Annotated in this window: 45 protein-coding genes and 3 pseudogenes (1 of these 48 only partly in view); 9 read left to right on the top strand and 39 right to left on the bottom strand. The window is 39.7% G+C overall.

All coding sequences use genetic code 11. From position 1 onward, the window contains the following. The 12 genes from ACFPQ3_RS06150 to ACFPQ3_RS06095 form a co-directional block, all read right to left on the bottom strand. Positions 1-245, bottom strand: the beginning of a protein-coding gene (locus tag ACFPQ3_RS06150) for an HAD hydrolase family protein (protein WP_156805334.1). Its footprint begins 511 nt before the window's first position; only the first 245 of its 756 coding nucleotides appear in the window; its start codon is at positions 243-245; its stop codon lies beyond the left edge, outside the window. Between the two features lie 238 nt (positions 246-483). Continuing rightward, positions 484-4,440: a glycoside hydrolase family 2 TIM barrel-domain containing protein gene (locus ACFPQ3_RS06145; protein WP_156805335.1), complete on the bottom strand. Its 3,957-nt coding sequence runs from the start codon at positions 4,438-4,440 to the stop codon at positions 484-486. Between the two features lie 47 nt (positions 4,441-4,487). After that, positions 4,488-5,792 carry a response regulator transcription factor gene (locus ACFPQ3_RS06140; RefSeq protein ID WP_156805336.1) on the bottom strand — a complete coding sequence of 435 codons (1,305 nt, stop codon included), beginning with the start codon at positions 5,790-5,792 and terminating at the stop codon, positions 4,488-4,490. After that, positions 5,785-7,434: a sensor histidine kinase gene (locus ACFPQ3_RS06135; RefSeq protein ID WP_156805337.1), complete on the bottom strand. Its 1,650-nt coding sequence runs from the start codon at positions 7,432-7,434 to the stop codon at positions 5,785-5,787. Before ACFPQ3_RS06135 ends, ACFPQ3_RS06140 begins: the two co-directional genes overlap by 8 nt. A gap of 11 nt (positions 7,435-7,445) precedes the next feature. Next, complete coding sequence (locus ACFPQ3_RS06130) at positions 7,446-8,042, bottom strand: DUF624 domain-containing protein (protein WP_156805338.1); 597 nt, start codon at positions 8,040-8,042, stop codon at positions 7,446-7,448. Positions 8,043-8,746: 704 nt separating this feature from the next. After that, complete coding sequence (locus ACFPQ3_RS06125; protein WP_156805339.1) at positions 8,747-10,225, bottom strand: ABC transporter substrate-binding protein; 1,479 nt, start codon at positions 10,223-10,225, stop codon at positions 8,747-8,749. 160 nt (positions 10,226-10,385) lie between these two features. Further along, complete coding sequence (locus tag ACFPQ3_RS06120; RefSeq protein ID WP_156805340.1) at positions 10,386-11,306, bottom strand: carbohydrate ABC transporter permease; 921 nt, start codon at positions 11,304-11,306, stop codon at positions 10,386-10,388. 12 nt (positions 11,307-11,318) lie between these two features. Further along, complete coding sequence (locus ACFPQ3_RS06115) at positions 11,319-12,254, bottom strand: ABC transporter permease (RefSeq protein ID WP_156805341.1); 936 nt, start codon at positions 12,252-12,254, stop codon at positions 11,319-11,321. 289 nt (positions 12,255-12,543) lie between these two features. Next, a complete protein-coding gene (locus ACFPQ3_RS06110; protein WP_156805342.1) occupies positions 12,544-14,388 on the bottom strand; it encodes a beta-N-acetylhexosaminidase in 1,845 nt (614 codons plus the stop codon). Further along, complete coding sequence (locus ACFPQ3_RS06105) at positions 14,385-15,263, bottom strand: ROK family protein (protein WP_156805343.1); 879 nt, start codon at positions 15,261-15,263, stop codon at positions 14,385-14,387. The genes ACFPQ3_RS06110 and ACFPQ3_RS06105 overlap by 4 nt, the downstream gene beginning before the upstream one ends. Before the next feature lie 110 nt (positions 15,264-15,373). Then, entirely contained in the window at positions 15,374-18,010 is a 2,637-nt protein-coding gene (locus ACFPQ3_RS06100; protein WP_156805344.1) for an alpha-mannosidase, read from the bottom strand. Between the two features lies 1 nt (position 18,011). Further along, on the bottom strand, positions 18,012-19,298 hold the full coding sequence (locus tag ACFPQ3_RS06095) for a glycoside hydrolase family 125 protein (protein ID WP_156805345.1): 1,287 nt from the start codon (positions 19,296-19,298) through the stop codon (positions 18,012-18,014). 345 nt (positions 19,299-19,643) lie between these two features. Between ACFPQ3_RS06095 and ACFPQ3_RS06090 the strand changes: the two genes are divergently transcribed. Further along, a complete protein-coding gene (locus tag ACFPQ3_RS06090) occupies positions 19,644-21,767 on the top strand; it encodes a GH92 family glycosyl hydrolase (protein WP_156805346.1) in 2,124 nt (707 codons plus the stop codon). After that, a complete protein-coding gene (locus tag ACFPQ3_RS06085) occupies positions 21,764-23,164 on the top strand; it encodes a glycoside hydrolase family 1 protein (RefSeq protein ID WP_156805347.1) in 1,401 nt (466 codons plus the stop codon). The genes ACFPQ3_RS06090 and ACFPQ3_RS06085 overlap by 4 nt, the downstream gene beginning before the upstream one ends. Positions 23,165-23,367: 203 nt before the next feature. Here the strand turns inward: ACFPQ3_RS06085 and ACFPQ3_RS06080 are convergent, their stop codons facing one another. The 22 genes and pseudogenes from ACFPQ3_RS06080 to ACFPQ3_RS05975 form a co-directional block, all read right to left on the bottom strand. Continuing rightward, positions 23,368-24,051 (bottom strand): DnaD domain-containing protein, encoded by a 684-nt coding sequence (locus ACFPQ3_RS06080; RefSeq protein ID WP_156805348.1) that lies wholly within the window; start codon positions 24,049-24,051, stop codon positions 23,368-23,370. 108 nt (positions 24,052-24,159) lie between these two features. After that, on the bottom strand, positions 24,160-25,092 hold the full coding sequence (gene metA / locus ACFPQ3_RS06075) for a homoserine O-acetyltransferase MetA (RefSeq protein ID WP_156805520.1): 933 nt from the start codon (positions 25,090-25,092) through the stop codon (positions 24,160-24,162). Between the two features lie 283 nt (positions 25,093-25,375). Then, positions 25,376-25,894 (bottom strand): adenine phosphoribosyltransferase, encoded by a 519-nt coding sequence (locus ACFPQ3_RS06070; protein ID WP_156805349.1) that lies wholly within the window; start codon positions 25,892-25,894, stop codon positions 25,376-25,378. A gap of 284 nt (positions 25,895-26,178) precedes the next feature. Next, positions 26,179-28,971, bottom strand: a complete 2,793-nt coding sequence (gene ileS, locus ACFPQ3_RS06065; protein ID WP_156805350.1) for an isoleucine--tRNA ligase — start codon at positions 28,969-28,971, stop codon at positions 26,179-26,181. A gap of 300 nt (positions 28,972-29,271) precedes the next feature. Then, complete coding sequence (locus ACFPQ3_RS06060; RefSeq protein ID WP_156805351.1) at positions 29,272-30,048, bottom strand: DivIVA domain-containing protein; 777 nt, start codon at positions 30,046-30,048, stop codon at positions 29,272-29,274. Between the two features lie 13 nt (positions 30,049-30,061). Continuing rightward, complete coding sequence (locus tag ACFPQ3_RS06055; protein ID WP_156805352.1) at positions 30,062-30,853, bottom strand: YlmH family RNA-binding protein; 792 nt, start codon at positions 30,851-30,853, stop codon at positions 30,062-30,064. Continuing rightward, positions 30,847-31,125, bottom strand: a complete 279-nt coding sequence (locus ACFPQ3_RS06050) for a YggT family protein (protein WP_156805353.1) — start codon at positions 31,123-31,125, stop codon at positions 30,847-30,849. Before ACFPQ3_RS06050 ends, ACFPQ3_RS06055 begins: the two co-directional genes overlap by 7 nt. A gap of 2 nt (positions 31,126-31,127) precedes the next feature. Next, positions 31,128-31,688 (bottom strand): cell division protein SepF, encoded by a 561-nt coding sequence (locus tag ACFPQ3_RS06045; RefSeq protein WP_156805354.1) that lies wholly within the window; start codon positions 31,686-31,688, stop codon positions 31,128-31,130. A gap of 12 nt (positions 31,689-31,700) precedes the next feature. After that, on the bottom strand, positions 31,701-32,378 hold the full coding sequence (locus tag ACFPQ3_RS06040; protein WP_156805355.1) for a YggS family pyridoxal phosphate-dependent enzyme: 678 nt from the start codon (positions 32,376-32,378) through the stop codon (positions 31,701-31,703). Positions 32,379-32,380: 2 nt separating this feature from the next. Beyond that, complete coding sequence (ftsZ, locus tag ACFPQ3_RS06035) at positions 32,381-33,664, bottom strand: cell division protein FtsZ (protein ID WP_156805356.1); 1,284 nt, start codon at positions 33,662-33,664, stop codon at positions 32,381-32,383. 20 nt (positions 33,665-33,684) lie between these two features. After that, a complete protein-coding gene (locus ACFPQ3_RS06030; RefSeq protein ID WP_380433848.1) occupies positions 33,685-33,873 on the bottom strand; it encodes a cell division protein FtsA C-terminal domain-containing protein in 189 nt (62 codons plus the stop codon). Further along, a pseudogene (gene ftsA / locus ACFPQ3_RS06025) lies at positions 33,849-35,043 on the bottom strand (cell division protein FtsA); the annotation flags it as partial. The pseudogene ftsA and the gene ACFPQ3_RS06030, both read right to left, overlap by 25 nt. Before the next feature lie 158 nt (positions 35,044-35,201). Continuing rightward, positions 35,202-35,891: a 5'-methylthioadenosine/adenosylhomocysteine nucleosidase gene (locus ACFPQ3_RS06020; protein ID WP_156805358.1), complete on the bottom strand. Its 690-nt coding sequence runs from the start codon at positions 35,889-35,891 to the stop codon at positions 35,202-35,204. 605 nt (positions 35,892-36,496) lie between these two features. Then, the gene (gene macP, locus ACFPQ3_RS06015; RefSeq protein WP_156805359.1) at positions 36,497-36,751 is read right to left on the bottom strand and encodes a cell wall synthase accessory phosphoprotein MacP; all 255 of its coding nucleotides are present in this window, start codon (positions 36,749-36,751) and stop codon (positions 36,497-36,499) included. Positions 36,752-36,753: 2 nt separating this feature from the next. Continuing rightward, positions 36,754-37,305 (bottom strand): NUDIX hydrolase, encoded by a 552-nt coding sequence (locus ACFPQ3_RS06010; protein WP_156805360.1) that lies wholly within the window; start codon positions 37,303-37,305, stop codon positions 36,754-36,756. A 389-nt stretch (positions 37,306-37,694) separates the two neighbouring features. After that, positions 37,695-39,074 carry a bifunctional UDP-N-acetylglucosamine diphosphorylase/glucosamine-1-phosphate N-acetyltransferase GlmU gene (gene glmU / locus ACFPQ3_RS06005; RefSeq protein WP_156805361.1) on the bottom strand — a complete coding sequence of 460 codons (1,380 nt, stop codon included), beginning with the start codon at positions 39,072-39,074 and terminating at the stop codon, positions 37,695-37,697. Between the two features lie 301 nt (positions 39,075-39,375). Beyond that, positions 39,376-42,108: a GBS Bsp-like repeat-containing protein gene (locus tag ACFPQ3_RS06000; protein WP_156805362.1), complete on the bottom strand. Its 2,733-nt coding sequence runs from the start codon at positions 42,106-42,108 to the stop codon at positions 39,376-39,378. Positions 42,109-42,159: 51 nt separating this feature from the next. Continuing rightward, on the bottom strand, positions 42,160-43,143 hold the full coding sequence (locus tag ACFPQ3_RS05995) for a Gfo/Idh/MocA family protein (RefSeq protein ID WP_156805363.1): 984 nt from the start codon (positions 43,141-43,143) through the stop codon (positions 42,160-42,162). Between the two features lie 70 nt (positions 43,144-43,213). Further along, positions 43,214-44,086, bottom strand: coding sequence for a DUF4300 family protein (locus tag ACFPQ3_RS05990; RefSeq protein ID WP_156805364.1), 873 nt, complete (start codon positions 44,084-44,086; stop codon positions 43,214-43,216). Positions 44,087-44,325: 239 nt separating this feature from the next. Then, complete coding sequence (locus ACFPQ3_RS05985; protein WP_156805365.1) at positions 44,326-44,991, bottom strand: hypothetical protein; 666 nt, start codon at positions 44,989-44,991, stop codon at positions 44,326-44,328. Between the two features lies 1 nt (position 44,992). Further along, a complete protein-coding gene (locus ACFPQ3_RS05980) occupies positions 44,993-45,841 on the bottom strand; it encodes an ABC transporter ATP-binding protein (protein ID WP_156805366.1) in 849 nt (282 codons plus the stop codon). Next, positions 45,838-46,206: a GntR family transcriptional regulator gene (locus tag ACFPQ3_RS05975; RefSeq protein WP_156805367.1), complete on the bottom strand. Its 369-nt coding sequence runs from the start codon at positions 46,204-46,206 to the stop codon at positions 45,838-45,840. Before ACFPQ3_RS05975 ends, ACFPQ3_RS05980 begins: the two co-directional genes overlap by 4 nt. Before the next feature lie 164 nt (positions 46,207-46,370). Here ACFPQ3_RS05975 and ACFPQ3_RS05970 point away from each other — a divergent pair, with 164 nt between their 5' ends. The 5 genes from ACFPQ3_RS05970 to ACFPQ3_RS05950 are packed head-to-tail and all read left to right on the top strand — an operon-like array spanning position 46,371 to position 48,554. Beyond that, positions 46,371-46,499, top strand: a complete 129-nt coding sequence (locus tag ACFPQ3_RS05970; protein WP_269747706.1) for an SPJ_0845 family protein — start codon at positions 46,371-46,373, stop codon at positions 46,497-46,499. Next, a complete protein-coding gene (locus tag ACFPQ3_RS05965; RefSeq protein WP_156805368.1) occupies positions 46,486-46,665 on the top strand; it encodes a hypothetical protein in 180 nt (59 codons plus the stop codon). The genes ACFPQ3_RS05970 and ACFPQ3_RS05965 overlap by 14 nt, the downstream gene beginning before the upstream one ends. Next, positions 46,646-46,843, top strand: a complete 198-nt coding sequence (locus ACFPQ3_RS05960; RefSeq protein ID WP_156805369.1) for a hypothetical protein — start codon at positions 46,646-46,648, stop codon at positions 46,841-46,843. The genes ACFPQ3_RS05965 and ACFPQ3_RS05960 overlap by 20 nt, the downstream gene beginning before the upstream one ends. Beyond that, a complete protein-coding gene (locus ACFPQ3_RS05955) occupies positions 46,843-47,739 on the top strand; it encodes a permease (RefSeq protein ID WP_156805370.1) in 897 nt (298 codons plus the stop codon). Before ACFPQ3_RS05960 ends, ACFPQ3_RS05955 begins: the two co-directional genes overlap by 1 nt. Then, entirely contained in the window at positions 47,739-48,554 is an 816-nt protein-coding gene (locus ACFPQ3_RS05950) for a TIGR03943 family putative permease subunit (RefSeq protein WP_156805371.1), read from the top strand. The genes ACFPQ3_RS05955 and ACFPQ3_RS05950 overlap by 1 nt, the downstream gene beginning before the upstream one ends. A gap of 206 nt (positions 48,555-48,760) precedes the next feature. On the opposite strand, the gene metG is transcribed toward ACFPQ3_RS05950, so the two are convergent. After that, positions 48,761-50,821 carry a methionine--tRNA ligase gene (gene metG, locus ACFPQ3_RS05945; protein WP_156805372.1) on the bottom strand — a complete coding sequence of 687 codons (2,061 nt, stop codon included), beginning with the start codon at positions 50,819-50,821 and terminating at the stop codon, positions 48,761-48,763. A gap of 133 nt (positions 50,822-50,954) precedes the next feature. Further along, positions 50,955-52,289: a M20 family metallopeptidase gene (locus ACFPQ3_RS05940; RefSeq protein ID WP_156805373.1), complete on the bottom strand. Its 1,335-nt coding sequence runs from the start codon at positions 52,287-52,289 to the stop codon at positions 50,955-50,957. Positions 52,290-52,436: 147 nt separating this feature from the next. On the opposite strand from ACFPQ3_RS05940, the gene tehB reads away from it, so the two are divergent. Further along, positions 52,437-53,345 (top strand): SAM-dependent methyltransferase TehB, encoded by a 909-nt coding sequence (tehB, locus tag ACFPQ3_RS05935; RefSeq protein ID WP_156805374.1) that lies wholly within the window; start codon positions 52,437-52,439, stop codon positions 53,343-53,345. An 84-nt stretch (positions 53,346-53,429) separates the two neighbouring features. Here the strand turns inward: tehB and ACFPQ3_RS05930 are convergent, their stop codons facing one another. Then, positions 53,430-55,100 carry a hypothetical protein gene (locus ACFPQ3_RS05930; RefSeq protein ID WP_156805375.1) on the bottom strand — a complete coding sequence of 557 codons (1,671 nt, stop codon included), beginning with the start codon at positions 55,098-55,100 and terminating at the stop codon, positions 53,430-53,432. Positions 55,101-55,278: 178 nt separating this feature from the next. Beyond that, positions 55,279-55,729: pseudogene (locus ACFPQ3_RS05925) on the bottom strand (GTP pyrophosphokinase). 292 nt (positions 55,730-56,021) lie between these two features. On the opposite strand from ACFPQ3_RS05925, the gene ACFPQ3_RS05920 reads away from it, so the two are divergent. Further along, positions 56,022-56,849 (top strand): exodeoxyribonuclease III, encoded by an 828-nt coding sequence (locus ACFPQ3_RS05920; RefSeq protein ID WP_156805376.1) that lies wholly within the window; start codon positions 56,022-56,024, stop codon positions 56,847-56,849. Between the two features lie 279 nt (positions 56,850-57,128). Here the strand turns inward: ACFPQ3_RS05920 and ACFPQ3_RS05915 are convergent. Further along, a pseudogene (locus ACFPQ3_RS05915) lies at positions 57,129-57,671 on the bottom strand (IS3 family transposase); the annotation flags it as partial.

The following is a 57,671-nucleotide window of genomic DNA, read 5'->3' as shown; positions in this document are numbered from 1 at the left end:
TTGTCTAATTGACGGTGATAAATCAGTTCTCCCTCTTTGTAAGCTAGTCCACCATTTAAACCAATCACCAACTCTTGCGCCAGCTCCTGCCCCAAAACCCCAATACAATCACGGTAAGAACGTGCTGAGGCAAAGATAATTTGATGACCATGCTGAGCTGCCATACCAAGGGCGCTTTTAAGCTCATCAGCTATTGTTTCCCCATCAAAACAAAGAGTCCCATCCAAATCAAAGACAAAATGCATCTCCAATCCTCCCAACAAATGAGTATACCGTCATCGCAACTGGTGATAGTTAATTTCTAAGCTAGTGTATTCGTTTATAGACAATTGAATAAAGGTTAAGACATCGTTAAGTAGCTTTGATGAACTCTAGTATTACCAGCAGATTTTTGTCCTGTCTTATTCCTTTCTCAATCCACTATATCTTATATCATACGCTCTAGAACATAAAAAAGCAAGCCATTTTGGACTTGCTTTTCCCTTAATCTGACCTTTCATCACGATAAATCACATAGCGTTCTTGGTGACGACCATCTTCTGAAGTGGTTAAAATCAAACTAGTTTTTTTATCCAGATGGAGGACTGTAATTGCCGCATTCTGGTCAGAGGTTGCCACAATGTTAGTCATATCCCAATTAGGATGCCTAAGCTCATGGCAAATAGCTTCACCTTCTAGAAGGTGATTACCGATGGTTAATCGTGTTAGAGCTGCCGATGTCTGACGTTCAAAAAAGGCAATGGCAGTATAAAGTTCTATTTTAGCCATTCTAATCAATGAAACTTCTCTGCTTCCCTGCTCTGCAGCCTCCAAGTGAATGGTGAACTGAACGGCTGGAACTGGTCGTTCTAAATCATAAATCACCTTGATTAAACCATCCTGTATAGGAATTTGAGAAGCACTTACTGAGATGATTTCGAAAGGTCCAGTATCACTCTTTCGCCATGAAAAACAAACGGTTCTCGGAAGAGAACTCTCTGATCGACCGTCAAAAAAGATAACCACGCGAGATACATTCTGAGCGGTGTCATAGCTAAAGGTCAGTTTTGAGGTCGTTAGACCAGCTCTCACAGCCTGTTCATTTGACCATAGGGGCTGGTGGTCTGCTATATCTTCTTTCAGTTGTTCTCGAACAAGATTTTGGAGACAATCTATTTGAGTGTTAACATTACTATCGTCAGTTAATTGAACCACCGTCGGCGCAACATTATGGTCGATATGAAGTGTTTTACTAGCGACACGAACAGTTGCCATCACTGGTAACTGCTGACCCAAAACATCCACCTGACCATCTACCGTTTTTATCCCTTCGGTGTTCCAGACTGTACCATTAGGTACTTGCCAAGCAACAGGAAACTGAGCAGAAAGGAGATTAGCTCCCTTATCATAAACACCGACTTTCTGTGGCAGATGCAATGGCTCTCCAACTTCCAAGCCAAAGCTAATGTTTCTCGCTGCAATAACCTTATCCATCACTGTAACAATCACTGGAATTCGAGCCGGCAACCCATCAACTTTGCCGTAAACGATAAAATCTTTTCCTTGTTTTAGCTCCTTATCAAGAGTTGCCTGCTCAAAAACAATTGGTTTGTCACAAACAGTTCCGTCAGCTGTTCGTATCCTAATCGTCTGTGGCAAAGTTAACTGGCTATCTTTTAGCAATAATATCTGCCTTGATAACTGATAGGCATAAGTAGAGCTGGTCTTGGCCTCCTCTAGCTGACTGACTGTAAACGTTAAAGAGTGAGGGAGTAAGCCATCCGCCATTGCTGTCACATTTACATCACCACTACCTCCAGTCATCTTGATAACAGCTAATACTTGACCTGAAAATGCACGACGATTGGTGTCCCCATAAGGTTGATGATCAATAGTATTGCCATTATCCATAGCTAATAAACGAGCTGGCCCCTCTACCTGAACCGTGACACGATGATCCGTTGAGGCAACAGGTTGTCCTCTGTCATCTTCAATAGTAATAGTCAGATAGCGCAAGGATTTTGCTGTAACCTGATGAGGTGAGGTAAAAGGCTCTATTCTAAGATGGTGCGGGTCACCAAAAGTGCTGATTTCAGACCTCCCAACCGTTTCCTTAATGACATTATCATTGGCATCGTAAGCCATTGCAATCAATTTACCGGGTGCATAAGGAATGTTCCAAGTCAAATAAAGGTTTTGATGGGCTTGGGGCTGCTTGTCAGTTCCTTCGTAAAGCTGATAACGCACACCCGCCTTAGTTCTTTTTACCGTAAAAGCCTTGGTACCATAATCAATCACCGTGCCATTCTCATCTTGATGACATAACCTTACCTTTGCGGCATTAGAATACACCACAACCTCTACCAAGCCTTGCGAGTCTTTCCGAATCAGACCCTCTTGCCACACTGGTAATACATGCAAGGTCGTATCTGAAGTATTCCACTGACTACGATAAAAATAATAGGAATCTTTCGGAAAACCAGCTGTGTCTAAAATCCCAAAATAGGAATGTTTAGGCGAAGGCCACTCCGTCACAGATCCTGTTCCAATACCATTCCACGGTGTAGGTTCTCCTAAATAGTCAAAACCACACCAAACAAATTGCCCCATTACAAAATCTCGTGTGACAACATCATACCAAGCCTCACTCGCTAAATGGCCCCAACTAACGGTACTCTGATCATAGGAAGTTAGCTGCTTATCCTTGCGCTCCTCACCTCCCATCACATCATAGACACCACGGCTATTGATTGCTGAAGCAACCTCTGAGCCATAAATTAACCAGTTAGGATAGGTTTTATGGCAATCATCATATTGCGCTCCACTGGCATAATTATAGCCAATAATTCCTTGCACCTCCTCGTGCAAGGTCTGTGCCATCTGGATAGCCGTCTCATCCTGCCACTTTAATTTGTTATCTCCAAAGGTCACAGGTCGGCTTCCATCAATGTCAGTAACAACCCTTGCCATTTCCTGCATTAATCCTGGATAATCTCGACAATCTCCAGCATGTCCCTCTAATAATTCATTACCTACTGACCACATCACGATAGCTGGATCATTTTGACCACTTTTAACCATTTGTTTAAGATGAAAATCATGCCATTCTTGCTCTGAACTTTCAGCACCGTGTAAATGCTGAGCAGTCTGTCCAATTGGTTGGTGAAACCATTTAGCATAATCATTAACATTCCCATTTTTGGTATGTTGCCAAGTGTCAAAGGCTTCCTCAATCAACAAAAGCCCTAATTTATTGGCTAGGTCTTTGAAAACACGCGCCGACGGATTGTGGGTAACACGGATACTATTTACCCCCATATTTTTCAGGAGTTTAAACTGGCGTTCAATAGCGTCTGGGTAGGCTGCTGCCCCTAAACTTCCCTGGTCATGATGTAGACAGACACCTTTGAATGTCATTGCCTTATCGTTTAATCGAAAGCCTGTTTCCCGATAAAAACTGAGGTAGCGAAATCCTGTCTCCTGTTCACGACTTTGGATACAAACGCCATCTAGATACAGTCTCACCCTTACCGTATAGCACTGCGGTTGTTCGGGATTCCATAAGATAAGGTTAGGTACCTTGATAACCTGACTAACTCGCCCACCTTCTCCTGGGGCTAAGATCAATGCTGGCGATAGACAGGGGAGTCCGACCTCAATCAGCTCTCCGTTTGGCAGTTGTTCAAAGAGGCTAACATCCACTGTCACAGGAACATTGTCATTACCATCATTGCGTAGCGCTGATACTACCATAATCGTTACTTCCTTATTAGCGCGTATCTCCTCTTCCAAATGAGGGGTTGTGATGGTGATGCCGTATTCTTCCAAGTGGACAATCGGTTCAACAATAAGAGTTACCGACCTGTAAAGACCACTTCCTGAATACCAACGAGAACTTGGAACAGCATTGACTACCTTAATGGCAAGGCTATTTTCTTCATTAGCCATCAGGTAGTCTGTTAAATCAAAACTAAAAGGAGTATATCCATACGGATGCATCCCAAGACAATGCCCGTTGATAAAAACGGTCGTCTCCATATAAGCCCCGTCAATATGGAGGGAAACACGACCAGAAAGCGCCTCTGGGCTGACTGAAAATACCTTTCGGTACCATCCTATTCCGCCAAGTTTATAACCGCTCTCTGCTTCGCCATTGGGATGATAGTCTTGCCCAATACTAAAATCGTGTGGTAAGTCAACCACCTGCCACTGACTATCATCACAATAAGGCTCAGCAGCTTCTGAAAGGTCCCCTAAATAGAATCGCCAGTTACTATCAAGACACACTTGCTGATTGGTTCCTTCAACAACTAGAACTTCCTGCCAAATCTCTGGAGACAATATCTCCTGCTCCTTGTCCATCAGACATCGACTGTTCCCCTTTGCAAAAACTTCTCTATCTCCACCTAACGCCAGCGTTTCTTGATCCTCTGAGACATAACCTCCCTCTGTCTCTACCATACTACTTTTCCTCCTAACTGTAACCGACAGATGTCGCTAGAAAAGTCTTAAGAAAGACTAGTTTCTTTCCGACTCCTAATTTGTTCACGATAAGATTTTGGGGATTCTTGACACAGCCGTTTAAAAATTTTATAAAAATAGCCAATATTAGTGTAACCAACTTGAAAACAAATATCTTCAATATTATCATTAGTTGACAATAGCAAACTTTGAGCAATTCTAATCCGTTCCTGGTTCAGCAATTCTGAAAAAGTTGAACCTGTTTCTTTCTTGATGATTTGCCCTAAGTAAACCGCATTAAGAAAAAGGCGTTCACTAACCAATTTCAAGGTGAGTTCCTTTTGGTATTCTTGGCGAATGATATCAAGCACCTGACCAACATGGCTATTATATTTGTGCTGCGTAATTAATCCTAACAAACGCTGAATCACTTCTTCTACGAGTTGTTCTAACGTTTGACACTGTTTTGCATTGGTATAAAGTGGTGCAATATCTTCATTACTAATACGATTAAACTGCTGGTAACTATCAACCATCAGCTGAATGAAAAACTGACGCGTCAAATGAACTGGTGGGCACTTATCATTAAATTCCTGCTTTAACAAGGGAAGCTGGTCTAAAATCCCCTGTATATCTCCAGTTTTAATAAGAGGGTAAAGATCTTGGTAAACAGGCATGACCTGCTCATCCGCAGATACTGCTTTCTCATAAAAGAGGCTTGCTTTGACACTTTCCTTAATGGCATACATGGTTGATGTCACCAGTAACTCCTCTTGATAAATACAGGCTTGCTGCGGCTCTTCACATAATGAAAAAAAGAGAGCATCTTGATCGACATGGCGCAAAACACTGACTAGAGCTGTAGGGATGTCTTCACGACTAACCACCACATAGACTTGTGAGACTCGTAGCTGCTCTTTTAGGTCTTGAATAGTAACCTTATCTCCCCGTAAAAAGGCCTGCGCCTGCTGACTTTTGTGCATGCGTTGAGCTACAATAGTTTCTAACAACTGACGGAGCTCCTGCTTATTGATAGGTTTTACCAGATAATCTTTAACTCCTAGCGAGACAGCCTGCCTAGCATAGTCAAACTCCTGAAAACCTGACATGATGATAAAGGCAACATCCGGAGACCGCTCTTTAATAGTAGCAATCAACTCCAAACCCGTTAAATCAGGCATGGAAATATCGGTTAAAATCATGTCCAAATCATGTGTTAAGGCATAATTTAGCGCTTCACGGCTACTATCTGTAGTATAAACCAACTCGATTCCCAAAGCAGAATAGTCAAACAGTCTTTTCATCCCTTCCAAAATCATGTACTCGTCATCAACAATCATTAATTTATACATTCTTAGCCATTTCTCCTGTCACAATCGTTTTTATGCGTATACTATAGGTTACCCCACCACCAGGTGTCTCAGATAAGTGAATGTCGTAAGCCTCTCCAAAATACAATAACAAGCGCTCATGGACATTAAGAAGCCCGATAGAGCGTAGCCCTGTCTCCGTCCTCAACGAACGATTGGCCAACAATCTTTGGTAATCTGCCATGATTTCCTCTGACATACCTTTACCGTTATCCCGAATGAGGATTTCTACCCCATCTTCCTGACGCAACACCTTGACACTCAAAGCATTATCACGCTTGGTTAAATCAATACCGTGCACAAAATAATTTTCAACCAAAGGTTGAATACAGAATCTTGGCAATACAATCCCTTCACATCCCTTATCAATTTGGTAAGCATATGCAATGGATTTAGGGTATCTAATCTGGCAAACATAGCTATGCTTTTCACAAAAAGCTAATTCTTCTGCAACTGTCGTTTCTGGTTTTTGTGAAATACTCCCTCTCAGCAAGCTTGAAAATTCATAAATCATATCTGCTAACTCATCTTCATCTCTCGTCACCGCATACATCCTAAAAAATTCCAAGGTATTATATAAAAAATGAGGGTTAATTTGAGCTTGTAAAGCTCTCATATCAGCATCTTTTTGCGCAAGTTGTAGCTGATAAATATCTTTAATGTTTTTATCCAGAGAATCCAACATCTGGTTAATTTGGTTGGCGATGAGATACAATTCCTGCCGTTTTGTTGTCGTATCAATACGAATACTGGTATCCGCATGCGTAATCGTCTGCATAGTATTCACCAGATCTTCAATCTGAGACTGATAATGGTAAAAAATGCGCTTTAAAAGAAGCAACAAAATACCAATAAGCCCCAAACTAGAAAGAAAAATAAAGAAGGCCAGTCGAGAAACCTCTTGAAAAGTATAAGATTTAGGCACACCAACAGCAATGTGAACATTTCCATCAACATAATTTTGAGCGTCCAAGTCATCATCTGTAGGATTCAAGGTATAGAAAGGATTTCCTAAACTATCTGTCATCGCTACAGACATAGGAAATTCGGTTTCATTCTCCACAAGCGTCGTTATGTGATCCATATCAATGCTAATAAAAACAGTCGCAAAAAGATGAGCGGAATAAGGCTCATACATAGCCATTGAAAAAGCATTTTGTGGACTCTTATAAGAAGTAGCAGTAACTTTTTTACCACTCTTCAATGATCGTTTAGAAGTAAAGACCTCTTTTTCACCCACGAGAGCCAAATCAATCCCCTCAACAAAAGCATTGTCCATGTAAATCCTATTGATGTTGTCGTGAAAAGATAACTTAATCACATCTGCCAAAGGGTGATGCAAGAGCCACATTTGATAATCAGCTGGAGACAACTGAAAATAGGCTTCAATCCCATCTAATTTATGGCTATCTCGAGAATAATTGTAAACGTCATTTTTCAAGCGACGATAGTAATAGGTCATGTCCTCTGTCAATCTACCTAACACTTCCTGCTCCGCTTGTTCAACTGTCCGCAAATAGCTCACATAATTGGTATAGGCAACAATACTCGCAAAGAAAATAATAATCCCAATAGTGAGATAAGAATAGGTTTTTAGGAGCGAATGAATTAAAATTTTCTTCATAACTTCTCCTGCTAGGATAGGCGCTGTTCAACCTGATAATAAATAGGCTCCAAGACATCAAATAAAAAGACTAACCAAAGCACTGGAACAAATATACCTATGATGAGAGGCAGTTTCCAACCGATAAATAGGCAAATTCCAGTCCCAATCAACAACTTCATAAATGGAACAAGACTTAAAAAAACTGCCATTGCTGATAGTTTCAGCCCTTCTATGAGTGTAAATTCATAATACACTTGTAACTTGAGGTAACTAGCATAAACCGCCCCAACATAACACATGCCAAAAAGGTTAATCACCGTAAGAAAGAAAAATGCTTGTGGTAATTGTACCATGAAAAAAATACCATAACCTAACAATCCCAAAAAAACAACTGTCATTCCAAAGATGGCATTTGCCTGCCAAAATTGTTTACGAAAAAGCTGAAAGGCTGTCTTGAACTGATACTCCTCTGCGTCAAGACCATGCTCATGGTAAAGGGTTAAGAGAACAGCCGCAGCTGGTGATACTCCCAAAACAAAGCCCGCACAAGCAGACAAAGTAAGTCCTATCATACTAAGCTTCATCATCACAAATAAACGTGCAAAGATACTATCCAATCTATCCATATTTTTCAATCCCTTTCTGATTGTTTCTATTATATCATAAAAACGCTTTCAATTTGATTGTAAGTTAGACATTTTCATCATTTTTGTATGGAACTAATATCTCCTTAAGAATGAGAAATTCAATTTAATTCTCTTTTTACATTTTTAGAAAAATACATCAACTACTGTCACCGATGGACAATCACTTAATATTTCGTCGTTTCTAGCTATTGTTCACCTTGAGTAAACGCTGTCCACATTTTCACAACAATCGCCAATCTTCTCCATATTATCTCATTCAATTAAATCAAGTTGATAAAAAGACGAGGTTGGGACAAAAAATATCTCAACCTTCTCTTTTTATAGTAATAACAGATAGACGCAGTGGTTGATTGGAAGTTTGCAACTAGACACTTTTTCATTTTCAAGTGTCCACCTAAAACATCCACTGGACTATTTTACAACCATGCATCGTTAGCGGCCATCCTATACGAATGTGATGCACTTCGTTTATCTTATTTCCAACCTCTAAAGGACTGAGAGACCTTTGGAGCTGTGCGGATGTGAGAGTGAATATCCAATGGACAGTTTCAGTCTGATCTTATAAAACAGAGAGCGAGGGGAAGTCAAGACTTCAAAATCATGATTTCTGCCCCACTCTCATATTAATTATACTCAGGGAGCATGAAATAATAGAAATAGGAACTGCATTTACAATGACGAACTTAGTTTTTCTTAGCTAAGAACTCGTCATACTGACGTTGCATTTCTGCTTTAACTTTAGTGTATGAGCCTTCGGAGTTCAATTTATCCATCAATTCTTTAATGCCTTGTTCTGGATCCACTGTACCTGAATTGATACCAGGAGCATATTGCTTGATAATGTTTTGAACGCTAGTTACTTCAGTTTTAACTGGATCAATGTTAAAGTTAAAGCCAAGTGTCGGTGCTTCAACTGCTTCTGCCAAGACTTTTTCAGCTTGCGCAACATCGGCGTCGGTTACTTTATCAGTGACATAAAGGATTTGGCTGTTACCAGTATTCCAAGCTGACATACGTGTATCTGCTGCATAGCCGTCTAACAATTTAATGCGGTTGTCGTCCTTAGGATCTTTTTCCCAGTTTTCACCTTCTGGACCAAAGACAAGGCCATTGAGCAATTCTTTATTAGTGTTCAATAAAGTCAACACTTCCATAGCTTTTTCTTTATTTTTAGAAGTTTGTGAGATAACAAAGTTGGCCACTTGAGTGGTATCATTTGTCTTATAGGCTGTAGTGATTGGCACTGATTGGATTTCGTAGCCTGCAACAGTTGAGAGAAGGCTGTCACCGAAGTCTGCTGGACCTTGTGTTTCTTCACGAACAAACCAGTTTTGAGTCGCTAAATCATAAGCAACATCAGATGTGGCAACGTCAGCTGCAATATAACCCTTTTTGTAGAAATCGTGGAATGTTTTAAGATGTTCAACGTAACCCTCAACTTCATAAGGGTTGACAATTTTGGTTGTGTCACCATCAAGGTTGACAACCAGAGGAAGGTCACTCTTACCTGGAAGGGCAAAGTTCATGTGTGGTAGACTAAATTTTGTCCAGGCAATTGGTGTTACTTCTGGTTCTTTTTCTTTAATAACTTTAAGAAGTGGTTCCAAGTCTTTGTAAGTCTTAACTCCTGAAATATCAAGATTGTGTTTTTTCACCAAGTTCATGTTGAAAGACAACATTTGTTGACTTGCCACATTTCCCTGGACAGGAACAGCATAGATTTTACCGTTGATGGTATTTCCTTTGATATAAGCTGGGTCAAGGACATCGTAGAGGGCTTTTCCTTCTTTTTTATACAAATCAGTTAGGTCAGCATAGGCTCCTTTACCGGCATTGAGGACATAGTTATTGGCAAAGGCAATGTCGTAATTTTCACCCGATGAGGTAATGATAGACATTTTTTCTTCGTAGTCACCCCAGTCAATGTACTGGATATTAAGTTTGGCATCTAGTTTTTCACCAATAATTTTATTGGCATTTTCCATTAATTTGTCAATATTTTTAGGAGGTTGTCCAATTTGATACATCAAGATCGACGTTTTTCCGTCTTCTGTTTTTCCAGTATTATTGGCCTTATTTCCAGTTAAGTTACCACAGGCAGTCAAGCCTGCAATAGCTGACACACCTGCTAGCACTAGTGAGCATTTTTTCAAAAGTTTCATGAGTTGTCTCCTTTTTTAATCCATAATAATATGTTTATTAATGATTTTTAGTGACTTTAAGCCACTTGTCACAAGGTCCTAGATTTTTCTATGAGTTAAATGGTTTTCATTCCTAGACGCATAACGCTCTTCACATCACATCCTTTGCACAAATCATTGCTTATTCTTTAACCCCACCTATGGTCAAACCTTTGACAAAGTACCGTTGGAAAAACGGATACAGGCAAGCAATCGGTAGTGTTGATACGACAACGATAGCCATTCGGGTTGCCTCTCTTGGTACACTGGCTGCAACACTAGCAAGGTTGGCACCTGCTCCAGCATTTTGTGCCAAATAATCAATATTTGACTGAATTTTCATCAGTAAGTATTGCAAAGGTACTAAATTGTCACTCTGAATATAGAGGAGGGCATTGTACCAATCATTCCAAAAGGCGAGGGCCGTAAACAAGGAGATAGTTGCAATACCTGGCAATGCCAAAGGTAAACAAATCTTAAAGAAAATCTTTAGTTCACCAGCACCATCAATGCGGGCGGACTCAATTAAGGAATCAGGAATGGTTTTCTTAAAGAAGGTTCGCATCACCATGATATTAAAAGGACTTAACATCATTGGCAAAATCAGGGCTGCGACAGTATCCTTCAAGTTCAGAAACGAGGTCATAATAATGTAAGTTGGAATCGTTCCTGCTCCAAATAACATGGTAATCAATGCCATCATAGTAAAGAACCGACGGTATTTAAAATCTTTTCGTGAGATGGCATAAGCATATAGTGAGGTGAAAAATACATTAACTGTGGTTCCAACCACTGTGATGAACATGGTGATAAAGAGTGCTTGTAAAATCTCATCTTTCAACGTCATCAAGTACTCGTAGCCCGAGCTACTAAAATCCGCTGGCCAGAATGAATAGCCGTTTAGGTTTAGGGATTTTTCATCAGTTAACGAGATGATAATCACGAAGATAAAGGGTAGGATACAAGAGAAGGAAAGAATGCCAACCAGTACACTAAAGATCCAGTCTGTCTTCGTACTAAACGAGTGAATACCGACATGATCAATCTGTTTCTTTTTTGCCATGAGCTCTCCTTTCTAAAATAAGGCAGATTCTTTATCAAAGCGTCTGACAATCAAATTGGTCGTCACCACTAGGAAGCAACCAACGATTGACTGATAAAGACCTGCTGCCGATGCCATCCCGATGTCTCCTGCTCCTGAAATACCGTTATAAACATAGGTATCGAGTACCAAAGTCACATCATATAGGGCACCTGAATTTTTCGTCGTCTGATAGAACAAACCGAAGTCTGCTCGGAAGATATTTCCCACCGCAAGGATGGTTAAAATGGTAATCAAGGGCACCAATTGAGGAATGGTAACATGCTTGATGCGCTGCCATTTCGTTGCTCCATCAACAATCGCCGCTTCGTAGTAGGAAGGGTTAATCCCCATAATACTTGCATAGTAAATGACGCTATTATACCCAAGGCCTTTCCAAATCCCTAAAAAAATCAGAATGAACGGCCAGTAAGTCTTATCGCTGTACCAATTAATTGGATTAAGTCCAAGCCCATGTAGCATCTGATTCACCAATCCCTTATCTGGGCTTAGAAAAGCATAGACGAAAAAGGAAATGATGACCCAAGATAAGAAGTAAGGGAACAGCATCGTTGTCTGATAGATTTTAACCAGCTGCCGTGACCGCATCTCACTAAAAACAATGGCAATCCCAACAGCTAAAATCAAACCCAAGATAATAAAGCCTAAATTATACAGCAACGTGTTTCGAGTGATAATATAGGCATCTGATGAATTAAAGAGAAACTTAAAATTATCAACTCCTATCCACTTACTCTTCATCAAGCTATCAACAAATCCGTTCCCCGTGTGCCGGTAATCTTTGAAGGCAACCACATTCCCAAGCACTGGAATGTAGAAGAACAGAATCAGCCATATCGCACCTGGTAACACCATGAGCAGAAAGATGAGATTACGCTTTAATTCCTGCCACCTTTTTTTCGTTTTCATAAAGACTCCTTTCCTTAGTGTTTTAGTCTTGCTTTGACTTTTGTGATATTAGTATAACGCAGTTTTTCACAAAATAACATGTTCTGATTAAAGCTAAACCTATACAAATTATAGTCACTAGATTAAAAATTGGATAATCTTAATATAGACATTACAATCAGAGGCCTCTGAAGTTATTAGGCTTTTTCTGCCCTTTATCCTACACATTCATCCTTCTCCTTGAGTCATCTATCACTAATGTCTAAACAACGCATCCCTCCTAGTAACTAGCTAAGAAGGATGTGCTTTATTAGGTTGTGTAAATGGTTGAGGCTGTTGCCATGAGATGCCATTGATTGGCTGTTGTAGCGATGTGGTCACGGTAAAAATCATTATGTGGTAATAAGTCAACCTCAAGCTCATCAATACGTTTAACATGACCAAGGAGATAGGCCGTTAACCGCTCATGCGCTCTTTGAATACGAGCCAAAAGCCCACCTAAACGAATATCAATAGTATCAAGGCCAAACACCTTGTTCTCAATCAGCCATTGACGACTATAGGTAACATGGAACTCGTGAACAAGATCTGCAAGGGTATCCAAGGTATCAAGACAGTTTTGTAAAGCATTTGTATCCTTAATACGGTAAGCATGACGAATGTCGTTGGACAGCCTTGCCTTAACCGCTAAAATACGGCAGAGTTTCTCTTGCGTTGTAAAGAGGTAAGCTAGACGGTGCTCACCTGTGGCAATTTCCGCCAGATGTTCTGCTACCTGTGCATAATACTGACTGTCCTCTTCATGAGCAATATGCAAATCCAACAAGGGGCAAAGGATATCCTGATACAAAATATAGCGTCCAGGATTCATGCCGTTCAATTGACCTGGGTTGCTTGGTGGGTGATTGGCACTGTCAATCGCAAGGAAATCAGTAGCCGATAGACCAAACAAGGTCTCAAACACCTTCTCCCAGCCTGTAGTACTATCTTGATAAACCAACTGCGCCCAAGCCTGAAGCGTTGCTAAGACAGAAAATTGAGAGCATTCACCACCGTTATCGCCCCACCCCGTGATGGTCACCTGCTCTACCCCTGCCTTCTTAGCGGCATGATGAGCCTCTGGTGCAATCTGCAAACTAAACCGATTATCAGGAGCATAACCAATCCATTTCCACGCGCCGCCTGCAAAGGCAATATTATCAGTCAATTGTTTATGGCGCTCAAAACTCTTCGTATAACGCTCCTCAGTCAACTGGTAATAATCCCAATAAATCAATTGCACACGCTCTTTCAAACGATTTAGATAAGTACGAACCTCTTGGTCAATCTGCAAGGTGTCGTCTTTTGCATCTAATAAATGGAAAAACATGTCACTCCACATGGAGCAAGTAAACCCATATCGGTCTGCAATATCTAGCACACGTTCTAAATGCTGACACATGATAAGGCTGCGTTTTTGGTAGCCATTTTCGGTTAAATACCGTCCCAATCCAAGCATAAACGCCTCGTCCATACCAATATTGATTCGGCGTGTTTTCAGCTGCGATAATGTACAAAACATCTGATCAATCAAGTCATAGACAGGTTCACTACCAACTAATAAAATGTCGTCCACATCACGTAAATCCTGTACCTCTTTAACTTGCCATCTGACAAAAGCACTCAGGTGAGCTAGCGTTTGAATGCAAGGAATGAAATCCATGCCATAACTATTGGCACATGCTTCAATATCCTGTAATTCCTCAGTTGTGTATCGACCACGGAAATACCCAAAATAAGGTTGGTTCTCCAATTCAAAGGTATCTTCTAAGTATAATTGATAGTTGGAATAGCCCATAAGCGCTATGTCTTCAATCAATTGTTTTGAAGAGTCAACAGAAATAACGCAGTTGCGACCACAATCCACCATATAACCAAAATCAGGATAAGCTGCTTTCTCTGTGATTGCGACCGTTGTCTGTCCTTCTCTGAGAGCAGTAGCTAATAATAGCAAGCCACGATAAAGCTGATGCTCTTTTTCTGCACAAATGGTATAGTGCCCATCAGAGCCTAAAACCAGTATCACTTTTCCTGATACTTGACAGTCTAAAGTCACATCCTGTAAGCCTAGTCTCTCTAACAAGTGTACAGGAAGCTCTTGTTTTATTATTGTCATACATGCTCCTTTTCTTGACATGTGTTAATATATGTACCAATAAGATTGGCGTGTTTAGTATGATGGCAAGCCTTAATATGAGGAATTTGTGGAAAATCTTCTGGAAATAACTGTTGCAATTCTTGCAAGCGGTCAACCAGTCGTTTGATAAAGGCTTTACTTTGGCTAATGCTACCTCCGATATAAATCAATTCTGGATCAATCACATAATGTAGGTTTAACAAGCCTTGGCAGAGCGCATCCACCATCTCTCCTAGTGCTGTTTGGCAAACCAAATCCCCTTGCTCAGCTAACGCAACAATAGCTTTACCGTCCAGAGAATGGTAGCACTCTTTAGGATGTGCTTGAACACGACGTACCAAACTGCCTGTTGATGCTAGTTGTGACCAATTTTTCAAGGGAAAATCCATCCCTTTAAGCATCATGTAGCCAAATTCTCCACCATAAGAGCGAGCTCCTCGGACCAATCGACCATTGAGGATTAAGGCACCTCCAATTCCTGTTCCTACTACAACACAGGCACAGTTCTTAAGAGTTGGTCGCTCTGCCAAGGCACTTAATCCAACACAGTTGGCGTCATTTTCAAGATAGATAGGTAAATGATAAGTCTCCAATAAATCATACCAAGAAACCCCGTGAATATAAGGAATGGCTGATAATCCTCCAATCGTTCCATCGCAGTAGTTAATTGCTCCAGGGACACTTAAAGAAATCGCTGTGACACCTTCTTGACAAATGACTGCATCCATGTGAGCTAACAACATTTCTAACTGGTCTGGAGTTGCTATCTCCTGATAAGACCGCAACTGCAAGTCATCTGATATCAAGGCCGACTTCACCCCTGTTCCTCCAATATCAAAACATGCTACTACCATAACATCCTCCTCATAATTGCTTTTATATTATTCAGTGCTAAAGTTTGAGTATTTGCCAGACCATAACAAGCCTTGCTCCTCCTTAGTGTATTACTATACTTCTCAACACCTTAGAAATACAGAGGAGTAACCTTTTCAGTACGAATTTCTTGTGGCCCAAGTTGCTGAGATAGCTCACCTATCTCCTGCTCCAGCAAGTCAACACCACTTGCTAAATGCGACAAGATAACTGTGTCATGTGATAAATTATAGTAACGAAGCAAAATAGTCTCACTTTCTTCTGCCTGTTTCAAGGCTGTCACATAGCAGGCCTCTTCTTGCAAAATAGGATGAGTGAATTGCCCTGATAAAGCAACGGTTCCTGCGTGCTGACAGACTTGTCCCACATAGAGAGGAACAGCTAGATTTTGAGCCCGATGAATGGCTTGGTAACGCTCTTGACTGGCATGACATTCCACTGCATATACAAGCTCCGATGGTCCTAGACACTGAGCATCAGGGGTTGGAAAATCACCCCAATCTCCCAATTCACCAACACTGCGCAAAAGGGTTAAGGCTATGGTTTCCTTATCCAGAATTTCATACTCATGAAGCCCTGTTGAAGACACCGTTAGGCAAATTTCCGCATCTCCCAAGGAGATGAATGTGCGGTGCCGCTGCGAATGATGAGGATTTTTCCAATGAGACGATGGAGTATTTGATCGCTCTACCGTTTCATAAATGCTATCGGCCAAATGGCTTTCAGCTTGCAATCCTGTTGCAATTAAAACCCTTAACCGGTGATCCAACATCTGATTATCAAATCGTGTCTTAAAGATTAGTTGAGAACTGTCACGAAAAAGGGTAATCTCCGTTGTCACCAGTAGCGATTTAGTCTGCTGATGACGTCCTGCTTGACGTTTGAAGTATTCTACCAAGCGCTTCTGTTCCTCAAACAATCGCTCATCTGCACTGATTGGTATCTCAAGCTGGTGTATTACACAGGCACGTTGGTAAGTAGGTGCCTCTTCCTGAATATAAAAATCAACTAATTGGCTATAAATTGGCTGGCAAGAGGTAGGGGCAAAGTGGGCATACTCGTTACCCAGTTCTCCCACATCTTCAAACTTCAGTAGGTTAGAAATACGATGACCGAGTTCTTTGTGGGTCAAGACAAGATTATTCCCCTCACGCTGAAGCTTGACAAAATCATTTTCCAGATAGGCAAAAGGACTCACTCCTGGTAGAGCGGCGGCTGGTTTCACTTGATAAGTCTGCCATGACCAAGCTGGTAAGTTTTCAGCAACAAAGGACACCCTTATCTTCCTAGCAAAAACGGCAGAGCGGAAGGTATCTATTGGTAGATGATAATCAAATTGCACTCCCAAATCCTCAATATCTGCCCAAACACGCTCGCCATCTGCTGTAAAGAGTCCGAGTTCTGGTAAGTCAATCGCATCCATCTTGTGATGATGTTCCGCAAGGCAACCATCACGAAAATCAGTCTCATCAACAATCAGATCAACAGTCACCTGCTTAGTCTGAGGAAAGGCAGTCGTATTGACCACCGTAAAAAGATGACCCTCCAACTCACCAGTATCAAGCTTTTGAGACCAGTTGGCAAAAGTCTTTTCCGCTAAATAAGTTCCCACCTGCTCAACCTTATCAAAACGCGTCATCATTTCCCGATGGACCGCATCAACACTACAACCGCAAATACTATCGTGTGGAGCATTTTCAAGCAAGAGCTTCCATGCATAGCGTAGCTCATCTTTAGGATAGGGTTCTCCAGTGATGACTAGTAAGGGCTCAACCACTTGTTCTAGAAGGTTGCTGACTCTGTCATTAACCTGCTTCAGATAGATTCGTGAGGAAGCCGTATTGGCTAGGGTGTACCATCCGTCTGTTTCTTGACTGGTCAATTCTCCAATGACCTGACTAAGTTGCTCTGGTAAATTCTGTTTGACAGCCGATACGTATTGCTCAAAGCTACTGTGAACAAAGTCAATATCAGGATACAAGTCTCTAGCGACCCGAATGGCTTTTGAAAGATTTTTCTGCACCGGCTGATGGTCACACCCATTCATCATTAAGAGATGAGAGGTAGCAGCGTATTTTCTTGCGTCAGCTAATTTCTTATCCCAAAAAACCTTGGCCACTTCTGGTTCAACTGGAATTTCATTCCCATTGCTGTACCAATTGGCGAATAAAATCCCTAAAATGCTAGTTCCATCAGCACCGGTCCATATCATTTCAGAAAACTGAGACTGGAATTGGTCATTTGATAAGACCTGATTATCAAAACCAATCGGCTTCACCCCACGTCCAAAAAAGGCCACATCAATACCTGCCTGCTTTAATAATTGCGGGGTCTGTCCCATATTGCCAAAGGTATCTGGAAAATAACCAATTTTAGGCGGCTTTCCCCAGAAACGACTTTCCAAATGACCAAGGAGGGTATTGCGAACATTGGCTTCGCTACTAATCAAATAATCGTCCTGCAAAATATAAAACGGACCAACAATTAATTTTCCCTCACGGATATACCGTGCTAACTGCTCACGTTTATGTGGCCTAATCGTCAAATAATCATCCAATGCAATCAACTGTCCATCAAGATGAAAACTCTTAAATTCCTCATCCGTTTCAAAAAGCTCACACAAATCATCAATCAAGGTCACTAAGCGCATGCGATGTTCTTCAAAAGGAAGATACCACTCCCTATCCCAATGACTGTGTGAAATAATGTGTACCGTTTCTCTCCCCATGCTAATCTCTCCTTCTTAATGCATCGTAATCTAACACTAATTCACAAAACATCATATTAGCCCATGAAAACCACTCTCTCGAATAAAGACTAGGATTATCTACATGGAAACTTTCATGCATCACACCGGTTCCACCGTCACAAGTCACCATTAAATCCAATAAACGAGCTTTTTCGTCCTTATCATCTGTCGTCAATCCTTCAATAGCTAGAGCAATTGGCCAGATATAGCGATAAAAGGTGTGGGTACTTCCACAACCAGAAGCATAAGTGCCTTCGTAATAATAAGGATTTTCCTTGCTCAAAATGGTTCGTCTCGTCGCCTGATAAATAGGATCTCGCTTATCACAATAGCCTAAGTACGGTGCAGCTAATAGACTAGGAACATTGGGATCGTCCATGATAGATTGATTGCCTAAACCATCCACTTCATAAGCAAAGATGGTTTCTCCGTTAGCATTCTTCGTCAAACCATAAGTTTTGATACCTTGGTCAATTTCTTCACGTAAGATCCGTACTTTCTCTGCTAACGCCTCATAACCTTCTGGCTGTTGGACTGCGAGGATCTCTGATAAATACCGTAATACCACCACCGCAAACATATTGGACGGAATCAAATATGGATAAACACAGACGTCATCACTTGGACGAAATCCTGACCAAGTCATTCCTGTGTAAGCACACGGATTCCCCTTGCCCTGATGAGGTAAGGTATCTTCTAGTCGTTCCGTATCACGCTCAAATTGATAAGGGGACTGCTCATGACGTTGCTCTAATCTCCAAGTATCGACAATCACATTTGCTGTCTGATAAAAGTCCTCTTGTAGATGCGCTGTTTCCCCCGTCACTTTCCATAATAAATAAGCCAATTCTAAAGGATAGCAAAGCGAATCAACCTCATACTTTCTCTCCCAAATACGACCCGTCATCGTCGTATGATCAGATTGGTGCCCACGGCCATTATCATCTTGGTTAAAAGCATTGGCATAGGGATCATGGCAAATAAAATCACATTGTCGCTTGACCAAACCAACGATGGTTTGCCGTAATTGCTCATCATCACGTGCCAAGGAAAGGTAAGGTTTGATTTGTGCTGTTGAATCCCTCAACCACATGGCAGGAATATCACCTGTCAGAACAAAACTAGTGCCATCTTCCAGAACCGTCACCGTATTATCCAAAGTGTCGGTAAAGCAAGTTTCAAAAATCTTCTGCCAACTTGGATGATCAGCAATTCTCTCACCAATCACCTGCAACCAATTCTTCATTTTTTCTTTGTTGTAACTCATGTTATTAGGTCTCCTTTAAGTCCTATTGCTTAGGCAAACTTTTTCATGCCAATAACAGTCCACATTAGCAGGCTCGTGCGCTTGCTGAGCTAACATCACTAATGTATCAACCTAGCTAACGCTAATCTGTCATTATTAGTTTAGACAAGATCACTGACAATTCCCATACACAAATTAAATCCTTTCTTACACAAATATGTGATTTTCAGCGACAGCTATTTTTTTCCAAAAAAGCTTCTACTATAATGAAACTAAGCGATTGTCTAGTCCGCAATGAGACGACCCTTTTAAACCGTTAGGCAATAAAGGGATTTTCTTGATAATCCTACAAACAAAGGAGATCTTATGACCACTACTTCTCAGATTGATACCCGATTGGGCACTTATAATTCTCATTCCTACTCTAACGGCAATTGCCTCCCTTTAACCGCTGTGCCGTGGGGAATGAATGCCTTCTGCCTACAAACGACCGATCAACAAGGCAACTGGTTTTTCAATCCCTATGAACCTATTTATCAAGGCATTCGACTGACACACCAGCCAAGTCCATGGTTGGGAGACTTTGCGACTTTTCTTATCACTCCTGTGACCGGTCCCCTAAGCCAATCAAGCCTGTTTCATCGTCAATCCAGCTACCAATTAAACACGGCTAACTTCCGACCTGACTACCTCAAGGTGCATTCTACCCGTTACCAAGTTACTAGTGAACTTACCCCCACTTGTTATGGAGCTAGTTGCCGCTTTACTAGTGATACAGAGATGCCTGTGAGCCTTGTCTTGTTTGCACCAGATCAAGCGACTTATACCTATTGCAATGACAAGCACATTCACATTACTTTGCACAATGCGACAGAGACACAAGCTACGTACTTCAGCTTTTATATGGATTTACTCTTTTCCGAACCAATAAAAGACTGGTACTCATTACAGCAAGGACAAGTTGTTTCTAAGTGTTTGATAGATTGCCATGATGGACATATTCGCCTTAATTTTCACTGTTCTCAGCTCGAAATGACCTTAGCCACATCCTATATTAGTGCCGAGCAGTCTCTCTATCAGGCAAGACTTATCGGAGATTTTGACACGACACTTAGCCAAGCTAGTACCATTTGGGAACAGCACTTAAACCGCATTACTATTCACGACAAGGAGCCTTCTGAGCAGAAAGCTTTCTTTTACCATTGCCTTTACCGTACCCTACTTTATCCACAAACCTTCCATGAAATCACAGAGAATGGTGACGTTCTTCATTTTGATACCAAATCTGGTCAGGTCAAACCGGGTAGATACTACACCAATAACGGCTACTGGGATACGTTTCGGACAACCTATCCTTTTTACAGTCTCCTTTATCCAGACCAATACCAACATTTTTTAGAAGGTATTTTGAACCATTATCAAGATACAGGCTTTCTCCCCAAATGGTTGTCACCAGATGAAAGAGGAATTATGCCTGGAACTCTGGTAGATGGTGTCATTGCTGACGCTGCTAGCAAGGGTATCGGCAAACATCTCCTGCCTCAACTGCTACAAGCTATGGAAACCACTCGTCACACAGAAGACCAAACACGTCGCTACGGCAGACACGGTGCCAAAGATTACCAACAATTCGGTTATCTTCCAAATGACTATCATGAAAGTGTCAGTCACAGCTTAGATTATGCTTACAGTGATTGGTGTATCGGTCAAGTAGCTAAGGCTCTTGGACAAAATGAGCTGGCGCAAGCCTATGAAAGTTCTAGCTTATCCTACCGTCAACTGTTCGATCCTAATACTGGCTATATCCGCTCTAAAAATCGACAGGGACAATTTAGAAAAGAATTTTCACCCAAAGCTTGGGGCTGTGATTATGCAGAATGCTCTGCCATTCAGGCGACTTTAGGAGCCTTACACGATATTAACGGACTCATTGCGCTCATGGGTGGCAAACAAGCTTTTACCGATTACTTAGATGACGTCCTAAGCTCTAAACCACTTTTTGACTGCCAAAACTATGGTTATGAAATCCATGAAATGAGCGAAATGGCACAAGCTAACTTTGGCCAATTAGCCATTTCCAATCAACCAAGTTTTCATATACCCTACCTATACCAATTCAGCCAAACACCTGAGCGAACAGCTCAACTAATTCAAACCATTCGACAAGAAGCCTTTCTCCCTAACTTCCAAGGCTTCCCAGGTGATGAAGACAACGGCAGTCTAGCAGCTTGGTACCTCTTTGCCTGTCTAGGATTCTATCCGGTTTGCCCAGGTAATGCCACTTATCAGCTTGGGCAACCAGCCTTTCGCCACCTTACTTTGCACTTGGAGCAGCATGACTTGCACATTTTACATGACAAGCTAGAGCCATCACCTGCCCAACTCCAAGTGGCATTGGATGGCAAAAGGATGACAGCACTCAACCACCACGACCTCATCACAGCTAAAGAGCTGATCTTTGTTACAACTCATGAAAAGGAGATCAGATGACACATTACACCTTTCCAAAACACTTTTTCTGGGGGAGCGCAACTAGTGGTCCTCAGAGCGAAGGCCGTTTCCCAGACGATGGAAAAGGCGATAACACCTGGGACTACTGGTTCCAACAAGAACCCCATCGTTTCCATAATGGGATTGGACCAGACAAGACCTCTCAACTTTACAAGCACTTCCGAGAAGATATCCAACTCTTGAAAGCCACTGGGCATAACTCCTTTAGAACATCAATCCAATGGAGCAGACTATTCCCAAAAGGTACTGGTGAGGTTAATCCTGAGGCAGTTGCCTTTTACAATAACTACATCGATGAGCTCCTTGCCAATAATATCGAACCTTTCATCAACCTTTACCACTTTGATTTACCCATGGCGCTGCAAGAAAAGGGAGGCTGGTTAAACCGTGACGCTGTTTTAGCCTTCGAGCATTATGCTAAAACCTGTTTTGAGCTGTTCGGTGACCGCGTACGCTACTGGTTTACTCAAAATGAACCCATTGTCCCTGTCGAATACGGTTACCTTTACCAAGGGCATTACCCTTGTGAAGTCAATTTGAATCACGCTATTCAAGTTGGTTTTCATTCCGCTCTAGCTAGCAGCCTAGCCATAAAAGCCTACCGCGAAGGAAAGCACGACGGACAAATCGGTATCATCCTCAACCTGACACCTAGCTACCCTAGAGACCCTTCCAATCCTAAGGACGTCAAAGCAGCTCAGATTGCGGATGCTTTTTTCAATCGTTCTTTCCTTGATGTCTCTGTCAAAGGACACTTTCCAAAAGACCTTGTTAAGATTATCAAAGCCTTAAACATGATTCCTGATTACCAGCCAAAAGATTTAGCGATTATCCAGCAGCATACCGTTGACCTCTTAGGCATCAATTACTACCAGCCACGACGAATCAAAGCTAAGGAAACCCCATTACCTACCAATCCACATATCCCTATGCCAGATGATTATTTTGATTACTATGATATGCCAAACAAAAAAATAAACCCCTATCGGGGTTGGGAAATCTATGAAAAAGGCATCTATGACATTCTCATCAATCTCCGTGATCACTATGGCAATATCCCTTGTTTTATTGCAGAAAACGGCATGGGAGTTGAAAACGAAAATCGTTATCGTAACGAAGCAGGCTATATCAATGACCAATACCGCATCGATTTTTACAAAGACCACCTGCGCTACGTTCATCAGGCCATTACAGAAGGGGCTAATTGCCTCGGCTACCATGTTTGGGCCGGGCTTGATTGCTGGTCATGGCTCAATAGCTACAAAAACCGATACGGCCTTATAGAAGTAGATTTGAGCCAAAATGCCCAACGCCGCATGAAACAATCCGGCCTCTTCTTTAAACAGCTCTCCACACAAAACGGCTTTTCAGATTAATTGAGAACCCTCCGACTCACTAAACTCTGTAATAAACTACAACATAAAAAAACGGTCATCTCCAAACTCTGAAATGTCCGTTTTTATACTTTAGTATGTTTTACTTTAAGAGTAAATTCTATTAAAATTATACTATTTCTCATACTAAGTTCCGCTTTCTAGAGACATAGAACCTACTCTAAGAAATTACCGTATGGTATTCTCTAATCACTCCATATACTCATTGCTGACAGAAAATCATCTGAAACAGTAATATTTTCGGGATTAATACGTTCCCTCTCTAAACGTCGCTCTTCTACTTGACGTAACGTTCTAATCCCCTCTTTGCGCCAATTTCGCAAAATGGCTTGAATATACTTCCAATTTGTCTTATTATTAAAAACAGCTTCGCGGAGAGCTTCGCGAATAAGTTCCGGGTCTGTATTGTCTTCATAAACCAATTTTTGAACATCTTCCAAAATCATAGGATTTAGCATCCCCATAGCTTGCTCTAAATCATCTGTTAAACGTTTAATCGCTTCACCTTGACCAATATATTGGACTGTTTTTTCATCCTTCTTTGCCATGCTCAAAATGTTATCCAGTTTCGCCAGAGCCGGACTAGCATCAAAAATGACTTCCACCTCACCTGCCAATTCTATCGTTTTAACATCAAGGACCCCTTCTCTTTCTAAATTAGAAATCAAACGGTTGATTTCAGTCACTGTTTTGCCCAAAGCATTCGCAATTTGACTTGGAGCAATTTCTTCTAACTTTGTCGTGTTTTGCATATAGAAAAATTGCCAAACTAAAAATTCATCCGTATTTGAAAATAATTCTTTTATATGAAAAAGCAGAGCTGATGGTAAGACAAGATTACCCAAATGAAAATTTTCTAAATAACTCATATTCAAGGTTATAGAGAAGAGTAGCGGATATCATAGATATCCTCTTCTCAAATCCAATTCAACAAAAAACTGGACAATCCTTTCTATTTTTTAACTCATACCACCCTATTACTCTACTGAATCAGATAATTCTTCCAAACGATAGGGGGTCTCTTGATAAACAGCATAATTAATCCAGTTACTAAAGAAGGTAGAAGCTGCTAAATTCCAACGCATAACGGGGGCTTTTTCAGGATTATTTTCCGGAAAATAATTATCAGGAATACTTATATCTTTTCCTGCTAGCAGATCACGGTTATATTCTTTAGCAAGGGTATCACGGTCATATTCTAAATGACCAAAACTATAGACGTTGCGCATATCCTTACTCGCAAGAAGAGATAAACCAACGCTGTCACTTTTCGATAAAATATCTAACTCTTTAATCTGACTAATATCCTCTTCCAATACTTCAGTATAGCGAGAATGTGGAGCTAAAAAAGTATCATCAAATCCTCTCATCAAAGGACTTGTTTTAGCAACGACATCTTGGCTAAAAACTCCTGATAGTTTACCATCTTTACGCAACCATTTTTCAATTCCATATTGAAAATAGAGCCCCGCCTGTGCTCCCCAACATAAATGAAGTGTTGAGTAAACATGCGAGTCTTTCCATTGAAAAATTTGACTTAACTCTGTCCAATAATCAACCTCTTCAAACGGAAGCGTCTCTACAGGAGCACCCGTAATAATGAAACCATCATAATATTTCTCTTTGATATCATCAAATGTCTTATAAAAAGTCTCTAAATGAATAGCCTTAGTATTTTTAGATTCATGACTCTTCATATGGATAAAATCAACATTAAGTTGCAAAGGAGTATTGGATAAATGGCGGAGCAACTGCGTTTCTGTCGCTTCTTTAGTCGGCATAAGATTCAAAATTAAGACTTCCATCGGACGAATATCTTGATGAATCGCCCGCTTATCATCCATAATGAAAATATTTTCTGCACGTAAAATATCTACCGCAGGTAATTTTTTATCAAGAGTAATTGGCATTTCAAAAAACTGAGAGCATGTATTCACCTATCAAATCATTAATTCAATAGAAATCATCATACTAAATAATAAAACTCTCCCTTTCTAAATCATTCATAATATCATTATAGAAGATGACACTATAGGTTTCAAATATAAATTTATTTGATAAATACATAGTTTAAAACTATAGCAATGATAAAAACAATCAATAACCTAGAATACCAATTTAAGAAATAACTTCACCATCTGTTCCACAAAAGATGATGAAGTTTTTGAGATAAATAAATTAATAAAAACTAATTTAACCAGGGAAATTCATCAATACTTTGACATCATAGTCACCAATCGCTTCACGACCATTTAAACCATCAAGTTCAATAATAAAAGCACAGCCCGCCACTACACCACCAAGTTTTTCAATCAATTCGATAGTCGCTTTGACAGTCCCTCCTGTAGCCAAAAGGTCATCAACGATAAGAACACGTTGTCCTGGCTTAATAGCATCTGAATGCATGGTTAAAGTATCGACACCATACTCCTTTTCATAGTCGGCAGAGACTACTTCACGTGGTAATTTACCAGGTTTACGAACTGGTGCAAAACCAATTCCAAGCTCTACTGCAACAGGACATCCAATGATAAAACCACGAGCCTCTGGACCCACAATCATATCAATATCGTGATCACAAGCATATTGTGCAATTTCACGAACAGCATAACTATAAGCCTTTCCATCAGCCATAAGTGGCGAAATATCACGGAAGGTAATACCTTCTTTAGGATAATTTTTGATACTTGCAATATATTGTGTTAAATCCATAATTCTTTTAGCGAAAAACTCGCTATCCTTTCTCAAAGGGAGCACTCCCCAAAATGTTTTACACTATATTATATCAAAAAAAGAACGACTGGTCTAATGCCAGTCGCTTAATGACTCAATTTGCATACGAGAAAAATTTCCCTGTAATATAGTTTCCTGTAAGGAGAACTTAAAAATTAAGCTCAAAATTTGACATCCATATCAGACAGTCTCCCTAATATCTGGTAACTGGAAAATTATCAAACTGATAGTATCCAAAAATTCCCCTAACCTAGTCACTATTTTCAATTAATTTCAAATCCTTCAGCTACTGCTTCTGCAAAGTTTGCTTCAACGATTGACGCACAGTGATCACAGATTGTCACATGGTATGAACGTTCTGCAGTTGTCGTATCTACACGGCGGCAACGGTCACATACTTCACCTTCTGCATGAGCAACGGTAAAGGCAACACCTTCAAAGCTAGTCGCTTCAGCTGGAGCTTCTTCTTCTGTCACTGTCAATTGCGATACAATCAATAGCTGCGCTACATCACTAGACAAGTTGTCAAGCAGAGCTTTTACTTCAGCTGATGCATAGATTGTCAAGTGAGCTTCCAATGATTTACCAATAACTTTTTCATTACGAGCTTCTTCAAGCGCTTTTTGAGCTTGTGTACGAAGCGTCATAAAGGCTTCCCAGTTTTCAAGCAAGGCTTCTTGGTTTGCAAAGATTTCAACCTCTGGCATTTCAGCTAATTGAACGAATTCTTCTGCTTCATGTTCAAGGTAAGACCAGATTTCCTCAGCAGTGTGAGGCAAGATTGGTGTCAATAATTTTGTGATTTTCACCAAAATGTCATAGAAGACGGTTTGCATTTGACGGCGAACCAAGCTGTCTGTTGCTTCGATGTACACGACATCTTTAGCAAAATCGAGATAAAAGGCAGACAAATCAATGGTAATAAAGTTGACAACGGCTTTGTAGATGGCCATAAAATCATAAGACTCATAAGCTGATTTGATAGCGGCCACCAATTGGTTGAATTTAACTGTCATGTATTGGTCAACCGCACGAAGCTCATCATAGGCAACAGCATCCGTTGCTGGGTTAAAGTCAGATGTATTGGCAATCAAGAAACGAAGAGTGTTACGGATTTTACGGTAAGTTTCTGATACTTGACCAAGGATATCCATAGACACACGCACATCGTTATCGGTATCTACTGACGTTACCCAAAGGCGAAGAATTTCAGCACCATATTGCTTAGCAACGTCGTTAGGTGAGATAATATTACCTTTTGATTTAGACATCTTCTCACCCTTACCATCAAGAACGAAACCTTGTGACAAGACTGACTTGTATGGTGCATGCCCATTGACCGCAACAGAGGTAATCAATGATGAGTTGAACCAACCACGGTATTGATCAGAGCCTTCAAGGTATAGGTCTGCTGGGTAAGAGAGGTTCTCACGAGCATTCATGACACCGTTCCAAGATGATCCTGAATCGAACCAAACATCCATGATGTCAGTTTCTTTTTCAAAGAGACCATTTGGTGAGCCTGGGTGTGTGAAGCCTTCCGGAAGCAAGTCTTTTGCTTCTGATTTCCACCAGATAATTGACCCATGCTTTTCAAAGAGATTTGCCACATGATCTGTTACTTCCTTAGAAAGAATCGGTGTCCCATCTTCAGCATAGAAAATCGGCAATGGTACTCCCCAAGCACGCTGACGAGAAATAACCCAGTCGCCACGGTCACGGATCATATTGTAAAGACGTGTTTTACCCCATGATGGGTTGAAGGTTGTTTTTTCAATTTCATCCAAGATTTCTTGACGGAATTTAGACACTGAGGCAAACCATTGTGGAACAGCACGCCAGATGATTGGTTTTTTCGTACGCCAGTCAAATGGGTATGAATGGTTAATCACTTCTGAAGCAAGCAACAATTCACCCAATTTTTCTTTAACTGTTGGGACAACCTTGTCATAGAACTGCCCTGCAAAATCAGCACCAGCATTTTCCATCATCAACCCACGGCTATCAACCGTCACAGCTACTTCAAGATTGTATTTCACACCAACATTATAGTCATCCTCACCAAATCCAGGCGCTGTATGGACAATACCCGTACCAGAGTCAGTTGTCACGTGGTCACCGAGGATAACCAACTCATCAACTTCTGTATCCCATGGGTGTTCCGTCACGATGTACTCAAAATCAGCACCTTTTCGAACTTCAAGGATTTCAAAGTTTTCCCAGCCAAATTTAGCAGCAAGAGTATCAACAAGTGCTTCTGCAACCACGTATTTACGGTCGCTACCATCTGGCATTACAACCACGTAATTGATATTTGCACCCATGGTCAAACCACGTGAAGCCGTTACCGTAAATGGTGTTGTCGTCCAAACCACGATGTAAGTATCTGTATCAATAATACCTTTACCATCTTTAACTTTATTGGCATAGTAAAGCGAGGTAGAGTCAATATCATGGTACTCAATCTCAGCCTCAGCAAGTGCTGACTCTGATGACCATGACCAGTAAACTGGCTTAGCTCCACGGTAGATATAACCTTTATCAGCCATCGTACCAAAGACACGAATTTGATCTGCTTCGTATTCTTGTTTTAGAGTGATGTATGGATTGTCCCAGTCTGCTGAAACACCTAAACGTTTGAAGTCATCGCGCTGTTTATCTACTTGAGAAAGAGCATAATCACGACACATTTCAAGGTATTCAGCCAAATCCATTTCCTTACGTTTGACACCTTGTTTAGCTAACACTTGCTCAATTGGAAGACCGTGTGTGTCCCAACCTGGCACATAAGGTGCACGGAAACCAGACATTGATTTTGACCGTACAATGATATCTTTTGAAATTTTGTTAAGCGCATGCCCAACGTGGATATTACCATTGGCATACGGAGGGCCATCATGCAAATGAAATGACGGTTTGCCTTCGTTTAATTGCTGACGTTTATTATAAATATCCGCTTCATCCCATGCTTTTTGCCACTCTGGTTCTTTGTTTGGAAGGCCAGCACGCATTGGGAAAGCCGTTTTCCCCAAATTCAATGTTTCTTTTAATTTCATTGTAACTCTCTTTCTAGAAATAACTCATTTAAAACGATAAAACCACAAATAAAAAATGCCACAAAAAATCGCTCAAAGGACGATTAATCGTGGTACCACCTTTTTTCAGAAAAACGATACAGAGCCTCAAAACGATGATCTAAGTATCTGCTTTTCCCTCTTTGGTTGATAAGGAAACCACCCCTCCCAGCTTACTTTAGTTCAGCTAGAACTCTAGAAAATGATAAGATTCTAATGAGGGATTATAGGTCTTACACCATCACCTACTCGCTAAAAATATCATTAGATCTTGTGTTTTTCTTATTCTTCAATATTAATAGTGAATGTTCGAGTATCACCTAAAGCAAGGTCATTAGGCTCTAAAATAGTTTCTTCAATCAAAGGATTGGGTGCTGATTGTGCATTTTCCAATTCCATATTTGCCTCTGCTACACGACGATAGATTTCTTCCATTTCTTCTGGAGTAAACTGACGTGTTGCGTCAAATGTAACAGGCTCATCAGTGTCTGAAAAATTCTCTTGCAATACTTTTTCAACGACTTCTTTAAATGCAGCATCAGAATTTTGAAGGTAAACTGCTGTCGGTTGCAAGAGTTCCTGCCATTCTGGCGAATTGACAAGGTTCACTTGACTTTCCATTGCCGATAAAAGACGTTGATGGAAATGACGACTTTGACGTTTCAATTCCTCTGTTTCAACTGCTACACGTTTGGCATTATCAGTCGCATCACGTAAAATTTCATTAGCTTTTGTTTTAGCTTCTTCAATCAAATGTTGCGAGTCGAAAGTCGCCTTATTAATAACATTAGCCGCCTCAGCTTGAGCCGATGCCTTCACTTTATCTGCTGTTTCTTGTGCTAGCAATACAGATTGCATCAACGATTCTTTCATATCGTTAAAATAGGCTAATTTTTCTTCCAAATCACGGATTCGTAACTCTTGATCGCGATTAATACGCGTTAAAGCCTCATAATCATCTGTCACGATATCTAAGAAGTCATTTACTTCGTCTTCGCTATAGCCACGAAATTTTATTTTAAACGTTTTGTCTTTAATGTCAAGTGTCGTTAAAGCCATTAGTTTCTCCTCATTATTCTGTTATTTTTTCAATTGTAAGTTTAATTTTACCAGATTTACTTAGGCCATTTTCTCGGGCAATCTCATAACGTCCGTAGCCTCTAATACTTAGCAAATCACCAACTTCTAAGTCTTGTGAAACTTTTCCAAGACTGGCATAATTAAGCTTAACATTATCTTTTTCTATCAATTTCACTGCATTACTTCGAGATAGATTCAAAATCTCTGAAATAATGACATCTGCTCGCCAACTAGTAACTAAAATATCTTTCTCTTGTTTATGAACCATTCTAGGAAGCAAAAAATTAAGATTTTTTTCCTTTAGAGAGACTGAAATTTTACCAATTTTTCCTATATTTTGACTAAAATAAGATGCCATATTGGTTTCAACTAAAATTTGAACTTTTCCCTCAGCTATTAAGATATCACCAAAAATACTACGTTTAATACCAAGTTGATTAATGAGTGTTCCCAAAATCTGCCTATGAGTTAAATGATTAAATTTAGTATTATAAGAAAATTCTAACAAACTAATTTCAAAATCTTCCAAATTCAAAACATAATAATCTGGAGAGATTAAAACTCTTGCATACTCTGTGTCATAATAATCTGAAGAAGCATAACAAGATAGCCCTGTTTGATTGACCAAACTAAGTAAAATAGCAACCTGCCTAGGATTAAGGAATTCTGTCACTTGAAAAGTATAGGTTGCCTCAACTTGTTCAATCAAATCTAAGCATTTTTCAATAAAAGTTTGTTCATCTGGACGAAAATGTTGGTAAACTACCCTATCGCCTTTTACCATAATGTGAATACCATGATATATAATTGCATCAATAAATATCGAAGAAACTGTAGAGCTACAAATGCTACTAAAACAGTAACATCAAATATCCCAAAATGCAATTTAAGTTTCCTAAAAGGCTTCAATAACGGTTCAACAAAATAAGCAACCCAATATCCTAATCTTGTTTGATAGGCACCGGGAAACCATGATAATAAGACATAAACACCTAACAACATCATATAAACTTCAATTACTTTAAATAAGATGCTAAAAATATAATAATTCAACATGTTTAACGTCTCTTCATATCATAATCAAAACTAGATGCTTCGTTATGTTGACCACGTTCTGACAAGCCAAGATCTTCAATATCGACAACAACATTTGCTGGAGTTAAAAGATACATGGAAGAACTAACTTTTTGCAAATTTCCAAAAAGAACAGAGCTCGCTCCACTAAGAAAATCAAGACAACGGCGTGCAGGCGCATCTAACATATATTGAAAATCAATCAAGACACTCTCATTCTCAATCAAAAGATTAACAATTTCTGGAGCATCTTCATACTGTCTTGGGTATTTAATCGCAATTTTAGATTTTTCAGAAATCGGAGCATTCTGAGCCATATGTTCTCGTTGTTGAGCTAAACTAGGTCCACTTTCGGTAACAGCTTTCAAATGTATTTGTTCTTTTGCTGTTACCCGTTGCGATTCCTGACGGTAAGGTACTGGTTGCACGGGTGCTACTGGTCTAGCTGTTTCTTGATATTCAGAAGTCTCAACTTCTTCTGTATCAGATACTTCATCAGTATCAAAATAAGAAATGAAACTATTAATTTTATCCTTCAGTCCCATATATCCTCCTATTTAGTTAAAGAATGCCGTTCCAACGCGCACAAATGTAGCACCTTCTTGAATAGCAAGTTGATAGTCACTTGACATCCCCATACTAAGTTCAGTCATTGGCATATTCTTTATCCTTCTATCTCTTAGCGTTTCCTGTAATAGTTTTGTTTGTCTAAAAATATTCACTAATGTTGTCTCGTTAGCTCCAAAAGGTGCCATCGTCATCAAACCTACAATTTCAATATGATCACATTGCTCTAATTCAGGTAACGCGTCTTCTAATTCCTCTATTGAAAAACCATGTTTGGTTGTTTCACCAGAAATATTAACCTGTAAGAAACACTTTATTTTATGTTGAGCTCGTTTTTGAATTTCTTGTGCTAGTTTAATCGAATCAAGCGCATGAAAATAGTCAACTAAATTGATAACATCTTTCACTTTTCTCCGTTGTAGACTACCTATGAGATGCCAGGTCAGTTCATTATCATTAGCCTTTAGGGCCTCATATTTTTCCAAAAATTGATCAACACGATTTTCTCCAATATGGCGAACGCCAGCTTCAACAAGCTGGCTAGCCACTTTATGATCAACATATTTTGTCACTGCAATCACAGATACAGACTCTGGTGAACGACCAATCTTATGGCAAGCATGATTAACTACTCCAAAAACTTTATCTGTTTGACTCTTTATTGTCATATTTAACGATTTTTAAAGAATGGAGGTGTTTCCAATTCATCATCACCTTCAAAGCTATCTTTGAAACTTGTTACAGATAATTGACTATCTAACTCACCTTCTGTTGGTCGTGCAATAGGATCACGACGAAGATTCCAATCACCAAATGGACTTTGTGAAGAGGTTTGAGTAGGTGAATTTTCTTTTGCCATAGTTGGCATATCTGACGGCTCTGCCATGTCAAATTGAGCAGGAACTTGACGATAAGTCGTGGATGAAGTCACAGGTTGGCTAAAAGTACGTTGAGATTGTTGATTTTGAGCAAATCCTCCAATCACACGTTGAGTTTTCTCTTGACCAACACCTGTTGCTACAACAGTTACTCTAATTTCATCGCGCATATCTGGATCAATTGAGGTCCCTAACCAAATATTAACATTGCTGCCAGCCGCTTGACTAACAATCTCTGATGCCTCTTCTGCTTCTGTAAGAGTCATATCAAGACCACCAGTCACGTTAACAATGACATCTTGAGCACCATCAATTGTAGTTTCAAGGAGCGGAGAATAAATAGCCTTACGAGCAGCCTCAACAATACGCTCTTCACCAGAACCGATACCAATTCCCATAAGGGCGTTGCCTTTATTTGCCATGACCGTTTTAACATCGGCAAAGTCAAGGTTAATAAGCCCTGGGCTTGTAATAAGATCTGTAATCCCTTGAACACCTTGTCGGAGAACATTGTCTGCTTCGCTAAGAGCTTCCATAAGAGGAGTTTTCTTATCAACAATCTCAAGAAGATTATTATTTGAAATAATCAACAGCGTATCAACATGCTCACGTAACTCTTGAATTCCCTCAACGGCAAAGTTACCACGTTTATTTCCTTCGAAACCAAACGGACGAGTTACAACTGCTACTGTCAATGCACCAAGTCCTTTTGCAATACGTGCAATAACTGGAGCAGCTCCTGTACCAGAACCACCACCCATACCAGCAGTAATAAAGACCATATCTGCTCCAGAAAGTGCCTCTGTTAAAACTTCCTCACTTTCTTCAGCCGCTTTACGCCCAACTTCTGGCTGGCCTCCAGCACCAAGTCCACGAGTTAATTTAGGACCTAACTGAATAACTGTTTCAGCTTTTGATGAGCTGAGTGCTTGGATATCAGTGTTGGCAGCAATAAACTCAACACCCGCTACTCCTTCATCAATCATACGGTTAATGGCATTACCACCACCGCCACCAACACCGATTACTTTAATGATTGCGCCAGTTACAGACGCTGCATCAAATGAAAATACCATTTTATTCCTCACTTTAATAATTAGTCAAACATAGAACCAAAAATATTACGCATACGATCACCGAACTTTGGTTTGTCATTGATTTTCTCTTCTGTAGGAACCGGTGGCTCTACAACTCGAGTCTCAGTAGACATATGAGACTGTGGCGTTACCGGCTGCACAGGAGCAACTGTGTAAGTTGTCGTCATGTCAATTGGTTTACGTCTCAAAAGTTCCTCATTATGAACTGCATTTTGTGCAATTGCTTCAACCTCTGTCATGTTACCTACATATTCCACAAGACTGATAACGTTAGCAAACATTGGATTACGAATACCAACTTGATTTGGAATATAAAGTTTAACAGTAGTTCTAAAAATCTTCTCTGCTAGTTCAACAACACCGGGTAAAATTGCTCCACCACCAGATAATACTACACCACCTGGCATATCAAGTACTCGCCCACGGTCTAAATCTTGTTTTACACGTTCTAAGATGTGGCGAACACGCGCAGAAATAATCTCAGATAAGTAACGCTCACTGACATCAATTGGCGAGGTCTCACCAACAACATCAACTTGAACGGTTTCTGTTGTACTTGATGCGTCAACGTCTGCATTGCCAAAATTAAATTTCAAAGCTTCTGCAATATCACGAGAGGTTTTCAAAACTTTTGAAATATCTTTAGTAACATAGTCTCCACCTTCAGCATAAATATTAGTGTACTGTAATTCCTGATTACGCATAGAAGCAACCGTTGTTTGACCACCTCCCATATCAATTACAGTAGCACCAAACTCACGCTCACCTTCATTTAATACTGTTTGTGCCATAGCAAGCGGAGAAATCACGATATTTTCAAGAGCAATGCCTGCTTTTTCAACTGCTTTACGCAAATTGTGAAGAATCGTACTTGGACCTGTGTAGAGAATACCACGCATCTCTAGACGAATTCCCATCATTCCACGAGGATCTTTAATACCTTGGAATCCATCAATAATAAATTCCTCAGGAATTAGGGTAATAACTTCACGTTCTGGAGTCACACTCTTTGTAAGAGCCGACTTAACAACGCTATCAACGTCTTCATCACGAATCTCTTTTGTTTCACTTGGTACTGGAATCATGCCTTGGGTTGATTCAATCTGCAAGTGATTAGCTGGCAAAGCCACATTTACTTTATCAATGCTTACTCCAGCCTTTTCTTCAGCTTGTTCAACAGCAGTTTTAATGGCTCCAGCTGCTACGTCAATATCAACGATAATACCGTCTTTGACACCTACGCTTTTAACCTTGCTTACTCCAATAACATTCATTTCGCCACCGATAAATTCAGCGACTAGTACCTTAATCGTACTTGTTCCAATATCTAGACCTGTAAAAAAGCCACTTCTAGCCATTCACTTGACTCCCATTCTTACTGTTCTTGCTGGTAATTTTTGCTATTTTACCACCTTACGCTATTATAACATAAAAAAACATAAATTGTCTTTATTTTCCCCATTTTTAAGGATATTATCGTAAGTTTTTTTATTTCTGTCACATTATAGTCACGTCTTTATAATAATTGTAAAAAAGTTAGAAGAATCTGAGCTGATTTTTCTCCCGCTTCAATGATAAACTCATCAAAACTAATATTGGCATCATGATTAGCACTGTCGCTCATCGCTCTTACCACAACAAAAGGTTTCCCAATATTCTGCGCTGCTTGAGCAATGGCTGCTCCTTCCATTTCAACCGCTAGAACTTCTGGAAAATTTGCCTTAATCCCATTGAGTTTTTCTTGACTTGCAATAAAACTATCTCCAGTAGTGATAAGCCCTATGTGACTTGATAATTGTTTTTCGTGTAGTGCTTTTTGGAATATGAAAACTAAGTGACTATCACTTTCAAAATATAAAGGTTGTCCAGCCATTTGTCCGTATGAATAACCAAAAGCAGTAACATCAACATCATGGTAAGCAAGCTTATCTGCCACAACAACATCACCAATCATAAGCCCATCTGAAACCGCTCCTGCAGAACCAGTATTGATAATGGCATCAACATTAAAATGGTCTGCAAGGATGGCTACACTCATCGCTGACATGACTTTTCCGATTCCTGATTGAACCAGTACTACTTCATGTTGAGCAATTTTGCCAGTATAATAGTTTTTTCCAAGTACTTTACTTTCTTTTGCATTTTTTAAATGTGGAATAAGAGTTCGTAATTCTTCTTCCATAGCAGCAATAATTCCAATTTTCATCTTTTAGTTTAAGATAGCCTCCAAAATTATAAAAGAGATTTCCCAACAAAACAACACCTTAGAAAATCATTTTTAATATTTTCAGCTCCTGTTCAATTAGAGATTCTAACCAAACAATCCTTTCTATAAATTTTGTATTAAGCCAAAATCAAAAATTAGTTTTTTGTTTTTTCTTAAAAGTGCGGACACTCAGAAAGTCTGGGGGATAAAACTGCTAATATCAGCAACAAAACCTTCATTAATAGATTTAAACCTAAGTATCGCAAAAGATGTTTGGCTGTACTTATCAACTACTCAACGGAGGCCAACCTAATCATTCTTGCGAGGGCACGACTACGGCATTGATTCTCAATTTCTGTAATCCTTCCAAAAGTTTGTCCTTATCAAGAATAAACTCTGAGTTCTCTCATCTCTAAATTTAGGATTTTGTCGTTCTCCTATCTCTCAGTAACATATTTTGATAGTCTCTCCCTGGGCTGTCAGCCACCACCAGATGGTTTCACCAATAAAAATCGCCATATGGGGAAAGAAATATTTTATTCTCCACTATATAGCTCATCAATGGTATGAGGACTTAAAACTTTAATTTTGATTTTGAATGAGTATTACCAGTTAAAAATAGCATATGCTAACAGACATAGCAATACTAAAATAATTGCTAGAATCATATTAAGTTTCCGACGAAATTGATTTTTTTTTGCATTCTCAATACGTCTGCTTTTTATGATTCGATCAATATCAATTTCTTCAATCCTTATGGTTTGACCAGTTTTTAATTCATGCTCATAAAGTAGCTCTTCTAAATCTTCACCATGATTGTAACGTTCAATAATTTCATCTGTCAAAAGCGGTTGGCTCATGACTATTTCCCTCCAACTGTTAAAGCAAAATACTGCAGCGCCATAATTGTTTTGGCATCACAAATATCACCTGTTTTTATCAATTCTAGACACTCATCCAGACCTAGTTCAACTATTTCAAGAACCTCATCATCATCTTTGGGACGGGGATTTGGTACTTTAACAAGATCAGTCGCCATGTAAAGTCTGATTTTTTCATTGCAAAAACCAATAGCTGTATAAAACTCATACAATAAGTTGAGCGCAGCTGTATAGCCAGTTTCTTCTTCAAGTTCCCGTAAGGCAGCTTCTGTTTCAGAACCGTGTTCTCCAACCTCTAATTTTCCAGCAGGAATCTCATAGGAAATTTTTTCAATGGCCTTACGGTATTGCTTGACAATAATGATTTTATCGTCTGGAGTCACTGCCAAAATAGCTACCGCCCCTTTGTGAAAAATTAATTCCCTTTTGGCTTGGCCAAGATTATTTGGTAATTCAACATCATCAACTGCCACCGTAAAAATATGACCTTCAAATTTGATATCTCGTTTCAATGTTTTTTCTTCAAAATCCATGTTATCTACCTCTTGATTTCCTTGACTTATTTTACTACAAATCGTTTAGAATTGCTATTCAATGTTAAAATAGTAATTAAATAAACCAGTTTAAGTACTGCCTAGCTAAAAAAACAAGCACTTTCAAAGAGGGTGGGACAAAACTCTGAACAATAAAACAAAAAACGAACAAAGGTTATCTCTTATATATTTAAAGAGCATCTTTGTTCGTTTTTATGTACATTTTATTAGAAAAGTAGATTTATTGGTATAGATTTTCTAAACTAAAAATCTTTTTGTACCAGCCTCCGTATTTTAAAATTTTTCAATTTCTTATTTTCCTCCAAGCCAAAAAAAAAAGCGATAGCTTTGAAAAATTAACTTTCAAATGCTATCACTTTTGTTAACGATTATCTTTTACTTGGGTGATATGGGAAATGTTTCGCATATCCATCTTTATTCTCCTGACGACCACGTCCGATAGCAATTGAATCCTCTGGGACGTCTTTAGTTACGGTTGAACCGGCAGCTGTTACCGCCCTATTTCCAATAGTCAATGGCGCAATAATGGTTGAGTTGCTTCCAACAAAAACATTATCTCCGATAGTCGTCTTAAATTTATTTTTTCCATCATAATTAGCAAGAATGGTGCCTGCACCAAAATTCACTTCTGTACCAACTTCAGCGTTACCAATGTATGTAAGGTGTCCTGCTTTGCTATTTTCTCCAATCGTAGAGCCTTTAACCTCTACAAAATTACCAATATGAACATTTTCAGCTAATACTGATTCTGGACGAATATGGGCATAAGGTCCTACCGTTACACCATCTGCTACTGTTGACTCTTTAATCGTAGAGTTAGTAACGACTACTCTTTGACCAATGTTAGAGTCTACGATACAAGTTCCATTTGTCAAAAAGCTCTCTGAACCAATCTTCGTTTGACCTTTTAGGGTCACATTAGCCTCAATCACCACATCTGGTTCGATGACAACGTCCACTTCGATATAGGTTGCTTCAGGATTTTGGAAAGATACTCCGTTTACCATGTGAGCTTTGTTAATACGATTGCGCATAACACTTTCTGCTGTGGCAAGTGCAACACGGTCATTGACACCTAGGCTCTCGTTGAAATCACGAAGAACATATGCTCCTACCTTTTCACCATTTTCACGGAAAATAGAAATCACATCTGTTAAGTAATATTCTCCTTGTGCGTTGTTTGTATTAATATTTTTTAGTGCTTCAAAGAGACGCTTGTTATCAAAAACATACGTTCCAGTATTGATTTCTTTAACTTGTTGTTCAAACTCTGTCGCATCTTTTTGTTCAACAATCTTAGTCACTTCACCATGTTGGTTACGGATAATACGACCATATCCAAATGGATCATCCGCTGTTGCGGTTAAAATTGTTGCGACATTTTTATGATTGACATGGAAATCAATCAGATTTTTCAAGCTCTCACCTGTGATAAGGGGCGTATCACCCGCAATAACCAAGGTTTGCCCTGCTAGCCTTGCTAACTCTTCTTCAGCCATCATAACGGCATGACCTGTTCCTAGTTGCTCTGTTTGAAGAGCAAATGAGGATTTGCCAGAGAGTACTTCCCTCACTAGCTCTGCTTTATGCCCAATGATCGTTACAGTTTTCTCTGGATTAAGAGCAGAAACCGCACGAAATACATGTTCAAGCATTGTGATACCAGACACTTTATGTAACACTTTTGGCAGATCGGATTTCATGCGAGTCCCTTTACCCGCTGCTAAAATAATGGCGTAGTTTGACATCAGTTTTCCTTCTTTTCTTTCATTTACCTTTTCATTATAACATAATCATTCTTAAAAATTCAAAAGTAACCAGACAGAGAATAAGGAAGCAAAGCTGACAAAAAAGTCCCCTAGCACCTTTGAAAATTATAGAATACTGATTTATCCATGCCTGCTCACCGATAAACCAAACTAAGTTTACTTCACAGCCAATATAAAGCAATTTTTAAATGCTTTTAACCATCTACACACTATCCAGTCAGATATTAATTTAGTCTGAGTAGGATTGAATGATAATACACTCAAATCAGATGACTCTAGACTAGTTCCTATAATCGCCACCCTCAAAACCATAATATTCTTCTAAAGACTTACCAGAATGATAAATGTCCGTGGCTTCACGTCCAACAAAACGAATATGCCATGCCTCTGGCATATAGCCTGTTATATGTTCTTTTCCTTGCTTATAACGTACGACAAATCCATATTCATGAGCATGGTTTGCCAACCAAGAAACTGCATTGGGTTGAGCTAATAGACTACTATTCCCACCTAAAACATCAAAGGCTAGCCCAAGTTGATGCTCACTGTGTCCTGCCCTTGCTGAAAAACGATCAGCTTCTGCTTGACCGTACAGAGAGACGTAATTCCAATACAATGATTGCTGAGTGCTATAGCTACGGTACCCACTATAGGAATGGCTAATATCAAATCCTAAACTTCTCATTTTATTCGTTAAGTTGATAAAAGCCGCCTTAGCAGTTGGATTTTCGCCAGGTGCATATTGACTACTTACTGAATATTTTTTATTAGCAATTATAATATTGTCATACTTACCTTGGATACTATAATATAATCCATTGTAAATCACCTTAGGCTTAGGTGCCACAATACCATCTACTACCTCATTAGCTACAAACTCCCGTTTACCACCGTCATTAGTCACATACAAATGCACATGATACTTACCACTTGTGTACTTGTGATCACTCGCTCTAACTGTCAAACGATAATTCCCATCCGCCTGCCTTGCGGCTGTGTACCACACGATGTCATCTTGACCTCCAGCTTCTGACCAGGTCGGTAATTGGACTAAGGAAACGCCTCCTACTGACTTCAAGTCAGAAACGACAACCTCAAAGGTCCCCTTCTCCTTGTTCACATTTTCAATGGCTAAGGTCGCTGTTGGTTTTGGCAAGGCCTTAACCGTTACCTTATCACCATCTAGGAAAATCAACTTCCCATCTCTAGTCCGACCATAACTATGGATGTGATACACACCGGTATCATACTGATGGTCTTTGATGTTTACCGTTAAGCTATAGCTACCATCGGCTTGTTTTTGTGCCTGATACCACTTGAGATCATCTTGGTCTCTCTGAGCTGACCAAGTGGGTAAGATAACCGTTGACAGGTAACTTGGCACATTCTTTACGGTCACCTTAAAGCTCGTTGCTGTGACTGATTCAACAGTCGTTTCTGCCTTCGGTGTAGCGACGTTATAGGTCTTATTGGCATTTAGGAAGATGTTCTCTTCCTTACCGGCGTTCCCATAAACGTGAATGTGGTAAAGTCCACTGGCATATTGGTGGTCCTTGATATTTACCGTTAACCGATAGCTCCCATCTCCTGCTTTTTGAGCGATGTACCATCTGATATCATCTTGACCATTCTGATCACTCCATGTTGGAATCCGAATCTGATCAATGTAACTGGGCACATTTCTTACCGTAACGGCAAATTGGTCCTCCTTAACCCCAACAACTGTTGTGTCAACAGCTGTCTTCGGATGGCTATAACTTGCCTTGGCTAGGAAGGTTTTCTTTTCTCCTACCTCACCGTACAGGTGAAGTTGGTAACCCTCTGTCTCAAAGTGATGCTGGTCAAGGTTCACTGTCACTCGGTACGTTCCGTCTGAATGTTTCTGGGCACGATACCACTTGAGGTCATCTTGGTCCTTCTGAGATGTCCAAGTTGGTAAGACCACACTGGTATACTTGGCTGGAACATTACTAATTGTCACCTCAAACTGACGATCAGTGCGTGGGCTCACACTTAAGGTTGGGGCTTTAGGAACAGGTTGAGCGTAGCTAGCTTGACCAACATAAACTTTCTTACCGTTAGGTTTCCCTTCATAATAATGAAGATAGTAAAGGCCTGTCGAAGAGTTGTGGTTATCTATATCAACAGACACCTTATAGCGTCCATCGCTCTGCTTTTGCCCCTCATACCAGATGAGATCATCCTGATCATGAACGGATGACCAAATCGGCACATAGAGTTTATGGAAGTAGCTCGGCACATTTGAAATGGTCACCTCATAACTCGTTTCACTGGTCGCTTTAATCTGGGTATCCAGTTTTGGAGGGGTGAGGGTAATGCTTTCTGAGGTGACAAAGCTCATCTTGCCTGTCGTTTTTTGACGGAAATAGGCATGGAGGTGATAGAGCCCATATTCCCAATGGTTATTATAAGGAACAGTGGCTTGACCTTTTGGCAGAGAATACCAGATGAGATCATCCTGATCACCCGCTTGAGACCAGACTGCTACTTGGAGGTCACTCTCTGCTGGAATCTCTTCCGTGTAGGTCAAGGTCATACTTTCTGTCCCTTGAGTGACTGTCAGAGGCTTTTGGACCGTTGAATCTGTCACGGGAGCTTCTGAGTTTTTCGCTTTGGAGACATCTTCTGTTAGCTTTGTGTCAACCTGAGGAACAGTCACACGGGATGCTGTCCTTGCTTCTTCTTTAGGTTCTGGCGTCAGTACTCTTGATGCCTCACTGACTTCAGGAGACGAAGTCACCGCTTCGGTCACCGGCAAGTCAGCGACTTGTGAAGCAGAGTCAATCGTAGAGGTACTGGGTACTTCAACAGGAGCCTGTGTTTCTGACGGAGCAGTTGTGGTCTCAGAGGTTTCTGTGGCAACGACTGCAGACGTTTGAGAAACTGAAACCTGCTCCTCTGCTTGGGCAAGCGTTGAAGGCGTCAGAAAAGTAGCTGCAGCTACACCTGCAACTACCCAACGTTTCTTAGCTTTGTACATTTTCTTTTTCATTAAAATCTCCTTGTTGATATTAACTATCAATATCAATTCCCTTTTTAGGGTTTAAATCTCACTTACTTTGGAGTTCATACTTTCAACCGCCTGCTCTAAGACTGTCATCACGAGACGACTATGTTCCAGGGCCACATCACGTGCAGCAAGATCATTTTCCCTAATAATATGTTCAAATGCTACAAACTCTGCATACATGCGGTGATGTGGGGTATTGGCATTTTTGAGTTGAGATTTTTCCCCATTCAATGTCAGACTTATTTTAGGCATCGTATTTGTTGGGCCTAAAATTGCAATTGATCCCTTATCACCTTGAAGTGTTGATTTTATTTCAGCAGAGCAATCTTTTGCACCAATAGCCACTGCCTTAAAATTGCCATAATCCATAATTAATATCCCAGAGGTATCCACTCCCCGTTCCATATTGGCAAGGTATTGGACTGATTGCGGAGCTCCAAATAAGCCGACTACCAAGTGAATATTATAGATATTCAAGTCACGCAAAGCACCGCCACCCATCTCTGGGTTAAAAGCTGGCGCAATTTCACCACGTTTAAAGGCATCGTAACGTGAACTGTATTGAGAGTAATTACATTCCACAATTTTAAGCTTGCCCAACTGCTTCAAATTTTCTCTGATATAGTGAAAATTCCCTAAATACTGATTAGTAATCGCTTCAAGCAATATTAGCTTTCTCTGCTCTGCTATGACCATTAAATCCTCAAATTCTGCCAATGTAAGGGTAAATGGTTTCTCACAAATCACGTGTTTACCTGCCAATAGAGCCTGGCGTGCATAGTCATAATGAGTGTGATTTGGCGTGCCAACATAAACAGTATCCACAATAGGATTGGCTAAAATGTCGTCATAAATGCTAGTTGCCTGTGCTATATCATATTGCTGAGCTAAGTCTTCTGCCGTAGCAATCGAACGTTGTGTTGACATAATCGCCACTAATTCTATCCCATCAATTTCTTGTAAAACCGGTAAGACTTCTTTAACAATCATACCTGTTCCCAACAAAGCTAATTTCATCTTTGCTTCCTCTTTGCTTTTTTAATAAATTGTCTAATAACAGTTGAATTTAACATTAAATTCTGATTGATTAGCCGATAAAGTCCCTGTCATTCTCCATAATGAATGGCTTTGTACTTCCAGATGTATCCGTATCATACTTTGCCATCAGATAATCATGCAACGCTTTCTTGTCAGCAAATTTCAACACCTGATAAGGTTCTTCAAAGGATATCTTTTCAATAAATAAGTACCCCCCCTCTGAGGGAAAAAGCATTCCTACATGACCAATAAATAATTTTGTCGCTACTCCATCTAATTGATCATGAAACCAGACGGACACCATAGTCACATTAGATTTAGCAAAAGTGACACCTTGTTGTTTCCAGTATTCTTGGACCTTTTCCAAATGAATTTTTGTATCGTTAATATTTTCCGTTGCTACAGCACTAAAAAGAATCTTAAAATTCTCCTGTTCCTCAGGTTTAACTTGGTAAATTGCTGGCGCATCCACTAGAGCTTCCTTATCAATAAAAAGCAAACTATCATCAGCTGGAAGGGTTGGTGATAATTTAATCATGGATTTAACTAGTTGAAAGGTTGTTAAGCGGCAATTATAACCAGGAAACAAGGGAAAGTGGTTCGACCATTTATCACTGATAGCTCCTATATCATAGATAGGTATTAAGCTTTTTGAAGTACCGTAATCAGATTGGACTAAACTGTCTGTAGGGATATGTTGATTATAAAAATTGACTTGTTCAAAAAAGAGGTTGATATCTTCTGCTGGTAATAATTTACTTAAAGACTTCGCAACATCATTTTGTGTTTTTTTATCAAGAAGATTTGAATATGTAATTGTATACTTATCTGGTTTATTTAATGATTTTTGGGACTTATGTTGACAAGCAACCATAAACATAACAAGCAATACAGATACCACAAGCACTTTTAATTTTCTCACGAATCCAGCTCCTTTTCTAACTTATTATAGCATAAAGAGGCTGGGAAAAAGTACCCCAACCTTCTATTTTTTATAACACTGACCCTTTGACCACATGCTTGATTGTAGGTCTGCAACTGGACATTTCTTCATTTTAAGCGTCCCCTAAAACATCCACTGGACAGTCTCAGCCAGAGTTTAAAATACAGAGAGTACAGGAAGTCAAGACATCGAAATAATGACCTCCCCACTCTCAAATCCTATTTATAATACTCTTTACTATTATGTTTATAAATACTAAACCAAAGCAGAGCTAAAAGAATGACAAGCAGTCCTAATTGAGTAACTTGCAAAGCTGTCTCTAACAACCATGCCAAATACTCTCCAGCTCCCATATCCCAAAAAACACTAAAAGTCCAAACCAGCACAATAATACCTCCGAGAAGCAAGCCACGTCCATTAGCGGTTACCTTATTAAATAAGAGGGCAAGGTGGACACCCAAAATCCCAAAAATCAAATGGGCTAATAAAATAGAAAGGTAACCTCTCACAAGTTCAAGTTGAGACAGCTTGCCATCTGTAGTAACAAGAGACAACAGAACATTATCGGGATACGTTTTATCAATAACCGGTATTAAAAAGGCTAATAATAAGAAATAGATCAGCGCAAAAGTCAGCTGTCTTGCTACCAAGCTCAAGTAAAAATCCTTTCGACTAACACCAATCTGAGCAAACTGACGAAACATAACCGCTACTCCTGTCATTCCAAACACAAAACTGATTACATACATCAGGGGATGAATCGTATAGTGAGCTTGACCTGCATTAACATTGATAATCCCTCTATGGATAAACAAACTCCCCAACATCACCGGCAAAAAATAGCATAAAGGTTTTAATTGATAAAAATATAGCTTTTTAAACATCCTAGACCTCCTGTGTCAGATAAATCAAGTAATCTTGCAAATTGAGAGATGTCATCTCAACCTCTGAAGGAAGTTGAGGAGGTCGATTTCCCAAAATCACTACCTGTTTGGTTTTTCCAAGAGTGCTCGTCTCAAGGATTGTCTTTCCAAGCGACAATTCTGTGACCAAATGCTTAGGTCCCGTCAAAGTATAACCTTTTGTAAGCAGGTGTTCAACAGCATCCTGAACCTTGATTGTCCCCTTGTCAATGATAATCACCTCTTCCAACAGTGGGGCAATTTCCTCAATTAAATGACTTGAGACAACAAACGTTCTGGGGCGTTTGTTGTAGGCTAATAGCAGAGCTTGATTTACTTTTTTACGTTGGGCTGCATCAAGTCCTAGAACTGGTTCATCTAACAGGACATAATCAGCTGACACGGACAAGGCAGCGATAAGTTTTGCCACGAATTGGTAACCTGTTGAAAGTTTGATTATTTTCTTTGATGAATCTAAACCAAATAACTGAATCAACTCCTCCGCAAATTCACCGTCAAACTTATCATCAAACTTGTTTAGCCATTTGAGCTGTTTTGCCATAGACCAATTGGCAGGTAGCCAATGTTCAGTTGACACGAGGTAAATACGTTTCTGCTGCAGACTATCTTTTCTAGGATCAATGCCATCAAGAGAAATCTGTCCAGAAGTTTCCGTGAGTTGATTAGCAATCATTTTTAAAGTTGTTGTTTTACCAGCACCGTTTCTACCTAGAAAACCGTAAATCGTCTTTTCCTTTAACTCGAATGAAACTCCAGATACGACCTCTTTCCTGCCGAAACGTTTTGACAAATTTGAAACCTTTAATGTCATTGATCATATACCTCCTCAATGAGTTTTAGTAGCTCTGCTTTTTCCAAACTAAGTCCCTTAGCCATGTGAACCAGCTCCTGGACCTGTCGTTCACTAAAGTACGTCTTTCTTTTTTTCTGTAAAATGGCTAGCGCACCGCTTGTCACAAAAGTTCCCATACCTCGACGTTTCTCAAGAATGCCTTCCGCAACTAAAAGATTCATCCCTTTTAGAACCGTTGCTGGATTGATTTGATAGGCTGCTGAAATTTCTGTCGTAGACGGAACCTGCTCTCCCTCAGCATAAATTCCTTGAAAAATGGATTCCTCTAACTGCTGAGCTACTTGCTGAAATAGGGATACATCGCTATCATAGTTGAACTTCATTGTTTCCTCCTTTCTCGGTTATATGGTTAGTTGCTTATATAACTAACTATATAACTAAAAACATGATATGTCAAGAAAAAAACTAAATTACCTAGTCAATTTTTATTAAAAAATTAAAGTTTAGAATATGGTATAATGATAGAAAAAAATAAAGGAGGCCTCTCATGGCATTAACCTATAAAAAACAAGATGAATTAGAAAAAGTCCTTGAATCATTCGCAAAACTCCCTGACCTTGAAAACGTTACTTTTCCAGAGTTAATAAAAAAGGAAGAGGCACATGACAAAAAATAAACGTGATACATTTTTTTATATCGTCGTAGGTCTTATTACTGCTTTTGTGGCTAGTTTTCTCCAACAAGGTTGGCAACGATTTGTCATTGTCGTTTTGATTATAGGATTAGCTGGGTATGCCTATGAAAAATGGAAAGGAACATCAAATGGCAACGAACAAAAATAAGAACACTGATAATCAACTGGCAATAGGGATTTCATTAGGACTTAGTTTGGGTACTAGTATCGGATTAATTTTCGGAGAAATGTTTGGAAAGCCTTTACTCGGATTGAGTTATGGACCTAGTATCGGAATGCTACTAGGACTTATAGTTGCCCTACTCTCTAAGGAAAAAGGTGACTAATGCTAGATTTTTTACCTAATCACGTCTTACAGTGGATGGCAATTTTTCTTTCAATTATTATAGAAGCTCTGCCTTTTGTTTTAATTGGCGCCATTCTTTCAGGTTTTATCGAAGTCTTTGTCACACATACGGTCGTTGAACGGTTTCTTCCCAAAAATAAAGTCTTGCGTATCATTTTTGGTTCCTTGATTGGATTTATTTTTCCGTCCTGTGAGTGTGGAATTGTCCCTATTATCAACCGTTTTTTGGAAAAACAAGTGCCGAGCTACACAGCAGTACCCTTTTTAGCAACTGCTCCCATCATCAATCCCGTTGTGCTTTTTGCCACTTATTCTGCTTTTGGAAATAGCTGGCGCTTTGTATTCTTACGTCTCTTTGGAGCTATCCTCATTGCCCTTGTTTTAGGATTACTACTAGGTTTTGTGGTTGATGATAATATTCTAAAACTAACTGCGCAGCCTAACCATTTCCACGATTATTCAGATAAGACTCTCTGGCAAAAATTATTTTACGCTTTGGCACATGCCATTGATGAATTTTTCGATGTCGGACGTTACTTAATCTTTGGTACTTTGGTTGCTTCTGCCATGCAGATTTACTTACCAACAAGGATTTTGACTTCCATCAGTACGACACCCCTTTTAGGAATTCTGCTTCTGATGCTCATGGCCTTTATCCTATCTCTGTGTAGCGAAGCGGATGCCTTTATCGGTGCTTCGCTCCTTTCAAGTTTTGGAATTGCACCTGTCATGGCTTTTTTACTAATTGGTCCAATGGTGGATATTAAAAACCTACTTATGATGGCTAAATCCTTTAAACCGTCATTTATTTTCTTTTTTGTCGGTACATCTAGTCTGATGGTCATGATTTATTGCTTAGTATTGGGGGTGATGTAATGATTCGATTTTTGATTTTAGCTGGGTATTTTGAGATGTCCATGTATCTTTACTTATCTGGAAAACTTGACCAATATATCAATATTCATTACACTTATCTGGCCTATATTTCTATGGTGCTCTCGCTAATTCTTGCTATCGTTCAACTGGTGATTTGGGTGAAAAACCTTAAGGTGCACAGCCATTTGTCTGGGAAAATAGCGGTGCTAACCAGTCCGATCATTTTGATGTTTCCCATCTTCGTTGCCCTGCTTGTCCCTACAGTAACCCTCGACGCAACTACTGTATCTGCCAAGGGCTATAACTTCCCCTTGGCCGCTGGTTCGGACCCTGAAGTTGCCGAGCAAGAAGGCTCTGATATCCAGTATCTCAAACCAGATACCAGCCTCTATTTCACCGCGACCAGCTACCAAAAGGAAATGCAGAAAGCTCTGACGAAATACACTAAACACAACCTAGTAGAGATTACAACCGAAAATTACATGGAAGTGATGGAGCTCATTTATCTCTATCCTGATGATTTTCTTGGAAAAAGCATTCGCTTTACAGGTTTTGTCTACAATGAACCTGAACATGAAGGACATCAATTTCTGTTCCGATTTGGCATTATCCACTGTATTGCAGACTCAGGCGTCTATGGTCTTTTGACCGCAGGGGGAACACAAACTTATCAAGACAATACTTGGATAACTGTCACAGGTCATCTAAAATTAGAATACAACCAACAACTAGAACAAAACCTTCCAGTCCTCCAAATCGAAAACGAAAAACAGGTCAACCAACCTGATAATCCTTATGTTTATCGTGTGTTTTAAGGAAAGAATTTTATGGATGTTATAACACTTTTTAAGAAATTACTTCCTGCCATTATCGGCTTGTCACCATGTTATCTTACCCAATATGCGTTGGCAGACAAGACCTCTCATCCAAGACTTAAAACAATCCTAATTTATCTACTATTGCCCATATATTGAACAGATAAAAAACAGCCTCGCAATTGAGGCTGTTTTCAATGTACTTTCTACCCAATCACGCTTCCATTTGGAACACTTGGATCAACTGTTAAGACTGTTAACTTACCATCATGTTCTGCTGAGAGAATCATGCCTTGGCTGATGTATTTTTTCATCATTTTGCGTGGTTTGAGGTTGGCAACGATTTGAAGTTTTTTGCCGACCAATTCTTGTTCATTTGGATAGAATTTGGCAATGCCTGACAGGATTTGGCGGTCTTCTCCATCGCCTGCGTCTAAGCGGAAGCAGAGAAGTTTATCAGAACCTTCTACTTTTGAGACTTCCTTAACTTCTGCGACACGGATTTCTACTGCATCGAAGGTTTCAAATTTAACCTCATCCTTAGATAATTTCAATTCGACTTCTTCTGGGTTCCATTCTTTTTCAACAGCTGGTTTGCCTGCTGCCATTTGTTCTTTGATATAAGCAATTTCTTCTTCCATGTCAAGACGCGGGAAGATTGGTGTTCCTTTAGCAACGACTGTCACACCTGTTGGTAGACCAGACAATTCAAGGTTTTCAAGGTCAAACTCACTACCTAGTCCAAGTTGTTCCATGATGGTATTTGAGGTTTCCATCATAAATGGTTGAATGAGGTGAGCCACCACGCGCAGACTAGCTGCTAAGTGAGCCATAACAGCAGCTAACTGCTCTTTGTCTCCATCTTCTTTTGCGAGTACCCACGGAGCTGTTTCATCAATGTACTTGTTGGTACGAGCAATAATGTTCCAAACAGCTTCTAGTGCTCGTGGGTAGTCAACCGCATCCATGTTTTTATGGTAGGCTGCTAAGTTTTCAGCAACAACTGCTGCCAAATCAGCATCGAATTCAGTTGACTGTGCAAAGGCTGGAATGGCACCACCAAAATATTTGTTAATCATGGCAACCGTACGGTTGAGGAGATTTCCAAGGTCATTGGCTAATTCATAGTTGATACGACCTACGTAGTCTTCTGGTGTGAAAGTACCATCAGAACCGACTGGCAATGAACGCATGAGGTAATAGCGAAGTGGATCAAGCCCAAAACGCTCTACCAACATTTCTGGGTAAACCACATTGCCTTTGGACTTAGACATTTTCCCATCTTGCATGACAAACCAACCATGGGCAATCAGACGATTTGGCAATGGCAAGTCAAGCGCCATGAGGATAATTGGCCAGTAGATGCTGTGGAAACGCAAGATATCTTTGCCAACCATGTGGTTAACTTCAGGATTAACGGTAAACTCCCAGGTCTTACCAGCTTCATCTGTCCAAGATTTGGTGACTGTTTGACCCAACCAGAATTTATCAAAGTTAGCTGAATCCGTCTGACCGTAACCAAGAGCTGTCGCATAGTTCAAGAGAGCATCAATCCAAACGTAAACCACGTGTTTTGGATTGGATGGAACTTGAACTCCCCAAGTAAAGGTTGTACGTGACACTGCTAAATCTTCCAAACCAGGCTCGATGAAGTTTTTCAACATTTCATTCATGCGAGAATTTGGGCTGATAAAATCTGGATGAGCTTTAAAGAAAGCTTCTAAATGTTTTTGGTACTTGCTGAGTTTGAAGAAATAAGATTCTTCAGAAACCAACTCCACCTCATGACCAGATGGGGCTACACCACCGATGACATTTCCATTTTCATCACGACAGACTTCTGCTAACTGGCTTTCGGTGAAAAATTCCTCGTCCGATACAGAATACCAACCTGAGTACTCACCAAGATAAATATCACCCTGCGCCAGCAATTTTTCAAAAACAGCAGCAACTACAGTCTCATGATAATCATCTGTCGTGCGAATAAATTTATCGTAAGAAATATCCAATGATTTCCAAAGTTCTTTAACACCAACAGCCATACCGTCTACATAAGCTTGTGGCGTGATACCTGCTTCTTCTGCTTTTTGCTGAATTTTTTGTCCATGCTCATCAAGTCCAGTGAGATAAAAAGCATCGTAGTTCATCATACGTTTGTAACGTGCTAAAACATCACAGGCGATGGTCGTGTAGGCTGAACCGATATGCAACTTTCCAGACGGATAATAAATCGGTGTGGTAATGTAAAATGAGTTGTTTTCTGTCATTTTCTAAATCCTTTCAAGGCTAATGAAACCTGATTTTTGGACTAGCTATAAAAATTTTTTATAGTTTCTAATCAATTGGTATTATACCATTTTTTTAAGTTAAAAAAAACTCCCAAATTGGGAGCGTTAATTGTTACTCACAAGCCAAACGATATACTGCTTCTGCGTAGATGTCCATGGCCTTGTAGATATCTGATAAAGCTATATGTTCATTTTCTTGGTGTTCGGTCTTGTCTGAGTCTGGGAAACACGCGCCAAAGGCAACACAATTTGGCATGGTACGGGCAAAGGTTGCACCTCCTGATGCTTTGGCTGGGGTCATGTCTCCTGTCTTATCTTGATAAACAGACATGAGGGTGCTCACCAATTCGTTATCTTGAGGGACATAAAGCGGATCTAAATAATCGTGTTCAACATAGGTTAGACCGTAGTCACTTGCTACTTCTTTCAACTCCGCCACTAATTGCTCAACGTCAGCAAGAACTGGAATCCGTAAATCTAAGCGAATTTCAGAAAACTCATTGTTAATGGTTAAGGCAGCTATATTAAAGGACAAATGACCTGATTCTTCATCCCAGATTTTACCAAGTAGTTGAGCACCTGTTGCGTCTTCCTCAACTCCCTTAACGATAAAGTCTAATGCGGGATGCTTAACTAATTCTGTCAAGCCTTTGGCTAATCTCACAATAGCATTGATACCAAGAGGAGCATCCTTCGTATGCTTGGCAAGGCCAAAAACGGTAACAGCGTCAGCTTTTTCCTCAAAAGCAAAGCCAAGAGAAGTCAGAATTGGAACTAAATCAGATGTTAAGTGACCTTGATAGGTTGCCTTAGCTGGAACAACGTTGTAAGCCTCACCAGCTTCGAGAGACAGGTTTTTGCTACCTGATCCAAGGAGACGAGCTTGTAAGAGCCCTTTTTCAGCATAAATGACTGGGAATGTTGCATCTGGAGCAAAGCCCATCGTAGCCTGCTCTTCTTTCTCAGTAAAAGAACGAAGACAACGCCACAAGGTCTCTTCATCTGTCCCAAAGATAAAACGAATCCGTTTCGTCAATTTTTCACCACTGTCCATCAGAGCTTTGACCGCAAAGAGTGCCGCCATTGACGGGCCTTTATCATCTTGAACACCACGACCATAGAGATTACCATCTCTGATAACAGCTTCAAAAGGATTGCTGTCCCATTTACTCAAATCTCCCTCTGGAACAACATCCAAGTGACAAAGAATAGCTAGTAAGTCGCTACCTTCCCCAATCTCAGCGTAGCCGTAATAACCGTCTGGGTCTCTATAAGTTTTAAACCCTAATTCGCTACAAAGGGTTAAAGTATCTGTCAGTACATCAGATATCGCCTGACCAAACGGCGTTCCATTCTCACCTTCATGGCATACGGACGGAAAAGCAACTAAGCGCTGGATGGCTGAAATAATTTGCTCTTTATGAAATTCTTGAATAAATACTTTCATCTTGATAGTCTCTTCCTTCAAAATTATTAATTTATATAATATGACAATTTTAATGTATTTATATCAATGATTAGTTAATCGTAATTATATTACAGTTTAAACTTTCCAATATGATATAATGGACGAAATAACTCTAGAGAGGTCACTATGAGAGTAACTTATGAACAACTAATGTGCTACAAAAGCAATCCCATTTGGACTGCTGAAACCATGCCTGACACCATCAAAGTACGCCATAATACAAAAATTGGAACTTATGGTAAACTAACCGTTCTAAAAGGAGCGCTCTGCTTTTTCGAGATGGATGAGAAGGAACAGATTTTAGCTGAACATGTATTCACTTCAGACTCTGAAATCCCCTTTGTTGAACCACAAGCCTGGCATAAAGTTGCTGCTGCAAGTGATGACTTGGAATTCCGTTTAGATTTTTACTGCAAGCCCGAAGACTACTTGTCAAAAAAACATGGATGGACTAGAACACACTCAGAAGTCATTGAAGCAGCTCCGCTATTTGCCACTAACTCAAAAATTCTTGATTTAGGCTCTGGTCAAGGACGTAACTCGCTTTATCTTAGCATGCTCGGTCATGATGTCACCTCTGTAGATGCAAATGGACAAAGCCTTGTTATGCTAGAAAATATGGCTATTGAAGAAGATATTCCATCCAAGATTGATTGGTATGATATTAACGAAGCTAACCTTACTGACATCTATGATGCCATCATTTCAACAGTTGTCTTCATGTTCTTAGACCGTCAAGCTGTGCCTGAAATTATCTTCGATATGCAGGCCCATACTAAAGTTGGAGGTTATAATCTTATTGTCTGTGCTATGGATACCCAAAAACATCCCTGTCCAATGCCTTTTTCATTTACTTTTAAAGAAAATGAGCTTCGCCATTACTACCAAGATTGGGAATTAATCAAATACAATGAAAACCTTGGGGAATTGCATAAAACTGATGAAAATGGAACTCGCCTCAAAATGCAGTTTGTTACCATGTTAGCTAAAAAAATAAAGAAGCAAGAAAAATTCAACTCTCAGTCCTTCTTTTAAATATGAATAGTCTAAAAAGGCATTAAATGAGCGTTTGTTATCATCACGCCACTCAATGCCTTTTACTGTTTTCTAGATTCTCTATTATTCAGTTGGTTTTAAAGTAAGATTAGTGAGATAATTATCTTTACTAAGTTCTCCTGCAAACTGATCGCCAACTTTGATAAATGGTAGATTATCTGGTGTACTTGTACTTGCTTTAACCTTATAAATGGTTTCGCCAGATTGTAGATAGTAAATAGTGGTTCCGTTAATAGTCTGAACCGCCAAAGCTTCTACCATCCCTGAAATACTACTTTTCTTAGTGGTGCTACCGTTTGTTCCAACACCTGATAGAACTCCTGTATCAGCATCTGTAAATTGAGCGATAAGACTGGCAATATCATTATTAACGGTTACTTGTTGATAATCTTCAGCATCGACAAGGGCATAGGATTTCACAAGCCCAGCATCATCTTTTAGTGATACTAGATAAAAAGCTTTGCCATTTAACTTTACTAAAGAAGGAGCTGTCGCACTGTAATTCTTTTCCTGAACCTCACCTTCTGCGGACTCTTGCGCTGCTGACTCTGTAGCTGAAGCAAGTTTATAGTTAACAATCTCACGTGTGCGCATATTAACTAAGATAAATCCTAGATTTGAAGAATCAGCTGTTGCTGAGGTAATTCCTGTGTAAAGATAGATGTCACTACCAATACTAATGTAATTGTAAATATCTGTTGTTTCTTTCACTCCAGTCTGGCTAAATACCGTATTCCAAAAACCTTTTTGGTAAGTATAATAGTCATCGATGCGTGTAATCACATTATTAGCCGAAAAGACACGGTCAACCCAATTAGGGATATCTGCCAATCCATATTCCTTGGTTTCACCTGTTACGGCATTTAGTAGCACAACACCTTTTGGATCGTTTGCACTAAGCATGAATTTGGGCTCATAAATAGTGGCTACATAATAAGGATTTCCTTCATCATCAACTTCAAAAGACGGATCTCCGAAAATCGTAAATGGATAGCGCAAGCGCAAGTGACGCATTGTGTCATTAAAGAAATATTCAGAGTCAGAATACTTCATTCCCTGATCAAGTTTTGCCAACTCCGCCTTACCTGTTGTTTGATTAACTTTGACATAATAACCGATACCCTCATTATGATTGCTCAGCCATTTCCAAAAACTTTTATATTCAAGCGGAGACACACGATAGGGTTGCTCACCGATTGTAATCTGACGATAATCATCTGAAATACCAAATTGAGACACTTTATCAATAGTTCCTAAGTAAGTATCTCCAATTTTCTCGGCAGATGAACGGTCAAGCAGGGCTAATTTGGTAATATCCGTTTCTGGAAAATCTTCGATAAAATCTTTTTCAGTCACCGTAATGATATTAGCGTAGCTTTTTGCCCTAAAAATGCGTGAGTTAAAGAAACTTAGAACTGTCATCAAAAGAAAAATGATCGTCGCTAATGTTAAAGAAAATCCCAAAGGCTTTAGATAACGTTTAAAATCAATGGTAACATCACGCGCTACACCATGGCGACCAACCTTGTTATTTTGCAACACCTTTTTTCCGGCGGAAATTGTGTTGATAGCACTTAACAAGAAGAAAGCACCTGCCAACAACACCAAAACCCAAATCATGAAGAACCAGAATTCTGAACTCATCGGATTAATAGGCGGAAGGTAAATCCAGTAACTTCCCAATAAAATCACTCCCCACAAAATCCAAACCGTCGATTGAAATACCCTTTTCATGGAAGCACCTCCTATAACTTTGATTTTATTATATCATATCTCTAATACAAGTAAAGAATTTACCTTTTTCTTTGTCTAGGCAACTTCTTCTGCACGATTTTTGACTAAATCAACAACCTGTATAATACTTTTCAAAACAGGCATTTGATTTTCAAATTAGGAGTTAAATGGGATTGTATCACTTCACAAAACCTCGTTTATACTTGATATGGCTAGTAATATTCTTTTCCTCATCTTTATCATCCCTTCCCATGGATAGTAAAAATTGCTCTCATTTTTTAAATAGACATGAATGCCAACATACTCATCTTTATCACGAAGATACCAATTTTTCAAACCATATTCTTCTCGCCAGTCATCTAAACGCTCCAGAACTTGGCCAATTTCTTCAGAAGTTAAAATCATGCGTGCGCCAAAAATATTGTTTAAAATAGAATTGACTGAGTAACCTTCTTCTCTGTCTTTAAAACGTTCAATCTTATCTAAGATCAAATCGGCTCAGTTGGAATTTTGGCAAAGGTATGTTTTAAATTAATTTTTTCCACCTTACCTGTTTCAAAATAGTCTTTTGAAAACTCAAAATGTAAACGGTTGATTTCACTAATCAAACATTCCACTTTTTCAATCATCATTTGTCCTCCAATCATTTTTCATTCCAGCAAAACTAGCCTGAATTTATTAACAGAAATCGGATAGCTATTCCTTTGATTTCTTTCGTTATACCATTTTTACCAGCTTATACTCGCATAATGACGCTTGGCCTCTACTCATATTGGTAAAACTTATTGCTAATAAATTCCTTAACAATAGCTTTTATAAAAAACCATCATCCACTCCCAAAAAAACTCAAATCCCTAAAGTCGCGTAGATAGCTCATTTTTGATAAAATATAAAAAAGAAAACTAGAAAGAGAACCTTTAAATGAAACTTATTTCTTGGAATATTGATTCCCTAAACGCAGCTTTGACTGGTACTTCTCCACGTAGCGAACTTTCACGCGCGGTACTTGATACCCTAGTCTTTGAAAATGCAGACATTATTGCTATTCAAGAGACCAAGCTCTCTGCAATTGGCCCAACTAAAAAGCACTTGGAAATCCTAGAGACTTATTTTCCTGATTATAAGAACGCTTGGCGTTCGTCAGTTGAGCCTGCGCGTAAAGGCTATGCTGGTACAATGTTTCTTTATAAACAAGATTTAAATCCCATCATCACTTTTCCAGAAATCGGTGCTCCAACTACAATGGACTCTGAAGGCCGTATCATTACACTTGAATTTGACAACTATTTTGTCACTCAAGTTTATACTCCAAATGCTGGTGATGGACTAAAACGTTTGGAAGACCGTCAAGTTTGGGACGATAAATACGCAGACTACCTAGCAGAGCTTGATAAACAAAAACCAGTCCTAGCAACTGGTGACTACAATGTCGCTCATAAAGAAATTGACTTGGCAAACCCAGCAAGTAACCGACAGTCACCAGGTTTTACTGATGAAGAGCGTCATGGATTTACCAATCTATTAGCAAAAGGCTTTACTGACACCTTCCGTCACCTTAACGGAGATGTTCCAAGCGCCTATACTTGGTGGGCACAGCGCAGTAAAACCTCTAAAATCAACAACACAGGCTGGAGAATTGACTACTGGCTAACTTCCAATCGTGTAGCAGACAAGGTAACTAAATCAGATATGATTGACTCGGGTGCCCGTCAAGACCACACACCAATTGTATTAGAAATTGATTTGTAATTAAAAAGATTGCTTCAAGATAAAACTCACAATTTTCATCTTCCCACGCAGAAGCTCTTTACATCCAACCTGTAAAATAGTAAACTACTGAGGTGCATAAAAACAAGGAATTTCCTTTGGACTGATTCGAAAACTTCCCAGAATAAAAAAACTAAGTGCCCTAAATTGCTGGTTTGTCCCAACCTCTTTGATAATTGATTATTCACTTTTCTGGAACAAAAGAACCAAGCAAGATAACTGAACTGTTCCCCGTCAAGTGGACAATGAAATAATAAAAGATTAAGCAACGGCCTTGTCCCTCAATTCAAGAGGGGCAAGGCCGTTGTGCTTCTCTTGAAATCGTTCGTTATTGTAAAAATAGATATAGTCATCAATATCATAAACTAATTCCTCAAATGTCTTGTAAGCCTTCAAGTCATAACACTCCGTCTTAAAGTGACCAAAGAAACTCTCAATTGGCGCATTGTCAATGCATTTACCAACTCGTGACCTAGAGCGTGTCATCTGATAGTCTTTCTTAGGTTCTCCATGACAAGAGGATTGTCATTATGCTTACTGATCGGGTAAGCCACGATAGAACCATCATAAAGGTCTTTAATAGCACTTAAATAAGCTTTACAACCTCGTCCATACGGTAAGAAAGTCACATCTGTACACCATTTTTGATTAGGGGCTTGAGCTGTAACTCTTCTTCTGGGGGAAGGGGCGGTTTACTGTCTACCCCTTTACCTCTGCGATCTAGGAGTCCTTGACTACCGTCCTTCTCAAACTTTATCACCCAGGAATAAACTTGTTGGTAGGAAATACCATATTTCTCAATCT

Origin of the sequence: Streptococcus caledonicus (assembly GCF_042656225.1) — a bacterium.
GTDB lineage: Bacteria > Bacillota > Bacilli > Lactobacillales > Streptococcaceae > Streptococcus > Streptococcus caledonicus.
The sequence above is the reverse complement of the archived record's forward strand: the minus strand, read 5'-3'. Positions and strand labels throughout refer to the sequence as shown.

Bases quoted from the DNA above. Each gene is read 5' to 3' on its own strand.
- ACFPQ3_RS06095 (WP_156805345.1), bottom strand. From the start codon at position 19,298: ATGAGTTACAACAAAGAAAAAATGAAGAATTGGTTGCAGGTGATTGGT.
- ACFPQ3_RS05950 (WP_156805371.1), top strand. From the start codon at position 47,739: ATGATTCGATTTTTGATTTTAGCTGGGTATTTTGAGATGTCCATGTAT.
- ACFPQ3_RS05975 (WP_156805367.1), bottom strand. From the start codon at position 46,206: ATGAAGTTCAACTATGATAGCGATGTATCCCTATTTCAGCAAGTAGCT.
- ACFPQ3_RS05995 (WP_156805363.1), bottom strand. From the start codon at position 43,143: ATGAAATTAGCTTTGTTGGGAACAGGTATGATTGTTAAAGAAGTCTTA.
- ACFPQ3_RS06080 (WP_156805348.1), bottom strand. From the start codon at position 24,051: ATGAGTTATTTAGAAAATTTTCATTTGGGTAATCTTGTCTTACCATCA.
- macP (WP_156805359.1), bottom strand. From the start codon at position 36,751: ATGAGCCAACCGCTTTTGACAGATGAAATTATTGAACGTTACAATCAT.
- ACFPQ3_RS06010 (WP_156805360.1), bottom strand. From the start codon at position 37,305: ATGGATTTTGAAGAAAAAACATTGAAACGAGATATCAAATTTGAAGGT.
- ACFPQ3_RS06060 (WP_156805351.1), bottom strand. From the start codon at position 30,048: ATGGCTTTAACGACACTTGACATTAAAGACAAAACGTTTAAAATAAAA.
- tehB (WP_156805374.1), top strand. From the start codon at position 52,437: ATGAGAGTAACTTATGAACAACTAATGTGCTACAAAAGCAATCCCATT.
- ACFPQ3_RS05960 (WP_156805369.1), top strand. From the start codon at position 46,646: ATGGCAACGAACAAAAATAAGAACACTGATAATCAACTGGCAATAGGG.
- ACFPQ3_RS06110 (WP_156805342.1), bottom strand. From the start codon at position 14,388: ATGACAATAATAAAACAAGAGCTTCCTGTACACTTGTTAGAGAGACTA.
- ACFPQ3_RS06085 (WP_156805347.1), top strand. From the start codon at position 21,764: ATGACACATTACACCTTTCCAAAACACTTTTTCTGGGGGAGCGCAACT.
- ACFPQ3_RS06105 (WP_156805343.1), bottom strand. From the start codon at position 15,263: ATGGTAGTAGCATGTTTTGATATTGGAGGAACAGGGGTGAAGTCGGCC.
- ACFPQ3_RS05955 (WP_156805370.1), top strand. From the start codon at position 46,843: ATGCTAGATTTTTTACCTAATCACGTCTTACAGTGGATGGCAATTTTT.
- ACFPQ3_RS06140 (WP_156805336.1), bottom strand. From the start codon at position 5,792: ATGTATAAATTAATGATTGTTGATGACGAGTACATGATTTTGGAAGGG.
- ACFPQ3_RS06020 (WP_156805358.1), bottom strand. From the start codon at position 35,891: ATGAAAATTGGAATTATTGCTGCTATGGAAGAAGAATTACGAACTCTT.
- ACFPQ3_RS06135 (WP_156805337.1), bottom strand. From the start codon at position 7,434: ATGAAGAAAATTTTAATTCATTCGCTCCTAAAAACCTATTCTTATCTC.
- ACFPQ3_RS05940 (WP_156805373.1), bottom strand. From the start codon at position 52,289: ATGAAAGTATTTATTCAAGAATTTCATAAAGAGCAAATTATTTCAGCC.
- ACFPQ3_RS06055 (WP_156805352.1), bottom strand. From the start codon at position 30,853: ATGGTAAAAGGCGATAGGGTAGTTTACCAACATTTTCGTCCAGATGAA.
- ACFPQ3_RS06045 (WP_156805354.1), bottom strand. From the start codon at position 31,688: ATGGGACTGAAGGATAAAATTAATAGTTTCATTTCTTATTTTGATACT.
- ACFPQ3_RS06090 (WP_156805346.1), top strand. From the start codon at position 19,644: ATGACCACTACTTCTCAGATTGATACCCGATTGGGCACTTATAATTCT.
- ACFPQ3_RS05920 (WP_156805376.1), top strand. From the start codon at position 56,022: ATGAAACTTATTTCTTGGAATATTGATTCCCTAAACGCAGCTTTGACT.
- ACFPQ3_RS06100 (WP_156805344.1), bottom strand. From the start codon at position 18,010: ATGGGGAGAGAAACGGTACACATTATTTCACACAGTCATTGGGATAGG.
- ftsZ (WP_156805356.1), bottom strand. From the start codon at position 33,664: ATGGTATTTTCATTTGATGCAGCGTCTGTAACTGGCGCAATCATTAAA.
- glmU (WP_156805361.1), bottom strand. From the start codon at position 39,074: ATGTCAAACTACGCCATTATTTTAGCAGCGGGTAAAGGGACTCGCATG.
- ACFPQ3_RS05970 (WP_269747706.1), top strand. From the start codon at position 46,371: ATGGCATTAACCTATAAAAAACAAGATGAATTAGAAAAAGTCCTTGAA.
- ACFPQ3_RS06130 (WP_156805338.1), bottom strand. From the start codon at position 8,042: ATGGATAGATTGGATAGTATCTTTGCACGTTTATTTGTGATGATGAAG.
- ACFPQ3_RS05965 (WP_156805368.1), top strand. From the start codon at position 46,486: ATGACAAAAAATAAACGTGATACATTTTTTTATATCGTCGTAGGTCTT.
- ACFPQ3_RS06145 (WP_156805335.1), bottom strand. From the start codon at position 4,440: ATGGTAGAGACAGAGGGAGGTTATGTCTCAGAGGATCAAGAAACGCTG.
- ACFPQ3_RS06050 (WP_156805353.1), bottom strand. From the start codon at position 31,125: ATGTTGAATTATTATATTTTTAGCATCTTATTTAAAGTAATTGAAGTT.
- ACFPQ3_RS05980 (WP_156805366.1), bottom strand. From the start codon at position 45,841: ATGACATTAAAGGTTTCAAATTTGTCAAAACGTTTCGGCAGGAAAGAG.
- ACFPQ3_RS05930 (WP_156805375.1), bottom strand. From the start codon at position 55,100: ATGAAAAGGGTATTTCAATCGACGGTTTGGATTTTGTGGGGAGTGATT.
- ileS (WP_156805350.1), bottom strand. From the start codon at position 28,971: ATGAAATTAAAAGAAACATTGAATTTGGGGAAAACGGCTTTCCCAATG.
- ACFPQ3_RS06070 (WP_156805349.1), bottom strand. From the start codon at position 25,894: ATGGATTTAACACAATATATTGCAAGTATCAAAAATTATCCTAAAGAA.
- ACFPQ3_RS06120 (WP_156805340.1), bottom strand. From the start codon at position 11,306: ATGGCAAAAAAGAAACAGATTGATCATGTCGGTATTCACTCGTTTAGT.
- metA (WP_156805520.1), bottom strand. From the start codon at position 25,092: ATGCCAATTACTCTTGATAAAAAATTACCTGCGGTAGATATTTTACGT.
- ACFPQ3_RS06000 (WP_156805362.1), bottom strand. From the start codon at position 42,108: ATGAAAAAGAAAATGTACAAAGCTAAGAAACGTTGGGTAGTTGCAGGT.
- ACFPQ3_RS06040 (WP_156805355.1), bottom strand. From the start codon at position 32,378: ATGACAATAAAGAGTCAAACAGATAAAGTTTTTGGAGTAGTTAATCAT.
- ACFPQ3_RS06115 (WP_156805341.1), bottom strand. From the start codon at position 12,254: ATGAAAACGAAAAAAAGGTGGCAGGAATTAAAGCGTAATCTCATCTTT.
- ACFPQ3_RS06125 (WP_156805339.1), bottom strand. From the start codon at position 10,225: ATGAAACTTTTGAAAAAATGCTCACTAGTGCTAGCAGGTGTGTCAGCT.
- ACFPQ3_RS05985 (WP_156805365.1), bottom strand. From the start codon at position 44,991: ATGTTTAAAAAGCTATATTTTTATCAATTAAAACCTTTATGCTATTTT.
- metG (WP_156805372.1), bottom strand. From the start codon at position 50,821: ATGACAGAAAACAACTCATTTTACATTACCACACCGATTTATTATCCG.